49 protein-coding genes and 2 pseudogenes (2 of these 51 running past the window's edge) are annotated in these 57,671 nt (G+C 63.5%); 34 read left to right on the forward strand and 17 right to left on the reverse strand.

Annotated elements, in window-relative coordinates:
* Together L6D64_RS10865 and L6D64_RS10870 are read left to right on the forward strand one after the other, a co-directional pair.
* Nucleotides 1–242: the final stretch of a hypothetical protein gene (locus tag L6D64_RS10865; protein ID WP_176508192.1), read on the forward strand. 835 nt of this gene lie to the left of the window's left edge; 242 of the gene's 1,077 nt are visible here — the last part of the coding sequence; its start codon lies beyond the left edge, outside the window; it ends in the stop codon at nt 240–242.
* A gap of 379 nt (nt 243–621) precedes the next feature.
* On the forward strand, nt 622–2,520 hold the full coding sequence (locus L6D64_RS10870) for an RNA helicase RhlE2 (protein WP_176508191.1): 1,899 nt from the start codon (nt 622–624) through the stop codon (nt 2,518–2,520).
* 66 nt (nt 2,521–2,586) lie between these two features.
* Here L6D64_RS10870 and L6D64_RS10875 read toward each other — a convergent pair whose 3' ends face one another.
* The 3 genes from L6D64_RS10875 to L6D64_RS10885 form a co-directional block, all read right to left on the reverse strand.
* On the reverse strand, nt 2,587–3,186 hold the full coding sequence (locus tag L6D64_RS10875; protein ID WP_054884321.1) for a YceI family protein: 600 nt from the start codon (nt 3,184–3,186) through the stop codon (nt 2,587–2,589).
* A gap of 34 nt (nt 3,187–3,220) precedes the next feature.
* On the reverse strand, nt 3,221–3,772 hold the full coding sequence (locus L6D64_RS10880) for a cytochrome b (protein ID WP_176508190.1): 552 nt from the start codon (nt 3,770–3,772) through the stop codon (nt 3,221–3,223).
* A 230-nt stretch (nt 3,773–4,002) separates the two neighbouring features.
* Nucleotides 4,003–5,793 (reverse strand): flavin monoamine oxidase family protein, encoded by a 1,791-nt coding sequence (locus L6D64_RS10885; RefSeq protein ID WP_176508189.1) that lies wholly within the window; start codon nt 5,791–5,793, stop codon nt 4,003–4,005.
* Between the two features lie 212 nt (nt 5,794–6,005).
* Between L6D64_RS10885 and L6D64_RS10890 the strand changes: the two genes are divergently transcribed.
* From L6D64_RS10890 to L6D64_RS10900, 3 genes are all read left to right on the forward strand, one after another.
* Nucleotides 6,006–6,497, forward strand: a complete 492-nt coding sequence (locus tag L6D64_RS10890) for a hypothetical protein (protein WP_176508188.1) — start codon at nt 6,006–6,008, stop codon at nt 6,495–6,497.
* A gap of 78 nt (nt 6,498–6,575) precedes the next feature.
* The gene (locus tag L6D64_RS10895) at nt 6,576–7,982 is read left to right on the forward strand and encodes an adenosylmethionine--8-amino-7-oxononanoate transaminase (protein ID WP_176508187.1); all 1,407 of its coding nucleotides are present in this window, start codon (nt 6,576–6,578) and stop codon (nt 7,980–7,982) included.
* Between the two features lie 174 nt (nt 7,983–8,156).
* Nucleotides 8,157–8,879, forward strand: a complete 723-nt coding sequence (locus L6D64_RS10900) for a 16S rRNA (uracil(1498)-N(3))-methyltransferase (protein ID WP_176508186.1) — start codon at nt 8,157–8,159, stop codon at nt 8,877–8,879.
* Nucleotides 8,880–8,887: 8 nt separating this feature from the next.
* Here L6D64_RS10900 and trhA read toward each other — a convergent pair whose 3' ends face one another.
* The 7 genes from trhA to L6D64_RS10935 are packed head-to-tail and all read right to left on the reverse strand — an operon-like array spanning nt 8,888 to nt 18,365.
* Nucleotides 8,888–9,505 (reverse strand): PAQR family membrane homeostasis protein TrhA, encoded by a 618-nt coding sequence (gene trhA, locus L6D64_RS10905; protein WP_054884315.1) that lies wholly within the window; start codon nt 9,503–9,505, stop codon nt 8,888–8,890.
* 59 nt (nt 9,506–9,564) lie between these two features.
* Nucleotides 9,565–10,038: a chemotaxis protein CheW gene (locus tag L6D64_RS10910; protein ID WP_176508185.1), complete on the reverse strand. Its 474-nt coding sequence runs from the start codon at nt 10,036–10,038 to the stop codon at nt 9,565–9,567.
* On the reverse strand, nt 10,031–14,920 hold the full coding sequence (locus L6D64_RS10915) for a hybrid sensor histidine kinase/response regulator (protein WP_176508184.1): 4,890 nt from the start codon (nt 14,918–14,920) through the stop codon (nt 10,031–10,033). Before L6D64_RS10915 ends, L6D64_RS10910 begins: the two co-directional genes overlap by 8 nt.
* Before the next feature lie 9 nt (nt 14,921–14,929).
* Nucleotides 14,930–16,954 carry a methyl-accepting chemotaxis protein gene (locus tag L6D64_RS10920; protein WP_189660540.1) on the reverse strand — a complete coding sequence of 675 codons (2,025 nt, stop codon included), beginning with the start codon at nt 16,952–16,954 and terminating at the stop codon, nt 14,930–14,932.
* Nucleotides 16,955–17,001: 47 nt separating this feature from the next.
* On the reverse strand, nt 17,002–17,556 hold the full coding sequence (locus L6D64_RS10925; protein ID WP_176508183.1) for a chemotaxis protein CheW: 555 nt from the start codon (nt 17,554–17,556) through the stop codon (nt 17,002–17,004).
* A complete protein-coding gene (pilH, locus tag L6D64_RS10930) occupies nt 17,553–17,918 on the reverse strand; it encodes a twitching motility response regulator PilH (protein ID WP_176508182.1) in 366 nt (121 codons plus the stop codon). The genes L6D64_RS10925 and pilH overlap by 4 nt, the downstream gene beginning before the upstream one ends.
* A 45-nt stretch (nt 17,919–17,963) precedes the next feature.
* Nucleotides 17,964–18,365, reverse strand: coding sequence for a response regulator (locus L6D64_RS10935; RefSeq protein ID WP_176508181.1), 402 nt, complete (start codon nt 18,363–18,365; stop codon nt 17,964–17,966).
* 196 nt (nt 18,366–18,561) lie between these two features.
* Here L6D64_RS10935 and gshB point away from each other — a divergent pair, with 196 nt between their 5' ends.
* The 15 genes from gshB to L6D64_RS11010 all read left to right on the forward strand — a co-directional run bounded on the left by gshB (nt 18,562) and on the right by L6D64_RS11010 (nt 36,692).
* Nucleotides 18,562–19,515, forward strand: coding sequence for a glutathione synthase (gene gshB, locus L6D64_RS10940; RefSeq protein WP_176508180.1), 954 nt, complete (start codon nt 18,562–18,564; stop codon nt 19,513–19,515).
* 91 nt (nt 19,516–19,606) lie between these two features.
* Nucleotides 19,607–20,512, forward strand: coding sequence for an energy transducer TonB (locus L6D64_RS10945; RefSeq protein ID WP_176508179.1), 906 nt, complete (start codon nt 19,607–19,609; stop codon nt 20,510–20,512).
* Between the two features lie 173 nt (nt 20,513–20,685).
* Nucleotides 20,686–21,255 carry a YqgE/AlgH family protein gene (locus L6D64_RS10950; RefSeq protein WP_054884307.1) on the forward strand — a complete coding sequence of 190 codons (570 nt, stop codon included), beginning with the start codon at nt 20,686–20,688 and terminating at the stop codon, nt 21,253–21,255.
* Entirely contained in the window at nt 21,255–21,680 is a 426-nt protein-coding gene (ruvX, locus tag L6D64_RS10955; RefSeq protein ID WP_176508178.1) for a Holliday junction resolvase RuvX, read from the forward strand. Before L6D64_RS10950 ends, ruvX begins: the two co-directional genes overlap by 1 nt.
* Before the next feature lie 60 nt (nt 21,681–21,740).
* Nucleotides 21,741–22,259, forward strand: coding sequence for a bifunctional pyr operon transcriptional regulator/uracil phosphoribosyltransferase PyrR (pyrR, locus tag L6D64_RS10960; protein ID WP_176508177.1), 519 nt, complete (start codon nt 21,741–21,743; stop codon nt 22,257–22,259).
* A gap of 13 nt (nt 22,260–22,272) precedes the next feature.
* Nucleotides 22,273–23,277 carry an aspartate carbamoyltransferase catalytic subunit gene (locus tag L6D64_RS10965; RefSeq protein WP_054884304.1) on the forward strand — a complete coding sequence of 335 codons (1,005 nt, stop codon included), beginning with the start codon at nt 22,273–22,275 and terminating at the stop codon, nt 23,275–23,277.
* On the forward strand, nt 23,274–24,545 hold the full coding sequence (locus tag L6D64_RS10970; RefSeq protein ID WP_176508176.1) for a dihydroorotase: 1,272 nt from the start codon (nt 23,274–23,276) through the stop codon (nt 24,543–24,545). The genes L6D64_RS10965 and L6D64_RS10970 overlap by 4 nt, the downstream gene beginning before the upstream one ends.
* Nucleotides 24,546–24,804: 259 nt before the next feature.
* The gene (gene hslV / locus L6D64_RS10975) at nt 24,805–25,335 is read left to right on the forward strand and encodes an ATP-dependent protease subunit HslV (protein WP_054884302.1); all 531 of its coding nucleotides are present in this window, start codon (nt 24,805–24,807) and stop codon (nt 25,333–25,335) included.
* A 74-nt stretch (nt 25,336–25,409) separates the two neighbouring features.
* A complete protein-coding gene (gene hslU / locus L6D64_RS10980; RefSeq protein ID WP_176508175.1) occupies nt 25,410–26,753 on the forward strand; it encodes an ATP-dependent protease ATPase subunit HslU in 1,344 nt (447 codons plus the stop codon).
* A gap of 86 nt (nt 26,754–26,839) precedes the next feature.
* Nucleotides 26,840–27,217, forward strand: a complete 378-nt coding sequence (locus L6D64_RS10985) for a gamma-butyrobetaine hydroxylase family protein (protein WP_054884300.1) — start codon at nt 26,840–26,842, stop codon at nt 27,215–27,217.
* A 353-nt stretch (nt 27,218–27,570) separates the two neighbouring features.
* Complete coding sequence (gene phaC, locus L6D64_RS10990; RefSeq protein WP_176508174.1) at nt 27,571–29,250, forward strand: class II poly(R)-hydroxyalkanoic acid synthase; 1,680 nt, start codon at nt 27,571–27,573, stop codon at nt 29,248–29,250.
* A gap of 63 nt (nt 29,251–29,313) precedes the next feature.
* On the forward strand, nt 29,314–30,165 hold the full coding sequence (phaZ, locus tag L6D64_RS10995; RefSeq protein WP_060509739.1) for a poly(3-hydroxyalkanoate) depolymerase: 852 nt from the start codon (nt 29,314–29,316) through the stop codon (nt 30,163–30,165).
* Between the two features lie 68 nt (nt 30,166–30,233).
* Nucleotides 30,234–31,916, forward strand: a complete 1,683-nt coding sequence (phaC, locus tag L6D64_RS11000) for a class II poly(R)-hydroxyalkanoic acid synthase (RefSeq protein WP_176508173.1) — start codon at nt 30,234–30,236, stop codon at nt 31,914–31,916.
* Nucleotides 31,917–31,929: 13 nt separating this feature from the next.
* Nucleotides 31,930–32,544: a TetR/AcrR family transcriptional regulator gene (locus tag L6D64_RS11005; RefSeq protein WP_176508172.1), complete on the forward strand. Its 615-nt coding sequence runs from the start codon at nt 31,930–31,932 to the stop codon at nt 32,542–32,544.
* A 131-nt stretch (nt 32,545–32,675) separates the two neighbouring features.
* Nucleotides 32,676–36,692: a dermonecrotic toxin domain-containing protein gene (locus L6D64_RS11010; RefSeq protein ID WP_176508171.1), complete on the forward strand. Its 4,017-nt coding sequence runs from the start codon at nt 32,676–32,678 to the stop codon at nt 36,690–36,692.
* A gap of 118 nt (nt 36,693–36,810) precedes the next feature.
* Here the strand turns inward: L6D64_RS11010 and L6D64_RS11015 are convergent, their stop codons facing one another.
* Nucleotides 36,811–37,596, reverse strand: a complete 786-nt coding sequence (locus tag L6D64_RS11015; RefSeq protein WP_176508170.1) for a phasin family protein — start codon at nt 37,594–37,596, stop codon at nt 36,811–36,813.
* A 10-nt stretch (nt 37,597–37,606) separates the two neighbouring features.
* The gene (locus L6D64_RS11020; protein WP_176508169.1) at nt 37,607–38,026 is read right to left on the reverse strand and encodes a phasin family protein; all 420 of its coding nucleotides are present in this window, start codon (nt 38,024–38,026) and stop codon (nt 37,607–37,609) included.
* 181 nt (nt 38,027–38,207) lie between these two features.
* On the opposite strand from L6D64_RS11020, the gene L6D64_RS11025 reads away from it, so the two are divergent.
* Nucleotides 38,208–42,932 carry a DUF6543 domain-containing protein gene (locus tag L6D64_RS11025; protein WP_176508168.1) on the forward strand — a complete coding sequence of 1,575 codons (4,725 nt, stop codon included), beginning with the start codon at nt 38,208–38,210 and terminating at the stop codon, nt 42,930–42,932.
* Nucleotides 42,933–42,943: 11 nt separating this feature from the next.
* Here L6D64_RS11025 and L6D64_RS11030 read toward each other — a convergent pair whose 3' ends face one another.
* Complete coding sequence (locus tag L6D64_RS11030) at nt 42,944–43,219, reverse strand: polyhydroxyalkanoic acid system family protein (RefSeq protein WP_176508167.1); 276 nt, start codon at nt 43,217–43,219, stop codon at nt 42,944–42,946.
* Nucleotides 43,220–43,344: 125 nt separating this feature from the next.
* On the opposite strand from L6D64_RS11030, the gene ubiE reads away from it, so the two are divergent.
* The 13 genes and pseudogenes from ubiE to L6D64_RS28500 all read left to right on the forward strand — a co-directional run bounded on the left by ubiE (nt 43,345) and on the right by L6D64_RS28500 (nt 53,429).
* Nucleotides 43,345–44,115: a bifunctional demethylmenaquinone methyltransferase/2-methoxy-6-polyprenyl-1,4-benzoquinol methylase UbiE gene (gene ubiE, locus L6D64_RS11035; protein ID WP_176508166.1), complete on the forward strand. Its 771-nt coding sequence runs from the start codon at nt 43,345–43,347 to the stop codon at nt 44,113–44,115.
* On the forward strand, nt 44,115–44,738 hold the full coding sequence (locus tag L6D64_RS11040; protein ID WP_176508165.1) for a ubiquinone biosynthesis accessory factor UbiJ: 624 nt from the start codon (nt 44,115–44,117) through the stop codon (nt 44,736–44,738). Before ubiE ends, L6D64_RS11040 begins: the two co-directional genes overlap by 1 nt.
* Nucleotides 44,735–46,354, forward strand: a complete 1,620-nt coding sequence (ubiB, locus tag L6D64_RS11045) for a ubiquinone biosynthesis regulatory protein kinase UbiB (RefSeq protein ID WP_176508164.1) — start codon at nt 44,735–44,737, stop codon at nt 46,352–46,354. The genes L6D64_RS11040 and ubiB overlap by 4 nt, the downstream gene beginning before the upstream one ends.
* A 72-nt stretch (nt 46,355–46,426) precedes the next feature.
* A complete protein-coding gene (gene hisI / locus L6D64_RS11050; RefSeq protein ID WP_176508163.1) occupies nt 46,427–46,819 on the forward strand; it encodes a phosphoribosyl-AMP cyclohydrolase in 393 nt (130 codons plus the stop codon).
* Nucleotide 46,820: 1 nt separating this feature from the next.
* Nucleotides 46,821–47,156, forward strand: a complete 336-nt coding sequence (locus L6D64_RS11055; RefSeq protein WP_013974545.1) for a phosphoribosyl-ATP diphosphatase — start codon at nt 46,821–46,823, stop codon at nt 47,154–47,156.
* Nucleotides 47,157–47,181: 25 nt separating this feature from the next.
* Entirely contained in the window at nt 47,182–47,469 is a 288-nt protein-coding gene (locus tag L6D64_RS11060; RefSeq protein ID WP_176508162.1) for a twin-arginine translocase TatA/TatE family subunit, read from the forward strand.
* 3 nt (nt 47,470–47,472) lie between these two features.
* Nucleotides 47,473–47,850: a Sec-independent protein translocase protein TatB gene (gene tatB, locus L6D64_RS11065; RefSeq protein ID WP_176508161.1), complete on the forward strand. Its 378-nt coding sequence runs from the start codon at nt 47,473–47,475 to the stop codon at nt 47,848–47,850.
* A complete protein-coding gene (tatC, locus tag L6D64_RS11070; RefSeq protein WP_176508160.1) occupies nt 47,847–48,635 on the forward strand; it encodes a twin-arginine translocase subunit TatC in 789 nt (262 codons plus the stop codon). The genes tatB and tatC overlap by 4 nt, the downstream gene beginning before the upstream one ends.
* Nucleotides 48,632–49,339: a 16S rRNA (uracil(1498)-N(3))-methyltransferase gene (locus L6D64_RS11075; RefSeq protein WP_176508159.1), complete on the forward strand. Its 708-nt coding sequence runs from the start codon at nt 48,632–48,634 to the stop codon at nt 49,337–49,339. The genes tatC and L6D64_RS11075 overlap by 4 nt, the downstream gene beginning before the upstream one ends.
* 100 nt (nt 49,340–49,439) lie before the next feature.
* A pseudogene (locus L6D64_RS28625) lies at nt 49,440–50,501 on the forward strand (methyl-accepting chemotaxis protein); the annotation flags it as partial.
* Nucleotides 50,502–50,642: 141 nt separating this feature from the next.
* A complete protein-coding gene (locus tag L6D64_RS28630) occupies nt 50,643–51,356 on the forward strand; it encodes a methyl-accepting chemotaxis protein (RefSeq protein ID WP_409519843.1) in 714 nt (237 codons plus the stop codon).
* Between the two features lie 219 nt (nt 51,357–51,575).
* Nucleotides 51,576–52,526 (forward strand): annotated as a pseudogene (locus L6D64_RS28495) (methyl-accepting chemotaxis protein); the annotation flags it as partial.
* Nucleotides 52,527–52,724: 198 nt separating this feature from the next.
* A complete protein-coding gene (locus L6D64_RS28500) occupies nt 52,725–53,429 on the forward strand; it encodes a methyl-accepting chemotaxis protein (RefSeq protein WP_373874235.1) in 705 nt (234 codons plus the stop codon).
* Nucleotides 53,430–53,521: 92 nt separating this feature from the next.
* Here the strand turns inward: L6D64_RS28500 and L6D64_RS11090 are convergent, their stop codons facing one another.
* The 4 genes from L6D64_RS11090 to mdoH form a co-directional block, all read right to left on the reverse strand.
* On the reverse strand, nt 53,522–54,256 hold the full coding sequence (locus tag L6D64_RS11090; RefSeq protein WP_176508223.1) for an amino acid ABC transporter ATP-binding protein: 735 nt from the start codon (nt 54,254–54,256) through the stop codon (nt 53,522–53,524).
* Entirely contained in the window at nt 54,249–55,211 is a 963-nt protein-coding gene (locus L6D64_RS11095) for an amino acid ABC transporter permease (protein WP_176508156.1), read from the reverse strand. Before L6D64_RS11095 ends, L6D64_RS11090 begins: the two co-directional genes overlap by 8 nt.
* 79 nt (nt 55,212–55,290) lie before the next feature.
* Nucleotides 55,291–56,088 carry a transporter substrate-binding domain-containing protein gene (locus L6D64_RS11100; RefSeq protein WP_025752328.1) on the reverse strand — a complete coding sequence of 266 codons (798 nt, stop codon included), beginning with the start codon at nt 56,086–56,088 and terminating at the stop codon, nt 55,291–55,293.
* A 200-nt stretch (nt 56,089–56,288) separates the two neighbouring features.
* Nucleotides 56,289–57,671, reverse strand: the 3' portion of a protein-coding gene (mdoH, locus tag L6D64_RS11105) for a glucans biosynthesis glucosyltransferase MdoH (protein ID WP_176508155.1). The gene runs 1,191 nt beyond the window's last position; the window shows 1,383 of its 2,574 coding nt (coding positions 1,192–2,574); its start codon lies off the right edge, out of view — the gene reads right to left on this strand; the stop codon is at nt 56,289–56,291.

The following is a 57,671-nucleotide window of genomic DNA, read 5'->3' on the forward strand; positions in this document are numbered from 1 at the left end:
CCAGCCGCGAGCGCCAGTTCGTGCGCGAACTGCTGTATGGCTGCTACCCCTACCCCAACGAGTTCGATCGCGCTTGTGCAACGGCCTGGTGGGACAAGGCGCTGGAGAACCTCAACGAACGCCATGGGCGCATCGAGCCCGAGCAATTGCGCCAGTGCCTGCGCCACCCGAGCCTGCGCCTGTCACTGGGCGGCCGGCGCAAGGATATCGAGGCGCACCTGCTGCGCTCTTCCGATCGCTGACGCCTGAAGCGGGGCCATGATCTGCACTGGCATTACCCTTGGTGAGCACGTAATCCCGCGCCAGACACCCGTATCGCCCATTTGCGGTGCACCCTGCTGCTTACGAAGCTGGCAGTCTTGTCGGCACCGTTGAGCAGCAGGAAAGCAGCACGCGGCGTCAGCTCTGTTATACTCGGGCCTTCCCGCCCGGCTCACGCCCGGACGCTCGGCCTCGCAACAGGCATCCCGATCGGCATCGACGCCCCTTGGCGTCCACCCTCCGCTTCCCGGATGCGCAGTGAAAGCCCAGCTGGACCGGACGCGATCGCATCCCTTGGATGCCCGTCGCGCCAGGCAGAACATCCCAACGGGCCCAGCCCACACGAGAACAGGATTGCCCATGTCCTTTGCTTCCCTCGGTCTCTCCGAGGCTCTTGTCCGCGCTATCGAGGCAGCGGGCTACACCCAGCCGACCCCGGTGCAACAGCGGGCCATTCCCGCCGTGTTGCAAGGCCGCGACCTGATGGTTGCCGCACAGACTGGTACTGGTAAAACCGGCGGCTTCGCCTTGCCGATCCTTGAGCGCCTGTTCCCGGCCGGCCACCCCGACAAATCCCAGCGTCATGGCCCGCGCCAGCCGCGCGTCCTGGTCCTGACCCCAACCCGCGAGCTCGCCGCCCAGGTACACGACAGCTTCAAGGTGTACGCCCGCGACCTGCCACTGGTCAGCGCCTGCATCTTCGGCGGCGTCGGCATGAACCCGCAGATCCAGGCCATTGCCAAGGGTGTCGACGTGCTCGTCGCCTGCCCGGGGCGCCTGCTCGACCTGGCCGGCCAAGGCAAGGTCGACCTGGCCCACGTGGAAATCCTGGTCCTCGACGAAGCCGACCGCATGCTCGACATGGGCTTCATCCATGACGTGAAGAAGGTCCTTGCCCGCCTTCCGGCCAAGCGCCAGAATCTGCTGTTCTCGGCGACCTTCTCCAAGGACATCACCGACCTCGCCGACAAGCTCCTGCACAACCCGGAGCGTATCGAGGTCACCCCGCCAAACACCACCGTCGAGCGTATCGAGCAGCGCGTCTACCGCCTGCCCGCCAGTCACAAACGCGCCCTGCTGGCGCATTTGATCACGCTGGGCGCCTGGGAGCAGGTACTGGTATTCACCCGCACCAAGCACGGCGCCAACCGCCTGGCCGAGTACCTGGAAAAGCACGGACTGACCGCTGCCGCTATCCACGGCAACAAGAGCCAGAACGCCCGGACCAAGGCCCTGGCCGACTTCAAGGCCAACAGCGTACGCGTGCTGGTGGCCACCGACATCGCCGCCCGAGGCCTGGACATCGACCAGCTGCCCCACGTGGTCAACTTCGAGCTGCCGAACGTCGAGGAAGACTACGTGCACCGCATCGGCCGTACCGGCCGTGCCGGGCGCTCGGGCGAGGCCATCTCGATGGTTGCGCCGGATGAAGAAAAGCTGCTCAAGAGCATCGAACGGGTCACCAAGCAGAAGATCCCGGATGGCGACCTGATGGGCTTCGACGCCAGCCAGGTAGAAGCTGAAAAACCTGAAGTGCGCGAACGCCAGCAGAACGGCGGCCGCGGCGGCCGCAACCAGCAGGCCCGCAGCGAAGGCGGCAAAGACGCCAACGGCGGCCGCAAGGACAAGGGCAAGGACAAAGGCAAGGCCAGGCAGCAGGCTGCGGACAAGCCGGCCGACAAGGAAAAGTCAGGCGACAAGCAACAGCAGCAACGCAAGCCGCGTGACAAGAAGCCGCGCCAGCAACAGCAGACCAGCAACAGCCCCATCCCGAAACCTGCTGCCGACCGTGATCCAGAGGAGTTCCTGGACGACGATATCGATAACTTCGGCAACCGCGCCGACTACGTCAGCCCTTACCAGAACGCCAAAGGCCAAGGCCGCAACCGCCGGCCGGGTGGCGCAGGTCAAGGCCAGGGCCAAAGCCAGGGCGCAAGCCAGCGCAGCAACAACGGTGGTGGCCAAGGCCGCAATACTGGCGCCCAGCAGCGCAGCGGCAGCGGCGACAAGCGCCCACGCAACAGCAACGGTGGTGGTGGTGCACGTCGTGACAACAATGGCGGTGGCCGCAACCGTCCGGCCGGGCACAACGATGCATCGCGCCAGGAGCCGGCAGTACGCAGCCCCCGCGAACAGCACCAGCCCGTGATCATCCGCAAGGAATCCAAGCTCGACCGTTACCCGACGCCAGAGCAGTTGGATGACCTGCCGAGCCGCCCGCGTGGTGAGCGACCTGCGCTGCTCACCCGCAAAGGCTGAGTTCATGCATCAGGCATAAAAAAACGCCGCCCAATGGGCGGCGTTTTTATTGCCTGTTCAGCAATATCACTTCTGCTGAACACCTTCGAACACGAAGTACAGCTCAACTTTCTCGGACAGCGGGCCGAGGTCCATGGACTTCGGCGCGAAATCCTTGCGGTTGATATCGAGCTTGCCCTCGAAGCCGGCACGGTAGCCGCCCCATGGGTCCTTGCCTTCACCAATGAAGGTGGCCTTGATCACCACCGGCTTGGTCACGCCGGTCAGGGTCAGATCACCGGCGACATCGGCAGTCAGTTGGCCTTCGGCGTTCTTGCCGGTCGGGGTCACCTTGGTCGACTTGAAGGTGGCGGTGGGGTACTTGGCTACGTCAAGGAAGTCCTTGCTCTTGATGTGCTTGTCCCGCTCGGCGTGGTTGGTATCCACGCTCACAGTCTTGAGGGTGACGTCGATCTTGCTGGCTTCAGGCTTGGCCGGGTCCCAGCTGAAGTTACCATCCCAGTCCTTGAAGGTACCGGTGATGAAGCTGTAGCCCAGGTGGCTGATCTTGAAATCAACGAACGCGTGCTGGCCTTCCTTGTCGATCTTGTACTCGGCAGCCATGGCCTGGCCGGCGGAGAACAGAGCAGTACCGAGCGCCAGAGCGGCAAAAGTCTTTTTCAACATCCTTACTTCCTTCCTATGCAATTGAGGTTGAGAGTCAAGCTTTGCGGCCCAGCATGCGGGTCAGGGTCGCGTCACGGTCGATGTAATGGTGTTTCAGGGCCGCCAAGGCATGCAGCACGGCAAAGATCACCAAGCCCCATGCCAACCACAGGTGAATCACGCCGGCGACGTCCGCTTGGTCGGGCAGGTTGCTGATCAGCGCTGGTACGTCAAACAGGCCGAACACCGGAATGCCGACGCCGTCGGCAGTGGAAATCAGGTAACCGGCGATCATCACCGCAAACAGCCCGAGGTACAGCGCCAGGTGCCCCAGCTTGGCCGCCACGCGGGTGAATGCCCCGTGGTTGGCCGGTGCCGGCGGTGGCGGGCTGATGAAACGCCAGACCACACGCAACAGCATCACCGCCAGCAATACCAGGCCGATGCTCTTGTGCAGGTCAGGGCCGGCCTTGCGCCAAGGGTCGTAGTAGCCGAGATCGACCATCCACAGGCCCAGGCCGAACAGGCCGAAGACTGCCAGTGCAACGCCCCAGTGCAGGACGATGCTGACCACGCCATAGCGAGAAGGTGAATTGCGCAGTTGCATGATGACGTCGTTCCCCGTGAAAGCTGTGCACAGACTAGCGCGTAACGTATCGAATAAAAGCTTAAAAAATTGCTTTGGATTATCGAGAAATACGATGAATAGTGTGTAAGTTACCTATTAAGGAAACATTAACAATAGTTGGAGAGTTTAAGGTTGCCAGCACCGGCCCCTTCGCGGGCATGCCCGCTCCCTGTGAGAGCGGGTTTACCCGCGAGGGGCCGATACAGGATTCAGTTGGCCTTGGCCTGAGTATTGCCCACCGCCTTCTTCACCGGATCGGATTTGACCGTGGCTTTTTTCGGCTCGACCGCCTTTTTCGCCTGTTTGGCCGCAGGCTTGTGTGCCGGTGCATGCTTGGCCGGTACCGGCTTGGCTGGCGCAGCCTTCGTCGCGGCGGGCTTGGCTGGCTCTTCCTTGGCGATTTCAGCAGGGGCAGGCGCTACGGGGGCTGCTGCAGGCGCCGGTGCTGGCGCGCCTGCCTCAGCCTTGGGCTCAACCTTGGCAACCGGCGCAGCCTTCACCTCAGGCTTGTCGGAACCACCGAACAGGCGCGAGAAGAAACCGCCGCCAGTGTCCTTCTTCGCTACAGCGGCACCGGCTGTCGCCGCTGCCGCGACGGTCGCAGCCTTGGCCGGGTCGAACGACTTGCCGGCGAGCAAGTCCTGTACCTGGCTGGCAGCGCGCTGGCCGCTGCGCAGGGCGCCTTCCAGGGTGCCTGGGTAGAGCGCATCGGTGTGCTCACCGGCAAAGGTGATGCGCTGCACCGGGCGCTCCCACAGGCGCCAGTACTTGCTGATCTGCCCTGGGCCGTATGCCAGGTAGGCGCCACCGGTGCCGGCATCGATGCTGTAACGCTTGACCTCATAACCGGTGAACGCACCGCGAGCCTGTGGATAGAACGCATGCAGGCGGATCAGCACCTGGTCGACCATCTGTTTGTCGCCGAAGGCCTGCAGCAGCCGCGCATTGTCACCCGACAGGTTGATCACCACATTGGCACCGCCCTTGAGCGCTGGCTCGATCCACAGCATGCCGAGGCCGGCGTTACTGAAGATCTCGCCCGACATGCGCGCGCGGCTTTCCCATACAGGTTGCTTGAACTTGAGCATCAGCTGGTCACGCCAGCCGTAGTTGGTGCCCTTGAGCGCCGCCATGTGCTGGGTGTCCAGCCCTGGGGTGATCTGAATCTTGGCCAGCGCCCGCAGAGGGACCGCCATCACCAGGTAATCGGCCTTGTAGTCGGTGCTGCCGACCTTGACGCTGACGCCGTCCTTGTCCTGCACGATCGCCGTGACCGGCGAGCTGGTCTTGATGGTCTTCAATTGCTTGACGAATGCCTGGGCCAGCACCGGGCTGCCACCAGGCAGGCGCGCGGCACGCAGATCGCGATCACTGACGCCACGGTAGACACGGTTCTGCTGAGCGAAGTAGAGCAGCGACAGGCGCGATGGCTCGTCGTAGCGGGTACGGATCTGCTGGTTGATCAACTGGCGTGCGGTGGCCGGCAATTGCAGCTTGTCGAGCCAGGTGGCGACGTTGATCTGGTCAAGGGCGAACAGGGTGCTATTCGCCTGCGGGTTGAGCGGGTCATCGATCGAACGGGCCAGGTCGTCGAGGGTCTTTTCGTAGCGCTTGAGTGCCTCGGCGGTAGCCGGCTGCTTGGTGGTCAGGTCGGCGGCGCTGAAGTACTCGCCGTCGATCAGGTAGCCGGGGGTACGTACGAACTCCGGAGCGGGCAGTGTTTCAAGCTTGAAACGGTCAAGGTACTGGTTCAGCACCGGCTGGGCCTTGGCGTTACCGATCCATTCGCTGGTGGCCAGGCCCGAACGGCCACCCATGCCTGACTTGGCCTCCAGCAGGGTGACCTGCCAACCCTTGTTCTGCAGTTCATAGGCCGCAGTCAGGCCAGCCAGGCCGCCACCCACGACGATTGCCGAAGGTGTCTTGTCCTTTGCCAGCGCGGCGCCGCTGGACACACCGATCAATACCAACGCGCACAGGCGCACCCAAGCAGCAGCCATGTCGGCGAACTCCGAGTTGAAATAGCAAGGATGGGAAGAGGCGGGAATGCCCCGAGAGTCGATGCGCTAAGAATACGTCAGGTATCCGGACCCTGCCAGCACGGCGACATCAAGTGCCTCTGGCAACTGGCAATTTTGTCAGTAGCCAGGCATCTGGCCATTAGGCGAAGCTGGCGAAGGTGGCTAAAAAAACCGACAAAAGGAGCTGCGCCATGACCTATGAGGAGCATTTCGCACAGGTAGAAAGGCAATTCTTGTGGCACAACCAGACGGTACACACTCCCTCCGGCCTGAAAATCCGCTCCAACGGTACGTCATGGACCGGCCTGCATGAAGCCTTCAAAGGCGATGAAGGCACCGAGCTGGTGATTGGCGAGCACAGTGACGTGGAAATCACCTTCAACCAGGAAGTCGAATGCCTGCGGCTGGAGTATTACGTCGTCAGCGACCAGCACTTCGACGGTGTGCAGATGCTGCTGGATACCGATGGCTACGACATGGACCTGATCGCCCCGATCCCGCGCAATTTCTATTGGCTCACCCTCGCCGGCAGCGGTTATACCGATTCCAGGCCGGGACCGATTGCCACGCAGCCCTATCATCAGGTCATCGAGGGCCCCTTCCGTCGCCTGACCATATCCACTTCACAGGCTGGCACCGTGCATATTCGCAAGCTGGAATGGACCCGCACCTGCCGTCATTGACCACAAGCGGTTGTCCTGCCCCCTGGCTTTGCTTAGGCTTACGCGGTCAAAGCAGGCAGTAAGCCAGGAGAAGTGCCCATGGGCCTCAACGATCAGTGGATGCAACGCGACCTCAAGGTCCTGTGGCACCCCTGCACCCAGATGAAAGACCACGAGCAGCTGCCGCTGATCCCGATCCGGCGTGGTGAAGGCGTATGGCTCGAGGACTTCGACGGCAAACGCTACCTGGATGCCGTGAGCAGCTGGTGGGTCAACGTGTTCGGCCATGCCAACCCGCGCATCAACCAGCGCATCAAGGATCAGGTCGACCAGCTGGAACACGTCATCCTCGCCGGCTTCAGCCACCAGCCGGTGATCGAGCTGTCCGAACGCCTGGTCGCCATGACCCCCGCCGGGCTCGACCGGGTGTTCTACGCCGACAACGGCTCATCGTGCATCGAAGTGGCGTTGAAGATGAGCTTCCATTACTGGCAGAACATCGGCAAACCGGCGAAAAAGCGCTTCGTGACCCTGACCAACAGCTACCACGGCGAGACCATTGCCGCAATGTCGGTCGGCGACGTGCCCCTGTTCACCGAAACCTACAAGGCACTGCTGCTCGACACCCTCAAGGTGCCAAGCCCCGACTGCTACCTGCGCCCCGAGGGCATGGGCTGGGAAGAACACTCGCGCACCATGTTCGCCGCCATGGAACAGACCCTGGCCGAACACCACGAAACCCTCTCGGCAGTGATCATCGAACCGCTGATCCAGGGTGCCGGCGGCATGCGCATGTATCACCCGGTATACCTCAAGCTGCTGCGCGAAGCCTGCGACCGCTATGACGTGCACCTGATCCACGACGAGATCGCGGTCGGCTTCGGCCGCACCGGCACGATGTTCGCCTGCGAACAGGCCGGCATCCGCCCGGACTTCCTGTGCCTGTCCAAGGCCCTGACCGGTGGCTACCTGCCGCTGGCCGCCTGCCTGACCACCGACAAGGTGTACCAGGCCTTCTACGACGATTACCCGACCCTGCGCGCGTTCCTCCACTCGCACAGCTACACCGGCAACCCGCTGGCCTGCGCCGCCGCCCTGGCGACGCTGGACATCTTCGAGCAGGACAATGTGATCGAGGCCAACAAGCCCCTGGCCGCGCGCATGGCCAGCGCCACCGCGCACCTGGCCGAGCATGCCCATGTCGCCGAGGTTCGCCAGACCGGCATGGCCCTGGCCATCGAGATGGTCCAGGACAAGGCCACCAAGGCTGCCTACCCATGGCAGGAGCGTCGTGGCCTGAAGGTGTTCGAGCACGCCCTGACCCGCGGCGCGCTGCTGCGCCCGTTGGGCAGCGTGGTGTACTTCCTGCCGCCGTATGTGATTACTCCGGAGCAGATCGACTTCCTCGCCGAAGTGGCCAGCGAAGGCATCGACATCGCCACCCGCGATAGCGTCAGCGTCGCCGTACCAGCCAACTTCCACCCCGACTTCCGCGACCCGGGCTAGTAGCAGCCCTTGCACTATCCCTTGTGGGAGCGGCCTTGTGTCGCGAAAGGGCCGCAACGCGGCCCCGGCAATTTCCGCTGCGAAGCTGAAAATCTGGGGCTGCTTCGCAGCCCTTTCGCGACACAAGGCCGCTCCCACAAGGGGTGATGTCCCTCAAACATTCCGAGCTGAACCATGAGACTGTCCCGCTTCTTCATCGATGCCCCCCTGAGCCTTGGCGAACACGACCTGCCCGAAGCCCAGGCCCACTACATTGGCCGCGTCCTGCGCATGGCCCCTGGCGATGCCGTGCAGCTGTTCGATGGCAGCGGCCAGGAATACCTCGGCCAGTTGCTCGAAGTCGGCAAGAAGACGGTACGCGTCAGCCTCGACCAGGCCATCGCCGGCCAGCCCGACTCGCCGCTGCAGGTTCACCTCGGCCAGGGCCTGTCCCGCGGCGAGCGCATGGACTGGGCGATCCAGAAGGCCACCGAGCTGGGTGCCAACGTTATTACCCCGATCGTCAGCGAGCGCTGCGAAGTGCGCCTGAAGGACGAGCGCGCCGACAAGCGCCTGGCCCACTGGCGCCAGGTGGCGATCAGTGCCTGCGAACAATGCGGCCGTTCGACGCTGCCGGTCATCCATCCGCCCGTGACCCTGGCCGAATGGCTCAAGGGCACCGAGGCCGAGCTCAAGCTGGTCCTGCACCCGGTCGCCGAGCCGCTGACCAGCCATGACAAGCCGGCAACGCTGGCCTTCCTGATCGGCCCGGAAGGTGGCCTGAGTGATACGGAAGTCGAACAGGCCAAGGCTGCTGGCTTCCATGCCGCACGCCTCGGGCCGCGGGTACTGCGGACCGAGACCGCACCGGTGGTGGCGCTGTCGGTCGCGCAGCAGCTGTGGGGTGACTTTTCGTAAACAAAAAGCTAACGCACGTACAGCGACACCGCCACGAAGTGCATGAGGCTGCCGACAATCACGAACAGGTGCCAGATGCCATGCGCATGGCGCAAGCGACTGTCGAGGGCGAAGAAAATGATGCCGACGGTATAGAACACGCCGCCGGCCGCCAGCCAGGTGAAGCCGGCAGTGCCGAGGCTGTTCAGCAGCGGCTTGACTGCCACCAGCACGATCCAGCCCATCAGCGCATAGATGATGATCGACAGGATGCGCGCTTCCGAGCGCGGCTTGATCTCTTGCAACATGCCGATCACCGCCAGCCCCCAGACCACGCCGAACAGGCTCCAGCCCCAGGGCCCGCGCAGGCTGACCAGGCAGAACGGGGTGTAGCTGCCGGCGATCAGCAGGTAGATCGACAGGTGATCGAGCTTGCGCATGATCACCTTCGCCCGCCCGCGCGTGCTGTGGTACAGGGTGGAAATGCTGTAGAGCAACAGCAACGTGCTGCCATAGATGGAGAAACTGACGATCTTCCACGGGTCGCCCTGCAGGCCAGCAGCGACGATCAGCCAGATGGCACCGATACAGGCCAGGACGGCACCGACCAGGTGGGTCCAGGCATTGAAGCGTTCACCGTAGTACATGCAAACACAGACCTCCTGAATCGGGCTGGGTTCATGGCAGGGTCCATTCCTGCCTCATCCTAGCCAAAAGCAGGCTGCAGTTCAGCGTCACGCACCAGCCTTTCCAGCCCGACCAGGTCCGGCACACGCGCCACTTGCTCGCCTACCTGCACCGCGGCCAGCTCCAGGCTGCCCAGCGGCACATCCACATAGTTGAGCTGGCTATCGAGCTTGCACGAGCGCGGAATGTCCTGCAGCAGCACTGCCAGGTAGCGCAAGCCGGTGTCCCCGAGCGCATTCAGCACCACGATCCGCGCCCGCTCGCCACAGGGCGTCTCACCGCCGCAGGCGGCCTCGAAACCGATCAACGGCAGATGCTGCTGTCGCCAGTCGATCCACCCCAGGTGCCAAGCCGGGTCACCCGGTTCGCACACCAGGTTGCGTTGGCCGATCAGTTCGACCACAGCGACGTTGGGCAATACCAGCGTACGGTCGCCCAGCGGCAGCAGCAGCCCTGTGAGGCTGCTGCGTTGCCCTGCAATCAGTTCAAGCATGGGTCTGGCTCCAGTGGGCGATGCTCTGCAGCAGCACCGACTCCTGATAGGGTTTGCCCAGGTAATCGTTGACGCCGATGGCCATGGCCCGGTCGCGGTGCTTCTGCCCGGTGCGCGAGGTGATCATGATGATCGGCAGGTCTTTCAGACGCTCGTCGCGGCGAATGCGGGTGGCCACTTCGAAACCATCCATGCGCGGCATCTCGATGTCCAGCAACAGCACGTCGGGGCGGTGCTCTTCCAGCAGGGCCATGGCATCGACACCATCCTTGGCCGTCATCACGCTCATGCCATGGCGCTCCAGCAGGCGACTGGTGACCTTGCGCACGGTGACCGAGTCGTCCACCACCATCACCAGCGTGGCCCGCCGGGGTGCCGGGCCGAACAAGGTGCGCTGCACCCCGCTACCCCCCGGCAGACGTGCCAGCCGCCGCTGCTGGCCACGCAGCTGGCCCAGCAGGTCGAGGATCAGTACCACGCGGCCATCACCGAGCAAGGTCGCCCCCGACAAACCCGCCACGGCGGCGAACTGCGGGCCAAGGCTCTTGACCACGATCTCACGGCTCGGCGACAGGCTGTCTACCTGAATGGCGAACGACTGCTCCTGGGAATGCAGCAGCAACACCGGCAGCGGCACGCTCTGCCCCAGCAGCACCGGGCGCGGCAACCCCTGCAGCAGCTCGCCGAGGTAACGCAACTCGTACTCGTGGCCGCCATACACATAACGCGGGGCGTCCAGCTGATAACAGGCGGCCAGTTCGGCCGGTGGTACACGCACGATGCCTTCGATGGTGTTGAGCGGTATGGCGTACTGCTCCTCGCCCAGGTGCACCATCAAGGCCCGGTTGATCGACACGGTGAACGGCAAGCGGATCAGGAACCGTGCGCCCTTGCCCTGGGCCGACTCGATGGTCATCGAGCCGCCCAGTTGCTTGACCTCTTCGTGGACCACGTCCATGCCCAGGCCGCGCCCGGATATCTGGGTGATCTTCTCCGCCGTGGAAAAGCCCGGGCGCAGGATGAACTGCAGGATCTCGTGATCGCTCAGGTGCGCCTGCGGGTCCAGCAGGCCACGCTTGATTGCCTTGCGCCGGACCGCCTCCAGCGGCACACCGGCGCCGTCGTCGGTCATCTCGATGACGATGTCAGCGCCCTCATGCAGCAAGTTCAGGTGAATGGTGCCCTGCTCTGGCTTGCCCGCGGCCAGGCGTATCTCGCGCGACTCAAGGCCGTGGTCGACTGCATTGCGCAGCATGTGCTCCAGTGGCGCGACCATCCGTTCCAGCACACTGCGGTCCAGTTCACCCTCGGCATTGCCGACCACCAGCTCGACCTGCTTGCCCAGCTCGCTGGCCACCTGGCGCACGACCCGCTGCAAGCGCGGCACCAGGCGTTCGAACGGGACCATCAGGGTCGCGGTCAGGCCTTCCTGCAACTGGCTGTTCACCCGGGCCTGTTGTTGCAGCAAGCTGTAGGCCTCCTGGGCACGCTGGGCAAGGGTTTCCTTGAGGTCGAGCAGGTCGGAGGCCGACTCGAACAGGGCCCGCGACAGCTGCTGCAGTTGCGAATGGCGGTCCATCTCCAGCGGGTCGAAATCTTCGTAGGCGTCTCCCTCGAACGCCTGGCGGCTGCTGATCCGCCGCTGGGTCTCGATGTCCAGGCGCAGCAGCTGGTCGCGCATGCGCTCCAGGGTGGTTTCCATCTCGTTGAGGGCGAACTGGGCATCGTTGACTTGCTGTTCGATACGGCCGCGAATGACCGAATGCTCGCCGGCCAGGTTGCCCAGGTCGTCGAGCAGCTCGGCGTCGACCTTGACCATGTCGCCCGGCGCCCGCTCCGGTGTCGCCACCGGTGTTTCGGCGGGTGCGGTGTCCGCCGGGGCCTGGCTGGCCGCGCTGTCGGTCAGTGCGGCACTGCTGAAGTTACGGATGTAGTCGATCAGCGCGGTAGCGGTGTGCAGCGGCTGGCCCAGGCGCACGGCGTCGAGCATATGCGCCAGGCGGTCATGGCAGTTCTGCAGCAGTGCGAACAGCGCCGAGCTCGGCGGCAGGCGCCCGGCGGCGAGCAGCTCGTAAAGGAATTCCAGCTCATGGGCCAGGTCGCCGATGGCGCTGATCTCGACCATGCGCGCGCCCCCTTTGAGGGTGTGCAGGTCACGCAGCAGGTTCTCCACTTCGACGCTGTTGCGCGGGTCGGCCTGCCAGCGCGCCAGGGCGGCGGCGGCGCTTTCGACGATGTCCGAGCTTTCTTCGAGGAAGACCTCGAGCAGCTCCTTGTCGCCTGGGCTGTCAGCATCCTCTTCGTGCTCCAGCGCGCCAGCAAGCGGCGTAACCGCATCAGCGCTTACCAAGCCGGTGGCATCGGCCGCCAGCGCCCCCTCCAACACGTCGCGCAGGGCGTCGATACAGTCAGGCCGCGGGCTGAGCGCCTGCCCGGCGGCTACTTCGTCGAGCATGTCCAGCAGGGCTTCATGGGCTTGCCGGGCAACGGCGAAAAAGCGCGGGCTGGCGCCCAGGCTGCCCTCCTCCACCGCGCCGTAGAGATCGAGCAGAGCCTCGCAGATGGCATCCATCTGCCACAGGTCGGCAAGGTGCGCGGCGTGGCCAAGGCTGGTCAGCTCATCGAGCAAGGTCTCCAGCGGTTCGCGCTGCCCGGGCTGCTGTTGCCAACGCGACAGCTGCGACTCGGCGTCCAGCAGGATGTCCATGGCCTGGGCCAGGAAACTGGCGATCAGCTGTGGGTCGCGCTTGCCACTGCGTGTGTGTTGAGGCTCGGCATGCAGGCTGGCCAGGCGCAGGTCCACCGCCTCGCCGACCTGCTCGATCAGCTGCGCCGCCCCCGGGATGGTCGCCAAAGGTGTACTGCCGAGCTGCGCCAGGCCCTGCAGGAACAGGCCATGGGCGGTGTGCAGCCACTGCATCTCCGCTGCCTGCAACGGCAACTGGTGCCCCCGGTACTCACGTACCAGGCGGTCGAAGGCAGTGGCCAGCTCGGCGATCGGCATGACCCCGGCCATGGCAGCGCTGCCCTTGAGCGTGTGCAAGGCGCGCTGCAGGCTGTCGCTGACTTCGCTGCCCTGGCCGTCGGCGCCCTGAAGAAAGCCTTCCAGGCTGGCCAGGTGGCCTTGCGCCTCGTTGCGGAAGATATCCAGTAGTTGCGGGTCGAGGCCATCGATGTCGGCGCTGGCCGGGGTATCGTTCTCGGCCAGGGCGTGCAGGTGGCTCGCCAACTGTTCGATTTCGCTCAATTGCGGCAACTGGCCAGCCGCAAAGTCGGCCAGCAGGTCTGGCAGATGGACGAACACCTGCTGCAGCGCCACTGCGCCTTCCGGGGTCAGGGCGATGCGCCCCTCCAGCACCCGGTTGAGCAGGTGTTCACCGCCCCAGGCCAGCTCCGCTACCGCCTCGGCATGCACCATGCGCCCGCTGCCCTTGAGCGTATGCAGGTCACGGCGCACCTCGATCAACGCGTCGCGCAGGCTGTTGTCGGCGCGCCAGCGCAACCAGTGTCGCTCGATCTCCGGTAGCAGTTCGCCAGCCTCTTCGAGGAACACTTCGCGCAATTCGTCGTCGATGCCATCGCTGCCATCCTGCGCCTCGGACGGGCCCGCATGGGTGCACTGCACGCCCAGCGCCGTCAGGCTGGCGCGGGCCATGTCGAGAAACGGCTGAGCGTCGGCCAGCGGGTCGGCGACCCGCCATTGCAGGTAGCACTCGGCGGCGCTGAGGGCCTCGGCCAGGTGGGTCAGCTCGTCCGCAGGCGGCTCCTCCTCCAGGTGCTGCAGCCAGCCCTGCACATAGCCCGCACAGCCGGCAAACACTTCGGCGGCGGCCGGCAGCATGAGCATCGCCAACGCGCCACGCACTTGCTGCAACAGCCCCGGCAGAGGCTGCAGGCGCTGACGGGGCCAGCCAGATTCCAGGCAATCGCCGATCAGGTCCTTGGCCTGCTGCAACACCGACAGTGACTCGTTCAGCACCAGCTGGCGAATCTCGGCCAGGTCCGAGCCGGGCAGGCCGCCCTGCCCGCCCTCCTCCAGCGGCAGGACCATGCCGTTGAGCGTGGCCTCCACATACAGCAGCGCACCGGCCACATCCATCAATACCGCGTCGTCCACCACCCGCTCACCCTGGGCCAGGGCCTGCAGCGCCAGCACCTGGTCGATGATGACCCGGCGTGGCTGCTGGAAGCCCAGCACCGCCAGGGTGTCGGCCACATGGCGCAACGGTGCGAGCAGTGCGTCCAGGTCCTCGCTGTGCTGGCGGTCGCCGCGCACGAACTGGTCCAGGCGCTCCTTGATCCGCATCAGGTCGTCGCACAGGGCGCTGATCACCGAGCGCAGGGCGTCACGCCCCGGCCCGGCCTGCATCTGCTCCCGCCAGTTGCCCAAGGACAAGTCGAGGTTGGCCAGGTCATCGGAGCCGGCAAAGCGCTGCGCGACACCGCTGATCAGGCTGGCCTGGGCCAACGGCTCGACGCCGCGGCAGGCACGCAGCTGATTGAGCAGCGGCAGCATCACCAGTGGCAGGTCATGGCGCGCTCCGCGCAACCGCTCCAGGTAGGACGGCAACTGCTCCAGGCCGCGAAACAGTGGCCCCAGGCAGTCGCCGCGAGGGCTTAACTGCCCCTCGGCCAAAGCCTTGGCCAGCAATTCCAGCTCTTCGGCCAGGCGGGCGGCACCGCGCAGCTCGAGCATGCGCAGGCAGCCGTGCACCTGATGCAGGTTATCCACAACGAAGGCCAGCATCGACAGGTCGTCGGTCTCGCCGGCAAAGCGTTCCAGGGCCTGACGGGCCTGGCTCAGGCAATCGAGGATGGCGGCCCGGGTCCAGGCCAGGGCCACGGTATCGTGGCGTTCAGGGCTTACGACGGCAGAAGCCATGGGTGGTCCTCAGCTTCGCTCGGCGGGCGCCGGCAGGGTGAAACCGGAGACCGAGCGGCGCATTTCGCTGGCCATCCGCGCCAAGTGGCGGATGCTGTCGGCGGTGGCGCTGGAGCCGGCGGACGTCTGCGCGGTGATCTGCTGGATCACCGCCATGGTGTGGGAAATCTGCCCTGCGGAAGAGGTCTGCAGCTGTGCTGCATCAGAGATGCTGTGGATAAGCTCGGCGAGGTTCTGCGATACGCCCTCGATTTCGGCCAGTGCCACGCCGGCATCCTGGGCCAGCCGCGCACCGCGCACCACCTCGGCGGTGGTCTGTTCCATGGAGATGACGGCCTCGTTGGTATCCGCCTGGATGGTCCGCACCAGCGCTTCGATCTGCCGGGTTGCCGAGGACGAGCGCTCGGCCAGGCGCTGCACCTCGTCGGCCACCACGGCAAAGCCGCGACCGGCCTCGCCTGCCAGCGAGGCCTGAATCGCGGCATTGAGGGCAAGGATGTTGGTCTGGTCGGCGATGTCGTCGATCAGGCTGACGATGTCGCCGATTTCCTGGGAGGATTCGCCCAGGCGCTTGATCCGTTTGGCGGTGTCCTGGATCTGCTCGCGGATGTTGTCCATGCCATTGATGGTGTTATGCACCACCTCGTTGCCCTTGTTGGCGATCGCCACCGAGCGCTCGGCGACCTTGGCCGATTCATAGGCGTGGGCGGAAACCCGGTCGATCGACTCGACCATGTCGCCGACCGCCTCTGACGCCTCGCTGATCTGCTCGGCCTGGTGCTCCGAGGCCTTGGCCAGTTGGCGCGCGGTATTCTGCGTGTCCTGCACGGCAGCCGCGACTTGCTCGGCGCTGTGGTTGATGGTGGCTACCAGGTCGCGCAGCTGGTCGACCGAGTAGTTGATCGAGTCGGCGATGGCGCCGGTGAAGTCTTCGGTCACCGACACGGTGACGGTCAGGTCGCCATCGGCCAGCTCTTCGATTTCATCGAGCAGGCGCATGATCGCCTGCTGGTTGCGTTCGTTCTTTTCCGCGGTTTCCTGCAACTGGCGGTGGGTAGTGCGGACCATCACCAAGCCGATCAGGATGATCGAAGCCAGCGCCAGCAGGCCCAGTGCATAACCGCCGACGGTATCAAGGGTGCGCCCGCTGGCCAGGTTCTCGAAGCCGTTGGCCAGGTGCGAGGCCTCATCGAGCAAGGTTTGCGACAGGCTGAAGATGTTGCCCGCCGCTTCGCGCACGCGGAACAGCTCGGGGGAGGTTTCGAGGATTTCATCGACAGACCCTGCCACGAACTGGAACAGCTCGGCGATTTCCGCCAGGCGGGCGCGGGCATCGGCGTCCTCGACGCGGGTCACCTGGATCGCCGGGTTGCCGCCGAGCATGCCCTCGAGCACCTGGCCGAAGCGGCTGGCATCGCGGCCGAAGGTATCGGCGGCCTGCGCAGCGGTGTCGTCGCCAGCCAACACGGTATTGACCGACCCGAGGATACGCTCTGCCAGCAGCAGCTGGCGCTGGGCTACCACTACCTGATTGGCCGGGGCACCACTTTGCAGCAGGATCTCGACCACCTTTTCATACTCGACCTGCAATTGCGGTACGGTTTCGGCGAGGGTCGCCGCCACCTGATGCAACGACAGCACGGTCTGTTCGCTGGCCAGAATGGTGTCGGTGTTCTTGCGCAGGTTTTCCCAGTCCTGGCGCACCGCTTCCATTTCATCGCGCACTGCAGGCGGCGCCGCTGGCAGGCCGGTGGACTTGTCACCTTCGCGCAGGTAGCTCCAGCGCCGCTCGAAGTCGTTGCGCGCATCCGACAGCAGCTTGAATGCCAGGGCCTTGCCCGCCGCAGCCTCGGTGGCGTTCTTGGCGATACGCTGGGACAACACCCGCAGTTCGCCGGCGTGGCCGATGTATTGCTTGTCGTGATTGGCCTGGGTGTTGAGGTAGGCGAAGTTGGCGAACAACAGAATGATCGACAGAATCAGGATCACGAACAGCACGGTGATCTGCACGATGCTGCGCGTGCGAGGGGTCATGCTGGCGGGGGCGACGGGTGTGGCCGGCTTGTTCACGTTCGAAGGTCCTATAGCGCCACGTCAAGAAAGCCCGGCGCCTGGGCCAGGGCGAAGGGGCTGAAGATCGCCCAGTTGCGTTCACGCGCAAAGTGCCCCTGCACGAAGCGGGCAGCAGCCCTCAGCAATGGCTGCGGGGGCGACAGGTCCAGGCTGCTCAGGGCGAAATGCTGCAGTCCCAGCACCTCATCGACCAGCAAGCCGACGAACAGGTCGTCATGGTCCAGCACCAGCACACGTCGCTGCTTGCCTGGCGCTGCGGGGCCCAGGCCGAAGAAACTGCTCAGGTCCATGACCGGCAACAACCGGCCGCGCAGGTTGGCCACCCCGCACACCCACGGCTGCACGCCTGGCACGCGGCTGCTGCGTGGCTCGCGCAGCACCTCGGCGACCTCGCCCATGGGGGCGACGAACCACTGCCCGGCGACGCGAAAACCGATGCCGCTCCATTGCTGCAGGCGCGTGTCCTGCGGCGGCTGGTCGGCCACCAGCAGGCGGCAGCGCCGGTCGATGTCCAGCAACAGCTCGAAGGCGGTCAGCGACGCGCCCTGTGGGCGGGTGGTCAAGCGCCCAGTACTTCTTTGAGCTTGGCGATCAGCGCGTCCTCTTCCACCGGCTTGGTCAGGAAGTCGCGGGCGCCCTGGCGCGTGGCCCAGATACGGTCGGTTTCCTGGTCCTTGGTGGTCACCACCACCACGGGAATGGCGCGGGTTTCAGGGTCCTTGCTCAACTGGCGGGTGGCCTGGAAACCGTTCATGCCGGGCATGACGATGTCCATCAGCACCGCATCGGGCTTTTCCTGGCGGGCCAGGGCCACGCCGTCGGCACCGTTGCTGGCCTTGAGCACCTGGTGACCATGCTTTTCCAGCCATCCGGTCAATTTGTACATCTCTGTCGGCGAGTCGTCGACAATCAGAACTCGAGCCATGCTGTTCCCCATCAGGACATTGAAAGCCGCACCAGCGCGGCGTGATCAGGGTGCGGGTTGTTCGGGCGCGGCGAAACCGGGCACATGGGCCCTGATTGCGTCGAGCAGTTCTTCCTTGCTGAATGGTTTGGTCAGGAACTGGTCGGAACCGACCACCCGGCCGCGGGCCTTGTCGAACAGGCCATCGCGAGACGACAGAAGAATCACCGGGATGTCCCTGAAGGCACTGTTGTGCTTGATCACCGCACAGGTCTGATAACCGTCCAGACGGGGCATCAGCACATCGACGAAGATGATCTGTGGCTGGTGGTCAATGATCTTGGCCAGGGCATCGAAGCCGTCACTGGCGGTGACCACCTCGCAGCCCGCTTCGCCGAGCAACATCTGCGCGGTGCGGCGGATCGTGCGGGAGTCGTCGATCACCATCACCTTCAGGGGCTGTTCCATAAATTGCGCTACCATCGCTGCACAGTGTGGGCTGCGAGCCACTGATGGCTTGCAGCTTGAAGCTGAGGGCATTTTTAGCACACTCCGGGGGGCCATTCCATCTACCGCCCCCTTGACCCGCGGCGTCCGCGGCGCCACCCTGAGCCACTTTTCTTTCGATTGACCGCGGCCACCCGCCGCCAAGAGGAACCACCCCATGAGCGTTCGCCTCGGCATTGTCATGGACCCGATCGCGTCCATCTCCTACAAGAAGGACAGCTCGATGGCCATGTTGCTGGCCGCCCAGGCCCGCGGCTGGGAGCTGTTCTACATGGAGCAGCGCGACCTTTATCTGGGTGCCGGCCAGGCCCGTGCGCAGATGCGCCCGCTGAAGGTCTTCGCCGACCCCGCGCGCTGGTTCGAGCTGGGCGAGGAGCAGGACAGCGCCCTGGCCGAGCTGGACGTGATCCTGATGCGCAAGGATCCGCCCTTCGACATGGAATTCGTCTACAGCACCTACCTGCTGGAGCAAGCAGAGCGCGAAGGTGTGCTGGTGGTCAACCGCCCGCAGAGCCTGCGCGACTGCAACGAAAAACTGTTCGCCACCCAATTCCCGCAGTGCATGGCGCCAACCCTGGTCAGCCGCCGCGTCGACATCCTGCGTGAGTTCGCCAACAGCCGCGGTGACGTGATCCTCAAGCCGCTGGACGGCATGGGCGGTGCGTCGGTGTTCCGCCACCGCAAGGACGACCCCAACCTGTCGGTCATCCTGGAAACACTGACCCAGCATGGCACCCAGCAGATCATGGCCCAGGAATACCTGCCGCAGATCGTCGACGGCGACAAGCGCATCCTGATGATCGACGGCGAACCGGTCGACTACTGCCTGGCGCGTATCCCGGCCAGCGGCGAAACCCGTGGCAACCTGGCCGCCGGTGGTCGCGGTGAAGCCCGCCCACTGACGGAGCGCGACCGCTGGATCGCCGCCCAGGTCGGGCCGACCCTGCGTGAAAAGGGCCTGCTGTTCGTTGGCCTGGACGTGATCGGCGATTCCCTCACCGAAATCAACGTCACCAGCCCCACCTGCATCCGCGAGATCGACGCCGCCTACAACACCGATATCGGTGGCAAGCTGATGGATGCCATTGATCGCCAGCTCAAGGCGCGCTGACCGCCGACGCGGAGCAAATGCGCGGAGTGGGGTATGATGCCGGTCCTTTTCGACTGAGCTGCTGCCCCGCCTAGCGGTTGCTGGATACCTGATGACGCTGCCTGCCGACATCCCTTCCGACCTGCTGCCACCGCGCGTTCGCCCGGTGGACCGGCTTGGCTTTACCCTGTTCCTGGCTGCCCTGGTGCACCTGGCGCTGATCCTTGGTGTGGGCTTCACCGTGGTCAAACCGGCCGAAATCCGCCAGACCATGGACATCACCCTGGCCACCTTCAAGAGCGAGAAGGCGCCGAACAAGGCTGACTACCAGGCCCAGGCCAACCAGCAGGGCAGCGGCACGCTGGAAAAGAAAGCGGTGCCGACCACCACCGAAGTGGCGCCGTTTCAGGACAGCAAGATCAACAAGGTCACCCCGCCGCCTGCGGCCAAGCCGGAGGTAGCGCCACCGCCCGTGCCGGAGAAATCCGCGGTGGCGACCAAGGCGCCGAAAGCGCAGAAGGTCGAGCCCAAGCCCAAGGAAAGCAAGCCACAGCCCAAGCCGCCAGCGGCCACCCCGGACTTCGACAGTTCGCAATTGTCGAGCCAGATCGCCAGCCTTGAGGCGGAGCTTTCCAACGAACAGCAGATGTACGCCAAACGGCCGAAGATTCACCGCCTCAATGCGGCGTCGACCATGCGCGACAAGGGCGCCTGGTACAAGGAAGAGTGGCGCAAGAAGGTCGAGCGGGTGGGCAACCTGAATTACCCCGACGAGGCACGTCGGCAACAGATCTACGGCAACTTGCGGATGATGGTGTCGATCAACCGCGATGGCTCGCTGTACGAGGTGCTGGTGCTCGAGTCATCCGGGCAGCCGGTGCTGGACCAGGCGGCCCAGCGCATCGTGCGCCTGGCCGCGCCCTTTGCGCCGTTCACCGGCGACCTGGCCGAGTTCGACCGGCTGGAAATCATCCGCACCTGGCGCTTTGCCCGCGGCGACCGCCTGTCGAGCAACTGATCCGAAATTGCCGGGGCCGCTTTGCGGCCCTTTCGCGACACAAGGCCGCTCCCACAGGAACCGCGCGCTCCCTGTGGGAGCGGCCTTGTGTCGCGAAAGGGCTGCGCAGCAGCCCCAAAACAGCCAAGCCGAGCACCTTGTCAGCCTCGCCACCTGGCGCCACACTATCCCCCATGAAAACCCTCACCCCGAGCTACCTCAAGCATCAGTTCCTGATCGCCATGCCGCACATGGCCGATCCGAACTTCGCCCAGACCCTCACGTACATCGTCGAGCACAACGCCAATGGCGCCATGGGCCTGGTGGTCAACCGACCACAGGAGCTGAACCTGGCCGACATTCTCGAGCAGTTGCGCCCCAACGAGGTACCTCCGGCCAGCACCTTGCACGTGCCCATCTACCAAGGTGGCCCGGTGCAGACGGACCGCGGCTTCGTCCTGCACAGCAGCGAATGCAGCTACCAGGCCACCGTCGAACTGCAGGGCCTGTCGCTGTCCACTTCGCAGGACGTGCTGTTCGCCATCGCCGAAGGCGTAGGGCCACAGCAAAGCCTGATCACCCTGGGTTATGCCGGCTGGGAAGCGGGCCAGCTGGAAGCGGAACTGGCCGACAACGCCTGGCTCAACTGCCCGTTCGACCCGGACATCCTCTTCGCCATGGCCAGCGAACAACGCCTCGGCGCCGCCGCCCGCAGCCTGGGGATCAACCTCAGCTTGCTGACCAGCCAGGCGGGGCACGCCTGATGGCCGAATTACGCCTGCTGCTGGGCTTCGACTACGGCAGCAAACAGATCGGCGTCGCCGTCGGCCAGGTGATCACCGGCCAGGCCCGCGAGCTGTGCACCTTGAAGGCGCAGAACGGCGTGCCGGACTGGGCCCAGGTGGAAAAGCTCATCAGCGAGTGGAAGCCCGATGCCATCGTCGTCGGCCTGCCGCTGAACATGGACGGCACACCCAGCGAAATGAGCGAGCGCGCGGAAAAGTTCGCCCGCCGCCTCAATGGCCGCTTCAACGTGCCGGTGCACACCCACGACGAACGCCTGACCACCTTCGAGGCCAAAGGCGAGCGCCTGGCCCGTGGCGGCCAGCGCGGCAGCTACCGTGACAACCCGGTCGACGCCATCGCCGCAGCCTTGCTGCTGCAAGGCTGGCTGGAGGCCAACACCTGATTTTTCCCGCGTTTACGTCGAGGCAATGACAACGCCCCCGGCGCCCCCAGGAGATACGCAATGAGCCTACCCAATCCCGCCGACCTGATCCGGCAGATGGCTGTCGACCTTCGCGCCCATCTGGCCCGCCGCAACATCACCGAACCGCGCTTTATCGGCATCCGCACAGGCGGCGTCTGGGTTGCCCAGGCCCTGCAGGAAGCGATGGCCGACCACAGCCCGCTCGGCACTCTGGACGTGTCGTTCTATCGCGATGACTTCAGCCAGAACGGCCTGCACCCGCAGGTGCGCCCCTCGGAGCTGCCATTCGAAGTCGAAGGCCAGCACCTGGTGCTGATCGATGACGTGCTGATGAGTGGCCGCACCGTCCGCGCCGCGCTCAACGAATTGTTCGATTACGGCCGCCCGGCCAGTGTCACCCTGGTCTGCCTGCTCGACCTGGATGCCGGCGAACTGCCCATTCGCCCCAACGTGCTCGGCGCCACCCTGTCGCTGGCCGCCCATGAACGGGTAAAATTGACCGGACCCGCACCGCTCGCCCTCGAGCGCCAGGACCTCGCCACCGCTTCTGCCCTTTAAGAGTCCCCTCGCGATGACGCCAATCGACGCCAAGCGCCCGCTGCAGCTCAATGATCAGGGCCAGCTGCGCCATTTCCTCTCGCTCGACGGTTTGCCCCGCGAACTGCTGACCGAGATCCTCGACACCGCCGACTCGTTCCTCGAAGTCGGCGCCCGGGCCGTGAAGAAGGTCCCGTTGCTGCGCGGCAAGACCGTGTGCAACGTGTTCTTCGAAAACTCGACCCGTACCCGCACCACCTTCGAACTGGCCGCCCAGCGCCTGTCGGCCGACGTGATCAGCCTGAACGTGTCGACCTCCTCGACCAGCAAAGGCGAGACCCTGTTCGACACCCTGCGCAACCTCGAAGCCATGGCCGCCGACATGTTCGTCGTGCGTCACTCCGACTCCGGCGCTGCGCATTTCATCGCCGAGCACGTGTGCCCGGACGTCGCCGTGATCAACGGCGGTGACGGCCGCCACGCGCACCCGACCCAGGGCATGCTCGACATGCTGACCATCCGCCGTCACAAGGGCAGCTTCGAGAACCTCTCGGTGGCGATCGTCGGTGACATCCTGCACTCGCGCGTGGCACGTTCCGACATGCTCGCGCTGAAGGCGCTGGGCTGCCCGGACATCCGCGTGATCGGCCCAAAAACCCTGATCCCGGTCGGTATCGAGCAGTATGGCGTGAAGGTCTACACCGACCTTGCCGAAGGCCTCAAGGACGTCGACGTGGTGATCATGCTGCGCCTGCAGCGCGAGCGCATGGCCGGTGGCCTGTTGCCCAGTGAAGGCGAGTTCTACCGCCTGTTCGGCCTCACCACCGCACGCCTGGCCGGCGCCAAGCCCGACGCCATCGTCATGCACCCGGGCCCGATCAACCGCGGCGTGGAGATCGAATCGGCGGTGGCCGACGGCAAACACTCGGTGATTCTCAACCAGGTCACCTACGGCATCGCCGTGCGCATGGCCGTGCTGTCCATGGCCATGAGCGGGCAGAACGCGCAACGTCAATTCGACCAGGAGAACGCTCAGTGACCATCAGCATTCTTGGCGCCCGGGTCATCGACCCTGTCAGCGGCCTGGACCAGGTCACCGACCTGCACCTGGATGGCGGCCGCATCGCCGCAATCGGCGCCGCCCCGGCCGGCTTCAGCGCCAGCCGAACCATCGAAGCTGGCGGCCTGATCGCCGCGCCCGGCCTGGTCGACCTCGGCGTCTCGCTGCGCGAGCCGGGCTACAGCCGCAAGGGCTCGATCGCCAGTGAAACCCGCGCCGCCGTGGCCGGTGGCGTCACCAGCCTGTGCTGCCCACCGCAGACCAAGCCGGTGCTGGACACTTCGGCTGTGGCCGAACTGATCCTCGACCGCGCCCGCGAAGCGGCCAACAGCAAGGTCTACCCGATCGGCGCCCTGACCAAGGGCCTGGAGGGCGAGCAACTGGCCGAGCTGGTTGCCCTGCGCGACACCGGTTGCGTGGCCTTCGGCAACGGCCTGAAGGAAATCCCCAACAACCGTACCCTGGCCCGTGCCCTGGAGTACGCCGCCACTTTCGACCTGACCGTGGTGTTCCACTCCCAGGACCGCGACCTGGCCCAGGGTGGCCTGGCCCACGAAGGCGCCATGGCCAGCTTCCTCGGCCTGCCCGGCATCCCGGAGACCGCCGAGACCGTCGCCTTGGCGCGCAACCTGCTGCTGGTGGAACAGACCGGCGTGCGTGCGCACTTCACCCAGATCACCAGCGCCCGTGGCGCACGGCTGATCGAACAGGCCCAGCAGTTGGGCCTGCCGGTGACCGCCGACGTGGCGCTGTACCAGCTGATCCTTACCGACGAGTCGCTGCGTGAGTTCTCCAGCCTGTACCACGTGCAGCCACCCCTGCGCACCGCCGCCGACCGCGACGGCCTGCGCGCGGCGGTGAAATCGGGGGTGATCCAGGCGATCTCCAGCCACCACCAGCCCCACGAGCGCGATGCCAAGCTGGCGCCGTTCGGCGCCACCGAGCCGGGTATCAGCAGCGTCGAACTGCTGCTGCCGCTGGCCATGACCCTGGTCGAGGACGGCCTGCTCGACCTGCCGACCCTGCTCGCCCGCTTGAGCAGCGGCCCGGCCAAGGCCATGCGCCTGCCGGCCGGTGAGCTGAAAGTCGGCGGCGCCGCCGATCTGGTGCTGTTCGACGCCAAGGCGTCGACGATTGCCGGTGAGCAATGGCTGTCGCGTGGCGAGAACTGCCCGTTCATCGGCCACTGCCTGCCGGCGGCCGTGCGTTATACCTTGGTCGATGGGCACGTCTGCCACGAGGCCTGAGTAGCCCCTGTGGGAGCGGCCTTGCCGGGGCGCCGGACCGGTCGGAAAGGGCTGCGTAGCGGCCCCAGGATCTCTGCATCATGCATAGATTGCCGGGGCCGCTTTGCGGCCCTTTCGCGACACCAGGCCGCTCCCACATTGATCGCGCTCAAGCTTCAGCCTGCGGCGACCATTCATCCCCCGCGGTTGAAATCCTTCCCCCCACCCCCATATGAGTCTGCATCAGGCAATTTTGCCCCGCTGCGTGGAGACTCTCCCCTTGACCACCATCGTTTCTGTCCGCCGTAACGGCAAAGTCGTCATGGGCGGCGACGGCCAGGTATCCCTCGGCAACACCGTGATGAAAGGCAACGCCAAGAAAGTCCGTCGCCTGTACAACGGTCAAGTGATCGCCGGTTTCGCCGGTGCCACCGCCGACGCCTTCACCTTGTTCGAGCGCTTCGAAGCCCAGTTGCAGAAACACTCCGGCCATCTGGTGCGTGCCGCCGTCGAGCTGGCCAAGGAATGGCGTACCGACCGTTCCCTCAGCCGCCTGGAAGCCATGCTGGCGGTGGCCAACAAGGATGCATCGCTGATCATCACCGGCAACGGTGACGTGGTCGAGCCGGAAGACGGCCTGATCGCCATGGGCTCCGGTGGCGGTTACGCCCAGGCTGCAGCCCGCGCCCTGCTGAACAAGACCGACCTGTCGGCCCGGGAGATCACCGAGACTGCCCTGAACATCGCCGGTGACATCTGCGTGTTCACCAACCACAACCTGACCATCGAGGAGCAGGACCTGGCCGAGTAATCAGCTGTTCTGGCGTCCCGCTCATGGCGGGGCTTTTCCACGCTGACCTACTCCGCTCGAGGACCATTTTCATCATGTCCATGACCCCCCGCGAGATCGTCCACGAACTCAACCGTCACATCATCGGCCAGGACGACGCCAAACGCGCTGTCGCCATTGCCCTGCGCAACCGCTGGCGGCGGATGCAGCTGCCGGTCGAGCTGCGCGCCGAAGTGACCCCGAAGAACATCCTGATGATCGGCCCTACCGGCGTCGGCAAGACCGAAATCGCCCGCCGCCTGGCCAAGCTGGCCAACGCACCGTTCCTCAAGGTCGAGGCCACCAAGTTCACTGAAGTGGGCTATGTCGGCCGCGATGTCGAGTCGATCATCCGTGACCTGGCCGATGCCGCGCTGAAGATGCTGCGCGAGCAAGAGATCGTCCGCGTGCGCCACCGTGCCGAGGACGCCGCCGAAGACCGCATCCTCGACGCCCTGCTGCCGCAGGCGCGGGTCAGCAGCTTCAGCGAGGAAGCCGCGCAGACCAGCACCGATTCCAACACTCGCCAGCTGTTCCGCAAGCGCCTGCGCGAAGGCCAGCTGGACGACAAGGAAATCGAGATCGAAGTGGCCGAGAACATGGGCGTGGAAATCGCCGCGCCACCCGGCATGGAAGAGATGACCAACCAGCTGCAGAGCCTGTTCGCCAACATGGGCAAAGGCAAGCGCAAGACCCGCAAGCTGAAGGTCAAGGACGCCCTGAAGATGGTGCGCGACGAAGAAGCCAGCCGCCTGGTCAACGAGGAAGAGCTCAAGGGCAAGGCCCTGGAAGCGGTCGAGCAGCACGGCATCGTGTTCATCGACGAAATCGACAAGGTGGCCAAGCGTGGCAACGTCGGCGGTGCCGATGTCTCCCGTGAGGGCGTGCAGCGCGACCTGCTGCCCCTGATCGAAGGCTGCACCGTCAACACCAAGCTGGGCATGGTCAAGACCGACCACATCCTGTTCATCGCTTCCGGTGCGTTCCACCTGAGCAAGCCGAGCGACCTGGTACCGGAGCTGCAGGGGCGTCTGCCGATCCGTGTCGAGCTCAAGGCACTGACCCCGGAAGACTTCGAGCGCATCCTGAAAGAGCCCCACGCGTCGCTGACCGAGCAATACAGTGCGTTGCTCAAGACCGAAGGCCTGAACATCGAGTTCGCCGCCGACGGCATCAAGCGCCTGGCCGAGATTGCCTACCAGGTGAACGAGAAGACCGAGAACATCGGTGCCCGCCGCCTGCACACCCTGCTCGAGCGTCTGCTCGAAGAGGTGTCGTTCAGTGCCGGCGACCTGGCCAGCAGCCACGACGAAGCGCCGATTGTCATCGATGCTGCATACGTGAACGGCCACCTCGGTGAGCTGGCGCAGAACGAAGACCTGTCGCGCTACATCCTGTAAGCCCGCACGGGGTCGCGAAGCGGCCCCTTGCACAATGGCCTGAATCACTCGAAGCTTGCACCATCAGCTCCCGAGAGATTCAGACCATGGCCCGCCTGCCCACCGCCATCAACCTGCACAAAGCCTCCAAGACCCTTAGCCTCACCTACGCCCCTGGCGAGGTCTACCAGCTGCCAGCCGAATTCCTGCGGGTGCACTCCCCCTCCGCCGAGGTCCAGGGCCACGGCAACCCCATCCTGCAGTTCGGCAAGATCAACGTCGGCCTCATCGGCCTGGAACCTGCCGGCCAATATGCACTGAAATTGACCTTCGACGACGGCCACGACAGCGGCCTGTTCACCTGGGAATACCTCGAACAGCTGTGCCTGCGCCAGGAACAGCTGTGGGCCGACTACCTCGAAGAGCTGCACAAGGCCGGCAAGTCCCGCGACCCGGCGGAATCGGTGGTCAAACTCATGCTCTAGCGCAAGCCTTCCAGGCTTTAGAGCGCATTTTCTAATCTCATCTGTTTGAATGCCTTACAGACAACTCTTGAACGGGTTGTCTTGCGCATTACATGAAAGTCGGGTAACCAATGGAGCTGGCAAGTTCCCTGCATCGCCTTGAAGGCAATCAGGTACTGGCCGGTATGTAGAGGTCGCGAGCGAAAGCAGGCTGTCTTCACACGCAGAACCCCCCGCAGCTCATCGCCGAAAGCATCCGGCCCGCAGCACCGCTGTTCCTTATCACTGGTCACCCGAGTAGCAGTACCGGGCTGTCCGCTGTGCAGTGCGCCACAGCAATCCGGTACTCGTCTCAGGACAACGGAGCGTCGTAGATGAGTAACAAGAACAACGATGAGTTGCAGCGGCAGGCCTCGGAAAACACCCTGGGGCTGAACCCGGTCATCGGCATCCGCCGCAAAGACCTGCTGAGCTCTGCACGTACCGTGCTGCGTCAGGCCGTGCGCCAGCCGCTGCACAGTGCCAAGCATGTGGCGCATTTCGGCCTGGAGCTGAAGAACGTGCTGCTGGGCAAGTCCAGCCTCGCCCCGGCAGGTGACGACCGTCGCTTCCAGGACCCGGCCTGGAGCAAGAACCCGCTTTATCGCCGCTACCTGCAAACCTACCTGGCCTGGCGCAAGGAGCTGCAGGAGTGGGTCGGCAACAGTGACCTGTCGCCCCAGGACATCGCCCGCGGCCAGTTCGTCATCAACCTGCTGACCGAGGCCATGGCGCCGACCAATACCCTGTCCAACCCGGCGGCCATCAAACGCTTCTTCGAAACCGGCGGCAAGAGCCTGCTGGACGGCCTGTCCAACCTGGCCAAGGATGTGGTCAACAACGGTGGCATGCCCAGCCAGGTCAACATGGACGCGTTCGAGGTCGGCAAGAACCTCGGCACCAGCGAAGGCGCCGTGGTCTACCGCAACGATGTGCTGGAGCTGATCCAGTACAGCCCCATCACCGAACAGGTGCATGCCCGCCCGCTGCTGGTGGTCCCACCGCAGATCAACAAGTTCTACGTCTTCGACCTGAGCCCGGAAAAGAGCCTGGCGCGCTTCTGCCTGCGCTCGCAGCAGCAGACCTTCATCATCAGCTGGCGCAACCCGACCAAGGCCCAGCGCGAGTGGGGCCTGTCGACTTACATCGATGCGCTGAAGGAAGCCGTCGATGCCGTACTGGCAATTACCGGCAGCAAGGACCTGAACATGCTCGGGGCCTGCTCCGGCGGCATCACCTGCACGGCGCTGGTCGGCCACTATGCCGCGCTGGGTGAACAGAAGGTCAATGCCCTGACCCTGCTGGTCAGCGTGCTGGACACCACCTTGGACACCGAGGTCGCACTGTTCGTCGACGAACAGACGCTCGAAGCCGCCAAGCGCCACTCCTATCAGTCCGGCGTACTCGAAGGCAGCGACATGGCCAAGGTGTTCGCCTGGATGCGCCCCAACGACCTGATCTGGAACTACTGGGTCAACAACTACCTGCTCGGCAACGAGCCCCCAGTGTTCGACATCCTGTTCTGGAACAACGACACCACGCGCTTGCCGGCCGCCTTCCATGGCGACCTGATCGAGATGTTCAAGAACAACCCGCTGACCCGGCCCAATGCCCTTGAAGTGTGCGGCACCCCCATCGACCTGAAGAACGAGCAGTGCGACATCTTCAGCGTCGCCGGCACCTCCGACCACATCACGCCGTGGCAATCGTGCTACCGCTCGGCGCACCTGTTCGGCGGCAAGATCGAGTTCGTGCTGTCCAACAGCGGGCATATCCAGAGCATCCTCAACCCGCCTGGCAATCCCAAGGCCCGCTTCATGACCGGCGCCGACCGCCCGGGTGACCCGGTGGCCTGGCAGGAAAACGCCGAAAAGCACGCCGATTCCTGGTGGCTGTACTGGCAGGCCTGGCTGGGCGAGCGCGCTGGCGACCTGAAAAAGGCCCCGACGCGCCTGGGCAACCGTGCCTATGCCGCCGGCGAGGCGGCACCAGGCACCTACGTACACGAGCGTTGAGTCGCAATGCCGTGGCCGCCTGGAGCGTGCCACGGTGCATTTTCAAGCCATAGAGCCACGCGCATGCCGCTACCCTACATCTTCCGCACCGTCGAGCTGGACGACCAATCCATCCGTACTGCGGTGCGCCCGGGCAAGCCGCACCTGACGCCGCTGCTGATCTTCAACGGCATCGGCGCCAACCTGGAGCTGGTGTTCCCGTTCATCGAGGCACTCGACCCAGACCTGGAAGTCATAGCCTTCGACGTGCCCGGCGTGGGGGGCTCATCCACTCCTCGCCACCCGTACCGCTTTCCCGGCCTGGCCAAGCTGACCGCACGCATGCTTGATTACCTGGACTACGGCCAGGTGAATGTCATCGGCGTGTCCTGGGGAGGCGCGCTGGCCCAGCAATTCGCCCACGACTACCCCGAGCGCTGCAAGAAGCTGGTACTGGCAGCCACCGCCGCCGGTGCGGTAATGGTGCCGGGCAAGCCCAAGGTGCTGTGGATGATGGCCAGCCCCAGGCGCTACGTGCAGCCATCGCATGTCATCCGCATCGCGCCGCTGATCTACGGTGGCGGTTTTCGCCGTGATCCCGACCTGGCCATGCACCATGCGGCCAAGGTGCGCTCGGGCGGCAAGCTGGGGTACTACTGGCAACTGTTCGCCGGCCTTGGCTGGACCAGCATTCACTGGCTGCACAAGATCCAGCAACCGACCCTGGTGCTGGCGGGCGATGACGATCCATTGATCCCGCTGATCAACATGCGCCTGCTGGCCTGGCGAATTCCCAATGCCCAGCTACACATTATCGACGACGGTCATCTGTTCCTGATCACCCGGGCCGAGGCTGTCGCACCCATCATCATGAAGTTTCTCCAGCAAGAGCGTCAGCGCGCGGTCATGCACCCCAGTCCGGCCTCTGGTGGCTGAATTGTTGCTTGCTGTTGCACGAGCACGACTGATGAGTACGACCGTGGCCTGACAAGGGAGTTGTTGCCATGAAAGAAAAACCGGCCAAAGGAACGTCAACGCTTCCCGCCACCAGCATGAACGTACAGAACGCCATCCTCGGCTTGCGGGGTCGCGACCTGGTTTCCACCTTGCGCAGTGTTGGCCGTCATGGCCTGCGCAACCCGTTGCATACCGCCCGCCACCTGCTGGCCCTGGGCGGGCAGCTGGGCCGGGTGATGCTCGGCGACACGCCCTATCAGCCGAGCGCGCGTGATGCACGCTTCAACGATCCGACCTGGAGCCAGAACCCGTTCTACCGACGCGGTCTGCAGGCCTATCTGGCGTGGCAGAAACAGACCCGCCTGTGGATCGAGGAAAGCCACCTGGACGACGATGACCGGGCCCGTGCGCACTTTCTGTTCAACCTGATCAACGATGCGCTGGCACCGAGCAACTCGCTGCTCAACCCGTTGGCGGTCAAGGAACTGTTCAACACCGGTGGGCAGAGCCTGGTGCGCGGTGTCGCCCACTTGCTCGACGACCTTCGCCACAACGACGGGCTGCCCCGTCAGGTCGATGAGCGCGCCTTCGAAGTGGGCGGCAACCTGGCGACCACGCCCGGCGCCGTGGTGTTTCGCAACGACCAGCTGGAGCTGATCCAGTACAGGCCGATGAGTGAAAAGCAGCATGCCCGGCCCGTGCTGGTGGTGCCGCCACAAATCAACAAGTACTACATCTTCGACCTGCAGCCGACCAACAGCTTCGTCCAGTACATGCTCAAGAACGGCCTGCAGGTGTTCATGGTCAGCTGGCGCAACCCTGACCCTCGTCACCGCGAGTGGGGCCTGTCGAGTTATGTACAGGCGCTGGAAGAGGCGCTGAACGCCTGCCGCAGCATCAGCGGCAGCCGCGACCTGAACTTGGTGGGCGCCTGCGCCGGCGGTTTGACCATGGCGGCGCTGCAGGGCCACCTGCAGGCCAAGCACCAGCTGCGCCGGGTACGCAGTGCCACCTACCTGGTCAGCCTGCTCGACAGCAAGTTCGACAGCCCGGCCAGCCTGTTCGCCGACGAACAGACCATCGAGGCGGCCAAGCGTCGCTCGTACCAGCGCGGTGTGCTGGATGGCGGCGAGGTGGCGCGGATCTTCGCCTGGATGCGGCCCAACGACCTGATCTGGAACTACTGGGTCAACAACTACCTGCTCGGCAAGACGCCGCCGGCCTTCGACATCCTCTACTGGAACGCCGACAGCACGCGCCTGCCGGCCGCGCTGCACGGTGACCTGCTGGACTTCTTCAAGGTCAACCCGCTGACCCACGCCGCTGGCCTGGAGGTGTGCGGCACCCCCATCGACCTGAAGCAGGTCGACCTTGACAGCTTCACCGTGGCGGGTAGCAACGATCACATCACGCCATGGGACGCAGTGTACCGCTCGGCCTTGCTGCTCGGTGGCGACCGGCAGTTCGTGCTGGCCAACAGCGGGCACATCCAGAGCATCATCAACCCACCCGGCAACCCCAAGGCGTACTACCTGGAAAACCCCAGGCTATCGAGCGACCCACGCGCCTGGTTCCACGACGCGCAGCGCCGCGACGGCAGCTGGTGGCCGTTGTGGCTGGAGTGGATCACGCCGCGCTCCGGCCCGCTCAAGGCGCCACGCACTGAACTGGGCAACGCCACGTATCCACCGCTGGGCCCTGCGCCAGGCACCTATGTCCTGACCCGATGAGCACGCTGACTGGATGAAGACCCGAGACCGTATCCTCGAATGCGCCCTGCAGCTGTTCAACGCGCAGGGCGAACCCAATGTCTCGACCCTGGAGATCGCCAACGAGCTGGGCATCAGCCCGGGCAACCTGTATTACCACTTCCACGGTAAGGAGCCATTGATTCACGGGCTGTTCGACCGCTTCGAGGAAGCCTTGATGCCGCTGCTCGACCCACCGCTGGAGGTGCGTCTGGAGGCCGAGGATTATTGGTTGTTCCTGCACCTGATCGTCGAGCGCATGGCCCAGTACCGGTTCCTGTTCCAGGACCTGTCCAACCTGACCGGGCGCCTGCCGAAGCTGGCAAGGGGCATGCGCAGCCTGATCAACGCACTCAAACGCACCTTGGCGGCACTGCTGGCCAGCCTGAAGGGTCAGGGGCAAGTGGTCAGTGAGACGCAGGCATTGGGCCAACTGGTGGAGCAGATCACCCTGACCTTGATGTTCTCGCTGGATTACCAGCGGGTGCTGGGGCGCGAGGGCGATGCGGGGATCGTGGTGTATCAGGTGATGATGCTGGTAGCACCGCATCTTCAAAAGCAGGCACGGGAATCCGCAGAACAACTAGCGGTACGCTATCTGGAGGGGTAGAGCTGCCCGAAGCTCGCTGTATGGCGTTGCAATAGCACGAACATTCGCATCGCAGGTGCCGTAAACATGTACGGCGACGGCCATGAGGCTAGTGCGCAGACTGAGGCGCCATAGCAACAGAGAGCCAAGCCATGTCTGCCACCCTTACACTCAAGATACTCGTTGCCAGACAGTTCGCTGATCGCCCTACTCTGCATCAGGTACTCGACACCAATGCATTGAAGATCCTGCTCACGCATTGCCCGCAAATTGGAGACCTGGATTCGCTGGCCAGGCTCTTCCTCATCCGGGAATACCCTCCAACCACGCCTGTGAACCTGGCTGACCTGCTGCTCGAAAGCTTCATGAAGGGCGAACCACTGGCGCTTTCCGGTACTGATCAGCTGGCCCTGAGCACATCGGCTGATGCGCCCGGGAAATACCCCCTCGGCGCTGGCGTTGCCGAGTCGCTGAACGCGGATCTGAGCATATTGCTCAACGGCCTCATCCAGACGTTCGAAGACGCTCAGGTTTCATTCTGGAATGCCATGGCGAGCGGACTTGATGTCTCTCGGCTGCGGTGGATGGAGCAAGTACTGAAAATCGCCTTGATGGTCTGCATCGAGGAACAAGGGCTGGAGGCCCACGAGAAAAAAAGCCTGTATGCCGCAGTGGATAACGGCTTGGTGCGGAGCCAGGCGTACGCGTTACGGGTCAACTTGCTGCATGAGGGGCTGGGTACCGAGCTGAAGCTGGCAGATTGGCTGCTGATCGATAACTCCAGCACCGTGGCGACCTACCTTTGGTGTAAGCCCTGCGGAATTGTTCATGGCTTCAAGAGTGAAGAAGAGCTGGGACGCGCATTGCAGGCAGCGATGGCTGACCATCATGACTTCGATGAACTGACCTGGTCGCACCATCCGCTGTCGGTCGACCCGTTCGAATTCCAGGCGCTGCAATTGCTCACTGGCAACATCGAAGATGTCGAAAGACTGGAACTCGGTTCATTTGAACGGGCAGAGCAACTGCAAGAGCAGTTGCATCACTTCAGCGACCCTGCCAGACATTTTTCCGATTTGGTCCCGATTGACGAACAGAGGGGAGAGAGCCTCATGCCGGGTTGGGTGAGGCAAGCCTCGCACCAGCATCAATATGATTACGGTCGACTACTGACGGAATGGGTCGTCGCTCAGACAAACAGCCACTATCTGCTTGGCAGCCCCCACGTCGAAAGCCTCGAGCAATATGCCATACGCCGCCTGCGTGAACAGATGCACGTCGATCTACCGCAACAAGCCGCCATCGACCCCAATCTGCTGATGATCACGGTTGAGAGCAATGAGACCACCGTGCCCCTTGAAGATGCGTTTTCCGATGCTCCGATCCTACCGGCAACGCCTGCCATCTCGACGCGTGATACCAGCCTTGCGCAACTGGCGATCTTCAGGCTTGACGTCGACAAAGGCGAGCTCACGACGCAAGTGCACGACCGTGGAAGCGACCAGCCGTTGCCTGACGGGCTCACGCTTGCGTACCTGGACAGCCTGATCGAGAAAGTGGATATCGGCGGGAATTATCCACGCTATCTGAAGCAACAACTTGATCTCGCAGCCACTCATCCGGGCTGGCTTCAGGGCTGCGCCCGAGCCTGGCGCAAGAGCCTGTTACTCAATGCATTCAAGGGCGTTACAACGAGCCAGTTGAGCGCAGCTGCATTCAACACTATCGCTAGCTTCTGTAACGCCCCCGAGGCGCAGGGCCATCAGATCAGCATTGCACCGCTTGCCTTTCAAACTGGGCCGGAACCGAACAACCAGGATGTCGTTGCCGGCATGTTTGTGCTGCAACTTCCTTCACTGGGTCGCTGGCTCCTTTACCGCCCCTGGCAGCAAGACGACGCCTTGCTCGAATTCGACGCTTTCAGGGGCATTCTGGAAAAGCTCATCCAGGATGAGAAACTGCAGACGAACATTCTGAGCTGGATGGATGAAGATGCCAGCACGCTTCATACGATCAAGGGTCTGGCCCATCCCCACTTGAAATCGTTCCTCGAATCGGCCCTGGACTTCCTGAACCCCGAACGCATCCTGCTGATTGACCTCCAACCCCAGCCACAGATGATATTCGCACCGTTCCAAGGTGAGTTGGATCATCATCTGTATCAGTCATGGATCCTGTACCTCTCCAGGCTGTCCATGGCCCAGTCGCCTTCCAATGCCAAGCTCCGCCTGGAAGAGTGGCGGCTGATCGCATGGGCGGTATTTGATGTGACATCAATGTTCGCCTATGGATGGGTAGGCGATATGGTCGTATTGATCAATGCCCTGCGCACCCTCGATGGAGATCTTCCAGCCCTCACAGAAGGTAACGATACGCAGAAAGCGGGCGCTTTCGTTGACCTCTTGTACAACACCATCATGGTGTCGATGCACAGTGCAGGCAAATTGCATGAGACCCCTGCTGCCAAGGGAATTACCTTCACGGACAACGTCAGCCTTGTGCGAAACAAGAGGGCTATATTCAACGAGCTCACGCCCGGTGCAGAGCTTGGCAGCACAACCTCGGAAACCAGCTTGCCAGCCGATGAGCCGCATGGGCAAGCCGAGGCCTTGCAGGTCAGGATCAACCAGCATGAACAAAAACTGAAAAGCATTGAGGACGCCATCGAACGACGCGAGAAGGCATTGCCGCCGGACCATGGTGATGCCACACCACTGCACCCGGAACCTGACGCTCTTGCCCCCCACGTCTTTCTGCAGGTGAAAAAACTGGCTCAGTTGGTAGCTGCCCTCAAGCAGGGTACCCAGGGCAGGATGCGGGCGAGCAGATATTTCGCCGTAAACCTGAAAAAGCTCGGGTACTACCGGGCTCAGTTGAATGGCGCCAATGAGAGCTACTTAAACCTCACGCGAGGTCGGTTGACAGAAATCCATGCCCCAGACGGGCCTGGCGCATCCGTTGAGGACTACGCGCATTATCAGTCAGCACTCAAGAACAACATCAAACTCCGGCTCAAGTTACTGGAGTCGCTAGCGTTGTTTGAAGACGACCCGCTTGCCCACCCAGCCAAGTCCACACCCAAACAGCGATTGTTCGAGCAAGGCATGACCGAACTCACGGTACTCGGCGATGTAAATGAAGAGCTTGAGCAGTTGTCGATACTGCCTCCTATCACGATCCGTGATGTACCCGAACGGCCGCTTTCGTCCCGATTCGACGAGGTGCTGGCCACGCAGAAGGCCATCGAGTCATCACCTGAGTCATTCAGCGAAGTGGAGAGGGCCGAGAAGCTCGGCGAAGCGCTGGATACGTTCACCGCCTCCATCGCCAGGGTCGAATATGCCATGAAGGACCCCGACCCTTGGCTGGACAGCAAAGGGCTCGGTGAACTCCTGAATTACCTGAAAAAGCTCAAGCGCCTTACCCTGACGCAGCTCGACCAAGCGACACGTGTGCAACCGTCCAACGACACCGGTACAACGAAACCGCCGAGTGCCAACACGGCACCTGCAGAACAGGGAAAAGCCACGCCTGCCCCAGCGTTTCTTGGCAAAGCAAGAATAAAGCACATAAACCAGATGCTGATGAATGCCGATCAGGCGTTCAGTAAATACGCCAAAGACTACGGCAGCCAACCCAGTACATTGGCCAATTTGATGGATGACTATATCGAAGGGCTCAAGCGCGCGGCCGGCGATGTTGCGGCCGCTGCCTCGCCACCCGAAGGGCTCGAGCGGAAACTGAAGATGGCGATCATTCAACTGCAGGAACGATCACTCGCGCTACAGATCGAGGCTCGAATGAAAAGTGCTCACCCCGATGTCGAGTCACTGCGTTACTTGTTGGCACACGACAAGGTGTATCTACGGGCGGGCACCACCAACAAGCGCCTGCAGCGCGCAGACGACTTTCTTGACGTCTATACGATTCATCAACGGTCAAACGGCAACAAACTGCCGTGGGAAGCGCATTTTCATTATGGGCGGGACGTCAAGGACCCACTGGACTTCAGCGCCGGTCACCTGAAGTCAGGAAATTCCCCCAGCTACCGAATGATGAATGCACGAGCCATTGGCGCAAGCCAGCGGGTTGATGTGAGCCGCGCCGTCCTGAAGAGAGCCACGGCCAAGCAACTGATACCCTTCCCCACACAGCGCACGCTGGCTTGAGTGCCACCGAACACCGCCATGAAAGGCCCGCAGGGCCGGCGTGTAGCGGCTAAGCCCCTCCAACAAAGCTATCAGCCTTGTTGGAGCGGGCTTATCCGTGAAGGGTGCTATACCGCTGTCAGAGCAGAGAGCCAGTGCTGGCCGGAGCCGAAGCCGGGTTGCTGGCCGGGGCCGCAGCTGGCGCCGGCGCTGCGGTAGCAGCCGGAGCGGCGCTGGCCGCTGGTGCTGCTGGCTTGGCGGCTGCCGGTTTGGCCGATGCCTTCTTCACCGCCGGCTTCTTCGCTGCGGCAGGCTTGGCTGCAACGGGCTTGGCAGTCGGTTTTGCCGCTGGCTTGGCCGCTGCGGTCTTGGCTGCGGGTTTGGCCGCTGCCGGTTTAGCCGCAGTCTTGGTAGCCGGCTTGGCAGCCGCCGTTTTTGCTGCGGACTTGGCCAATGGTTTGGCCGCTGCCTTGCTCGCTGCCGGTTTGGCGGCTGCAGAGCGGGAGGAGACCGGGGTGACCGAGGCACCGGTCAGTTTCTCGATCTGCTTGGTCAGGCTGTCGACCTGCTGATGCAGAGCCTTGATCTCGTTGCGGCTCGGTACGCCGAGACGGGAGATGGCACTGTTCAGGCGCTTGTCGAAGGCCTCTTCGAGTTCGCTCCACTTGCCCAGTGCGCGGTCTTTCACGCCAGACACACGCGAAGTGGTCGAGGACTTGGCGGTTTCAGCGACGTCTTCAGCGGTCTTCTTCGCTTGCTTTTCAGCCTTCTCGCCATCCTTCACCAGCGAGTCGAACAGCTTCGGGCCGTCCTGGTCGATCTTCGAATAGATCCCCAGCCCTGCCAGCCAGATCTTGCGGGAGTACTTCTCGACCCCGCCGATCCAGGAGCTGCCTTCTTTGTCGGAATTCTTCTTGCCAGCCATCCTGCTCTCCTTATGGTTTGTGCGCGACGCGCTCGAGCAGCTCATGCAGCTGTTCAAGCTTGATGGACAACGCCTCAACGTCATGTTTAGACGGAATGCCAAGGCGATTCAAGGCGCGGCCTACCCGTGCGTCGAAAGCTTTTTCGATCTTGTCGAGTTGAACTTCGACTTTGCCCCGTACGCGGCTGACTTCCTCGGTGGCCTCGTCGAGCTGGTGGTTGGCGGCATCGAGCTGTTTGTCGATGCGTTTCTTGCCACGTTTTTCGACGCCTTCACCGGCCTTGACCAGTTCCTTGAAGTAGTCGGAGCCTTCCTGGCCGACGCGGGCGTAGGCGCCGATACCGGCTAGCCAGATCTTGCGTGCGTAACCCCGCACTTCACCCAACGTGCCCAGGGCTTCGTCTTTTTTCTTCACAATCACTTTGGCCATGCTGTGTACCTCATGTTCATGAGTGGAGGAAAAACCGCCCATGGAGGTTGGGCTTGAGCACAAGGTAGGGAGAAAAATTAGAAACCTCACCCTAAGCTGCACGGCGTACCCATACATCTACCGCAGCAGCGAACGCCGTATCGCCTAGCCTGCCGGGCCCACCTCACTGGAGCCCGATGCCATGACCGATTCCACCCCCATAGCCACTTTCAGACAACAGGTAGCAAGCTGCTTCGGCAAGCGCCCGGGCCTGCGCGAGGTATTGTCCCTGCAGGGCTTCAATGCCCTTGTCGACCGCTACCCGTATATCCGCAGCAATCACCCGCAGCTGGCATCGCTTGATGATTTCCACATACTCCCAGCCCCAGCCGGCCAAGACGAACCCGCCCGGCAACCCTTGCTGCTGGATGCATTGCTGGAACACTTCCGTACCGGCAAACACCTGCAGTTGAATGACTCGGACGCGTTGAGCATCAGTCCGCCGCAGGTCTTCCTCGCCCAGGCACAGGGTGCCGACAGCATTGCCCAGCCCGGGATCACCTTGGACATGTACAAGGTGTCCAGCGATCTCGATGCTCTTCTGGATACCCTGACAGAGGCGTTTCAACAGGCTCAGATCAGTTACTGGAGCGGCTCGGACCCGCTTTCGGGGGTATCCCGCCTGCATTGGCTTGAGCTGCTGATCAAGGCTGCAATGCTCGGCAATGTGCAGCGCCAAGGCCTCGATGCAGATGCGAAAGCCACGCTGTACGCCATGCTCGATGGCACTCGAACCGGCATCACGATCAGCGCCATGCGGCTCGCGTTCGGCGTTGGGCGGCAGACCTTCGAACGGCCAGTGCCAGACCTGCTGCTGAGCACGGCACACGGTGCTCGCCAACTGCTGTGGTGCAAACCCTGCGGCACCATTCGGAGCTACCCGGACGAGGCAGCATTCTCGGCCGCCTTACAGGACGAAATGGCTGAACGTTATCACTTCGACCGCCTGACCTGGTCGCGTACCGCGCTGGAAGGCGACCCGTTTGCCTACCAGGCCAGGCAAATGCTCAATGTGGTCCTCGACGATATTCGTCGCCTGAACCTTGCCCACCTGCAGACACTCGGTGAAATGGAAGATGCCTATGCGCGTGTCAGCGACCCATCACTGCACTTTCTGCAGCAGGCCAATCTGGTCGAACGCCTGCCAGCCCTCCAGCTGCCGGACTGGCTCGCCGACGCTAGCGCCGCAGACCGCTTCGAATACCACGCCGCACTGCTTGATCTCGCCGCCCGTCAAGGCCACAGCGAGGGGGCGACCTCGCTTGACGATATCGAGACCATCGAGCGCTATGCCAACCGCCGGCTACGCGAACAGATTCAGGCTACCTATCCTGACAACACCGCCTACGATCCCGACACGGTGCTGATCAGCGTAGCCCAACAGATCCCGAACTCACCTGGCCAAAACCCGCAATACCTGTTCCTACGCCACGAGAGCCTGACCAGCCTGGCCGTCGCCCGCTTGCCAGTGAACCAAGTCATGACCCGGGTCAGCGCCCCGGCTGACAGCTGGTTGAGCATCGATCAGGTACACAAGTTGATTCACCAGGTGGATATCGGTGGCTCATACCCAGGCTTTCTGCGGGAGCAGGTCCAGGTACAGCCGCGCAGGGCGCAACGGATCAGGCAGTACGCCTGGGAATGGCGTTCCGGGCTGCGCTTCAGCGTGCTCAGGGCCAGTATCAGCGGGCAGCTCAGCGAAAATGCACGGCGGGCACTATTGAATTTCTGCACAGGGGTTGGCGATAACCTCGAACAGCCGCGTATCGCCCCATTGGCCTTTCGCTGCGCGCCCGGCGCCTCGGCAAGCGATCGGGCGCATGGCATGTTCGTCATCGAACTGCCGGGCCTGCACAGCTGGATCCTGTACCGACCGTTCTACGCCGACCAGACGCTGCAGGAATTCACCAGCCTGGCGTCGCTGATGGTTGCTATCCGCAAAGAAGGCGAGCTGCAGAGCAGTGTCCTGCACTGGCTGAAGGACGAAGCACGCGAGGTGTATGAAAACGATGGCTTCAACTTCCCCCACCTGCACCCCAAGCTGTCTAGCCTGGCGCACCTGTTCGGCGTCGACTCGGCGCTGACAGCCACCGCCCTGGACAACCTCAGGCGGCCGGTGGATGCCTCATTCGAGGCCTGGACAGAAAACCTCGACAGCCACCTGCTTGACGCCAGGGTCGAAGCCATCCTGCATGTCGCATCCACCCGCAGCGTGTCCAACGCGCAGGAGCGATGGGCACTGGCGAAAGAGGCTGCATGGGCGGTGTTCAATAGCGCAACGGTATTCTGGTCCGGGCTGTTGGCCAACGTGGCGTGGCTGTTTGCAGCGCTGTCGGCAGCCAAGGACGACCTGGAAATACTGGCTGACGGCGGTCGCGATGAGCGGATCGCGGCAGCCACCGACCTGCTGAGCAACCTGGCGATGTTGCTGGCCCACCGCGTGGCGCATGCCACATCCGCATCTGAAACACCTGTGACAGTGCGCTTCAGCGAACCTGCCGAGCGCAACACAGCAGCGGCGCAAACGGCCGAACCGATAAAGGAGCAACCGTGGGCCGAGCCCGTGGCAGAGGCAAAACCAAAGCCCATCAGAATAGACAGCTGGAGTGCCAATCAACGCCTGGCCAACCTGACACCGGACGGGCTCCAGGCGCTGCGCAAGCTGCAGGCCACGCAGTCACTGCAGGGCCATACGCCACTGACCGCGGGGCAACTGCGCGGCCTGTACCAGGTGGACCACCGGTACTACGTGAAACTTGCCGACATCGCCTTCGAAGTGCAACAGACCTGGGGCGGGGTACATATCATCGGCCCGGACGAAAGCCGCAGCGAATGGGTTGCGCAATGGGGTGGTGCCGATGATGGCTACCACATCGTCGGACGTGAACGCAGCCGAGGCCCGTGGTTGACCCGCTGGAATGAAGAATGGGTTATCGAGGTGAGCGGCGCAGGCGGCATGCCCAATAGCCAGCAGCTTCGATCGCAAAACCGCCAGGCCTACGAGCAACTGCGTGAGACCACCCTGAGCAACCAGACGAAACTGGCCAAACTGGAACCGCTCATGGAGAAAAGCAGAGAAAAACTACAGGCCTATGATGACAAGGCAGCCGCGTTCAACAAGGCTTACCAAGCCCTGCCCGAAGCCCAGCGCAGCGCGTTGCCGGAACCCTTGCAAGTGCAACGCCAGCAGTTACTGATGATGCGCAAGCAGCATCAGCTCGATCTGAAAGCCGTGAGCCTGTTCCTCGAGAAACAGGCCGAACTGCTCACGGGAAATGTCAGTGCATTTCGGCAGATGCTTGAACCCCGCTTCCTCAGGTATGACCGCGCCAACCTCATCGAACGCCGGCTTGGCGACTGGACCGAGACCGCAATCGACAATGACATGCTGCTGCTTCGTCGCTTGCTGGAGCTGCCGGATCATGAGGATCTGCGGCAACTGTCCAAGGGCCTGCGAAAGTACCCGACAGGTGAGGAGCAAATGACCCGATACGTTGAAATGCGCGATGCGACACGGGACGCGCTCGACGTCGCGCGCCGCATCCTGGTGGTCAGCGAGCGGCTCGATGAGGCGCTACCCATAGCACTCGACGACCATCGGGTCCGTTATCAGAACAAGAGCGCCAAAATCGAGCAGGCCATCAAGCTACGCCCTTATTCGACATTGATCGTGCGGGCGCAGACCCTGAGCGACATGGCCTACCTGACACTCGACAAACAACTGCTGACGCCTCAGAGCGCCGCCGAACTGCTGCCATTGCAGGATGCGCTCAGTGCCCCCCGTTTGTCCTCGATGCTCTGGAGCCATGACGGCCTGGCCGCAGCCAACCTCCCCGTCCAGCAGCAAGTCGAAATACTCAGCGACGCGTTGCGCGAATATCAGGCAACACTGGGCAAGGCGCACTACCTGCAGTCGTTTGACGACCCGGCCATCGACGCGACCATGCTGCAACGCTACGTCGAACAGCTCAACACCCTGGTGAGCCTGACCGAAGCCGAACTGAACACGACCCTGACCGCCATCGAGTCCAGCGTTACGCCTGCGGCCCGGCGCATCACCCATCGGGTCAGACCGGGCAGGCGAACAGTGATTCGCACGTCTCGCGGCCGTTCAGTACTGGTAGAGCCAGCCAGTGAAGGCAACCAGGCATTCCAGCACAACCCGCTCACCGAGCAACCGGCAGGTAAGTACGAGCAACGTGACGGTAAATGGTTCGAAGTCGCCAGCCAGGAGCGATCTGCCCCGCAGGACACGGCGCAACTGCGGCATCGCGCAGCCAGCCTGCTGGCGCAGAAGGACAACCGGATGGCGATTGCCGCTCGCTACACCGACGAGCCGAACAGCCTGACCGACCTCATGGACTGGCAGATCGACGACATGCTGGAGGTGGCCAAGCAACTGGAGGCCGCCAACGACCCGAAAGCCAAGGAACTCCCCGCCAGCCTTCGAGCCGCTGCCGAAGCGGTCAAAGCGCAAAAGAAACAGCAGCTCACGGACATCTATCTCAATTCGCGGCACCCCGACGCCAGGGCGCTGCGCTACCTGTTCCGCGAAAACCGCTTGAGCATCACCCATACCACGCTGCGCAAGGCGCTGAGCAAAGCCAATGATTACCTGGATGTGTATCAGATCCGCGATGTCCAGGCACCGGACAAGGTCCTCTGGGAAGCGCACTTCCATTACCGCAGCGCCGAAGTGCCAGCCCGCGAGTTCAGCAAGGGTCACCTGAAATTCTACGAACCGCGCGGCAAAGCGCGTGAGGCCAGGCTGGAAGAAGCCGCAAGCGCCGCCGAACGGCTGCAGATCTACCGCAGTGACCTGCGCCTGGAGCAAGTGGAGGGCATCATTCCGTTCCCCGATGCGTGAAAGCGCTGGCGTCAGGCCAGGGCCTTGTCCAGGGCGCGCTCGATCTCGCCCTTGATGGTACCGCTCATCATCGACAGCATCATGCCCAGCTTCAGGTCGACGCGGATGCTGTCTTCACCGATGTGCACGCTACCGCTGGCGCCACTGCGCGCCACGTCGACCCGGTCACCGTTCCAGGTGGCCTTGAGGTCGTATTCGCGGCTGAGCCTGTCAACCAGCGCTTCGGCCTTGGCGCGGGCGGCATCGCGGCCGAGGGAGTGTTTGCGTTCGACGCTGATCTGGGTCATGCGGATGTTCCTGGGAATGTAGACATAATCTGCATTATGCCCGCCCCTGCCACCCGGCACACCCCGCCAAGACAAATCCGCCCGTTCGCCCTAGAATGGGCGGTAATTTTTTCCGGTGAAGCGATATGAACGACCAGCGCAAAGGCGAACACGCCGAACCCACCACCCATTTCGGCTACCAGGACGTCCCCGAAAGCCTGAAGGCGAAGAAAGTCGCCGAAGTGTTCCACTCGGTGGCCGCCAAGTACGACCTGATGAACGACGTGCTCTCCGGCGGCATGCACCGCCTGTGGAAGCGCTTTACCATCGAGTTGTCCGGCGTGCGCGCCGGCAACCGCGTGCTGGACATCGCTGGCGGTACCGGCGACCTGGCCGCCAAGTTCTCGCGCCTGGTCGGCCCGACCGGCCAGGTGGTGCTCGCCGATATCAACGAATCGATGCTCAAGGTCGGCCGTGACCGCCTGCTCGACCGTGGTGTGGCCGGCAACATCGAGTTCGTCCAGGCCGATGCCGAGAAGCTGCCGTTCCCCGACAACCACTTCGACTGCGTGACCATCGCCTTCGGCCTGCGCAACGTCACCCACAAGGACCAGGCCATCCGTTCGATGCTGCGCGTGCTCAAGCCGGGCGGGCGCCTGCTGGTGCTGGAGTTCTCCAAGCCGACCAACAAGCTGATGTCCAAGGCTTACGACGCCTATTCGTTCGCCTTCATGCCGTTGGCCGGCAAGCTGATCACCAATGACTCGGAAAGCTACCGTTACCTCGCCGAGTCGATCCGCATGCACCCCGACCAGGAAACCCTCAAGAGCATGATGGTGGAGGCCGGTTTCGACCGCGTCACCTACCACAACATGACCAGCGGCATCGTTGCCGTGCACCGGGGAATCAAGCCCTGATGCTGCTGGCCGGGCTGCTTGCCAGTGTCGAACATGGCCTGAACCGTGTCCTGCGCATGGACAGCACGGCCTTGCCGCGGCTGGCCGCGCTCGGAGGCAAGGTCATCGAGATCGACTGCCGCCAGCCGGCCCTGCAGGTGTTCATCCTGCCCGATGAAGAAGGCCTGATGCTCGCTGCCCATTGGGAGGGCGAGGTCGACTGCAGCCTGCGCGCCCCGGCCGGCAGCCTGGTGCAACTGGCCGTTGCCCGGGACAAGACCGCCGTGCTGCACAGCCCGCAGGTCGAACTGCATGGCGACAGTGCCGTGCTGCTCGACCTGTTCGGCGTGCTGCAGGACCTGGAACTGGACTGGGAACACGAGCTGCAGCGCTGGCTCGGCCCGGTGGCCACGGCGATGCTGGCCGGGCATATCCGCCTGCGCGCACGCTGGACCCGCCAAGGCCTGGCACGATTCAGCCAGAACCTCTCCGAGTACCTGGCCGAAGAGTCCCGCACCCTGGTCGGCAAGCGCGAAGCTGAAGCCGCCTTCAGCGAACTCGATGCCCTTAAGCTCGACACAGAACGCCTGGAGGCACGCCTCAAGCGCCTCTCCCGATCCCTTGATACCAGCGAAAACGCATGAAGCTGCTCGCCGTCCGCCGTCTCTTTCGCATCCAGCGCGTGGTGATCCGCTACCGTCTCGATGACCTGCTGTTCGAACAACCCCTGCTGCCCTGGTGGCTGGCCAGCCTGCGCCTGCTGATGCCTTGGCGCTGGCTGCCGCGCAAGCCCTCTGCGCTCAGCCGCGGTGCGCGCTTGCGTCTGGCGCTGCAGGACCTGGGGCCGATCTTCATCAAGTTCGGCCAGTTGCTGTCCACCCGCCGCGACTTGCTGCCCACCGACATCGCCGACGAGTTGATGCTGTTGCAGGACCGCGTGCCGCCGTTCGACCCGAAAAAAGCCGTGGCGCTGATCGAAGAGCAGCTCGGCGCCAAGGTCGGCGAAGTGTTCAGCCGTTTCGACGTAGAGCCACTGGCCTCGGCCTCGGTCGCCCAGGTGCATGCCGCCCGCCTCAAGAGTGGCGAAGAGGTGGTGGTCAAGGTGGTGCGCCCTGGCCTGAAGCCGGTCATCGCCCAGGACATGGCCTGGCTGTTCCAGATCGCCAGGGCCGCCGAGCGCGCCTCGGCCGACGCCCGCCGCCTGCACCCGGTGGAAATCGTCGGCGACTACGAAAAGACCATCTACGACGAACTCGACCTGCTGCGCGAAGCGGCCAATGCCAGCCAGCTGCGGCGCAACTTCGAAGGTTCCGAGCTGATGTACGTGCCCCAGGTGTACTGGGACCTGTGCCGCCCCAAGGTGCTGGTGATGGAGCGCATCTACGGCGTGCCGGTGACCGACATGGCCACCCTGGCCGACCAGCGCACCGACATGAAGATGCTGGCCGAACGTGGCGTGGAAGTGTTCTTCACCCAGGTGTTCCGCGACAGCTTCTTCCATGCCGACATGCACCCCGGCAACATCTTCGTCAGCACAGTCAAACCATGGAGCCCGCAGTACATTGCCATTGACTGTGGCATCGTCGGCAGCCTGACCGCCGAAGACCAGGACTACCTCGCGCGCAACCTGATCGCTTTCTTCAAGCGCGACTATCGCCGCGTTGCCGAACTGCACATCGACTCGGGCTGGGTACCAGCGCATACCAAGGTCAATGAGTTCGAAGCGGCGATTCGCACCGTGTGCGAGCCGATCTTCGAAAAACCGTTAAAGGATATTTCCTTTGGCCAGGTGCTGATGCGGCTGTTCCAGACCGCCCGGCGCTTCAACATGGAAGTCCAGCCGCAGCTGGTGCTGCTGCAGAAGACCCTGCTCAATATCGAAGGCCTGGGCCGGCAGCTGTACCCCGACCTGGACCTGTGGAGCACCGCCAAGCCATTCCTGGAACGCTGGATGCGCGAACGCATGAGCCCCAAGGCGGTACTCGGCAACATTCATGGCCAGGTCGAGCAGCTACCGCACCTGGCTGGCATGGCCCGCGACCTGCTCGAACGCCTGTCGCAGCCGCACCTGGAAGACCCGCAGCTGCCGGAGCGTCGCCGCCAGGACCGCTGGGCGCTGCGCCTGCTCGGTGCCGGCCTGCTTGGCGGCGGTGCGGTGCTGGCCACCGGCGCCGCCGAGGCCGCCAGCCTGGCCGCACCTGGCGCCTGGCCGGCCTGGCTGATGCTGGCTGCCGGGCTTTACCTGATTGTGCGCCAATAGCCAGCCGCGCTGCTGGCTGGCACACTAGCGCAAAGGGCCCGGCACAGGAGCGGGCCCGCTTTGGAGTCGACGATGAAAGACTGGCTGGACGAGATCAAGTGGAACAGCGATGGCCTGGTACCGGCGATCGCCCAGGACCACAAGACCGGACGCGTGCTGATGATGGCCTGGATGAACCGCGAATCGCTGGCGCTGACCGCCGCCGAACAACGCGCCATCTACTGGTCGCGTTCCCGTGGCAAGCTGTGGCGCAAGGGCGAGGAGTCCGGCCATGTGCAGAAGTTGCATGAGATGCGCCTGGACTGCGATGCCGACGTGATCATCCTGATGGTCGAGCAACTGGGCCATATTGCCTGCCATACCGGCCGTGAAAGCTGCTTCTACCGCGTCTACCAGGACGGCCAGTGGAAAACCGTCGACCCGGTTCTGAAAGACCCGGATGCCATCTACAGCGCAGGACACTGACATGAGCGACACCCTCAATCGCCTGGCCGAAGTGCTCGAAGAGCGCAAACAAGCGGCTCCTGACAGCTCCTACGTGGCCAGCCTGTACCACAAGGGCCTGAACAAGATCCTCGAAAAGCTCGGCGAAGAGTCCGTCGAGACCATCATCGCAGCCAAAGACGCTGCCGTGAGCAAGGATTACAGTGATGTCATCTATGAAACCGCAGACTTGTGGTTCCATAGCCTGGTCATGCTCAGTGCGCTGGGCCAGCATCCGCAAGCCGTGCTAGATGAACTGGAGCGCCGTTTCGGGCTTTCCGGGCATGATGAAAAGGCCGCGCGTCAGCCTTCGGCCTGAGCCAATAGAATTCTAGGAGAGCACCATGGGTATTTTTGACTGGAAACACTGGATCGTCCTGCTGGTGGTCGTCGTCCTGGTCTTCGGCACCAAGAAGCTGAAGAACTTCGGCAGCGACCTTGGCGAGTCGATCAAGGGCTTCCGCAAGGCCATGAGCGATGAAGAGAACAAGCCGGCCGAGCAGACCCCACCGCCCGCCCAGCCCGTGCCGCCAGTGCAGGCGCCTCACCAGCAGAACAGCGCGCAGCCGCAGCCAGGCCACACCATCGAGGGCCAGGCCCAGCCGGTCCAAGAGCCGCAGCGGAAAGACTGACCCATGTTCGGCATCAGCTTCAGCGAGCTGCTGCTCGTCGGCCTGGTCGCCCTGCTGGTGCTCGGCCCCGAGCGCCTGCCTGGCGCCGCGCGTACTGCGGGGCTATGGATCGGGCGGCTGAAACGCAGCTTCAATGCGATCAAGATGGAGGTCGAGCGCGAAATCGGCGCCGACGACATCCGCCGCCAGCTGCATAACGAGCACATCCTGCAGATGGAAGAGGAAGCCAAGCGCATCCTCAACCCACTGACGCCACCCGCGCAACCGCCGGTAACCACGGCCAGCGTGCAGCCACCTGCCGGGCTCGAAGCCAGGCCGGTCGAGCCACCTGCAGCCCCGGCCACACCTTCTGAACCGCCTCAACCGCCGCGAGCCCCATGAGCGAAAATCCGGAACATGACCAGCCAATGCCGCTGGTTTCGCACCTGACCGAACTGCGCACCCGCCTGCTGCGCTGTGTGGCAGTCATCTTCCTGATCTTTGCCGGGCTGTTCTCCTTCGCCCAGCAGATCTACACCCTGGTCTCGGCGCCGCTGCGCGACCATTTGCCGGCCAATGCGACGATGATCGCCACCGACGTGGCCTCACCGTTCCTCACGCCGTTCAAGCTGACCATGATCGTCTCGCTGTTCCTGGCGATCCCGTTCATTCTGCAGCAGATCTGGGGCTTCATCGCCCCAGGCCTGTACCGCCATGAGAAGCGCATTGCCATTCCGTTGCTGGTGTCGAGCATCCTGCTGTTCTACGCCGGCATGGCTTTCGCCTATTTCCTGGTGTTTCCGCTGATGTTCAGCTTCTTCGCCAAAGCCACGCCGGAAGGCGTGGCGATGATGACCGACATCGCCGCCTACCTCGATTTCGTCATGACCTTGTTCTTCGCCTTCGGTGTCGCCTTCGAGATCCCGGTGGCCGTGGTGCTGCTGGTGTGGATCGGCGTGGTCGACGTGAAGTACCTGAAGAAGGTCCGCCCGTACGTGATCATCGGCTGCTTCGTGGTCGGCATGATCCTCACGCCGCCAGACATCTTCTCGCAGACACTGCTCGCGGTGCCGATGTGGCTGCTGTTCGAGATTGGCGTGCTCTGTGGCAGCCTGATCCGCAAACGCAGCCCCGACGACGACGCCAACAACGCCCCTGACGACCAGCCGCCAGCGACCCAGCCGTGAACCTGTTACTTCTTGAAGAGGCCGATTTCGTCTCGGCCGAGCGTGTCGTTCTCGCTGATCGGCGCTTTACCCACATGCAGGAAATCCACGGTGTCGCGGTGGGCGACACGCTGCGCGTGGGCCGCATCAACGGGCTGATGGGCAAGGCCACCGTGCTGCGCCTGGAGAAGCATGAAGCCGAGCTGGAGGTCGCCTTCGACCAACAGCCGCCGGCCAAACTGCCGCTGACCCTGGTGCTGGCCGTGCCGCGTCCGAAGATGCTGCGCCGGCTGTTCCAGACCGTGGCCACCCTGGGTGTGCCGCGGCTGATCCTGGTCAACAGTTACAAGGTTGAGAAAAGCTTCTGGCAAACGCCCTTCCTCAACCCTGAAACCATCCGCGAGAACCTGATTCTCGGCCTTGAGCAGGCCCGCGACACGGTGCTGCCCGAAGTGATCATCGAAAAGCGCTTCAAACCGTTCGTCGAAGACCGCCTGCCTGCCATCGCCGAAGGCACCCTCGGCTTGGTTGGCCACCCTGGCCCCTACCCGGCCTGCCCACGCGCGGTTGAAGGCCCGGTAACCCTGGCCATCGGCCCCGAAGGCGGCTGGATTCCTTACGAAATTGACCTGTTCGGCAAGGCTGGCCTGGCACCTGTGCAGCTGGGTGAGCGCATTCTTCGTGTGGAAACCGCGGTAACCGCCTTGCTCTCACGGATTTTCTGACAGACGGGTCAGCTTTTACCTATCAAGTTTCCCCGGCGCAAGCCGATGGCGTTGGCAACACTACAATAATCTGTGCTGCCACGTTGCCGGGGAGTCGAACATGTACCAATGGTTTTCCCAATCGCTCGGGAATGTAAGCGTCAATCGCAAATTGGGGCTGGGCTTTGGCCTGGTGCTGGTGTTGACCCTGGCCATCACCTTTACGGGTTGGCAGGGTTTGAACAGTGTCACCGAGCGTGGTGACAAACTGGGCAACATCTCGGTGATCCACCAGTACACCCAGGAGCTGCGCATCGCCCGCCAGCACTACCAGCGTGACCGCAGCGATGCGGCCATCGGCGAGCTGGAAAAGGCCCTGGGCAATCTCGAACGGCAGATCACCTTCATGCTCGGGCAGATCGAACAGCCCACCGACCGCCAGCGCCTGCAACAGCAGCAGGCCGCCGTAAACCAGTACCAGCAAGCCTTCAACGACCTCAAACAGGCCGGCCAGCGCCGCGAGGCCGCCCGCGGCGTGCTGGGTGACAGCGCCGACAAGGCCGTCGAACTGATCAACCGGGTGCAACAGCGCCTGCTGCAGAACGGCGACATCAGCCAGTACCAACAGGTCGTGGAAGTCAGTGCACTGGTGCAACAGGCGCGCTTCCAGGTACGTGGCTACACCTACAGCGGCAACGCTGACTTCCAGCAGACCGCGCTCAAGGCCATCGACGAGGCGCTGAGCGTGCTCAAGGCACTGCCGGCCAAGCTGCCGGCCGAACATGCCGCCAGCCTCGACGACTCGGCCAGCGCGCTGGCCGCTTACCGCGATGCGGTCACCCAGTTCGGCAATGCCCAGGACGCCAGTGAACAGGCGTTGCAGCGCATGGCTGAACAGGGCTCGCTGCTGCTGCAGACCAGCGAGGCCATGACCGTTTCGCAAACCGAAGTGCGTGATGCCGGCACTGCCCAGGCCAAAGTCATGCTCGGCGGTGCCACGGCCTTGGCCCTGGTACTGGGCCTGCTCGCGGCATGGGCCATTACCCGGCAGATCATCGTCCCCTTGCGCCAGACCCTGGCTGCCGCAGAGCGCGTGGCCAACGGCGACCTGCGCCAGGACCTGCATTCGACTCGCCGCGACGAACTCGGCCAGTTGCAAGCCAGCATGCAACGCATGACCCAGGGCCTGCGCGAGCTGATCGGCGGCATCGGCGATGGCGTGACGCAGATCGCCAGCGCCGCCGAAGAGCTGTCGGCGGTCACCGAGCAGACCAGCGCCGGGGTCAACAATCAGAAGGTCGAGACCGACCAGGTAGCGACTGCGATGAACGAGATGGCTGCCACCGTCCACGAAGTGGCGCGCAACGCCGAGCAAGCTTCGGAAGCGGCGGCCATGGCCGACCAGCAGGCACGCGAAGGCGATCGCGTGGTCAGCGAGGCGGTCGCGCAGATCGAGCGCCTGGCCAGCGAAGTGGTCAATTCCAGCGAAGCGATGAACCAGCTCAAGGCCGAAAGCGACAAGATCGGCAGCGTGCTTGATGTGATCAAGTCGGTGGCCCAACAGACCAACCTGCTGGCGCTCAATGCCGCCATCGAAGCGGCGCGTGCGGGTGAGGCCGGGCGCGGCTTTGCAGTGGTGGCCGACGAGGTGCGCAGCCTTGCCCAACGTACCCAGCAATCCACCGAGGAAATCGAAGAGCTGATCGCCGGCTTGCAAAACGGCACGCAGCGCGTGGCCAGTGTAATGGACGCCAGCCGTCAATTGACCGACAGCAGCGTCGAACTGACCCGCCGCGCCGGCAGTTCGCTGGAAACCATCACCCACACGGTGTCGTCGATCCAGGCCATGAACCAGCAGATCGCCACCGCCGCCGAGCAGCAGAGCGCCACCGCCGAAGAGATCAACCGCAGCGTGATGAATGTTCGCGATATCTCCGACCAGACCTCCGCAGCGAGTGAGGAGACCGCCAGCTCAAGCGTCGAACTGGCGCGCCTGGGCACCCATCTGCAAGGGTTGGTCGGGCGATTCAGGCTCTGAAGCTCTGCACTTGCGCTGAATTTTCCTACAGAACTTTCAGGTCAAGTCCTACAAGCCCTCCGCCGATTGGCAGGGGTGAGATGCCAGCACTACGCCAGCATCCCATCCCCACCAACTGGACGGAGACTTGCCATGTTCGGCTACCTCAATCACAGGCTCGGCAACATCAGTGTCGGCGCCAAGCTCGCCCTGGGCTTCGCCGTGGTCCTCGCGCTGACCATGGTCACCACGGTCAGCGGCTGGCGCGCACTGGACGGCGCCATCACCCGCTCGGAACAGCTCAGCGAAATCGGCAAGATCAATGATCTGGTCAAGGACCTGCGCGCCGAGCGCATCACCTACCGGGTGCTGGCGGACGACGCCAGCAAGGCGCAGATCGCCGGCATCCTGCAGCAGCTCGACGCCATGCTGACCACCCTGCAGCAGCGCAGCAGCGTCGATGAAACACGCCAGATGCTGACCCAGAAGCTGCAGCTGCTACAGCGCCTGCGCGATACCTTCTCCACGTTGCAACGCAGTGTCGACGAGCGCCGTGCAGTCCGCACGGCGATGCAGGCCCAGGAGCAGAAGCTCAATGAGGTGATCGACGAGCTGCAGACCCAGGCCCTGCTGAAGATGCCTGCCGATAGTCAGGGCGGCGTGCTGGGGCTGATGGATAACCTGAGCCGTCAGGTCGACACGGCCAATCAACAAAGCCTGGTGCCGGCCTACACCTTCTCGCCCCTCGAGGACTTCGCCAAGGTTGGCGATGTCGCCCTGAACGCCGCCGATACCAGCCTCGGCCAACTGCTCAAAGGCCTCGCGCCACTGGGGCTGCCACGCACGCTGACGGAACAGCCTGGCATCGAACTGGGCAAGTACCGCAGCAGCCTCGAGCAGTACCGCCAAACGGCGTTGCAGGTCGAGCAGTTGCAGAATGAAATGGAACAGATGGGCACCGAGCTCAGGGCCGTCAGCCTGGAGCTGAGCGACAGGAAGGTGGAGCAACGCGACAGCGAGGCCGTGGCTGCCCGCTCCTTGCTCACCAGTGTGGCGCTGCTGGCCCTGATCGTCGGCGTCATCGCCGGGTGGTTGATTACCCAGCAGATCACCCAACCGCTGCGCCAGACGCTGGCGTTGGCCGCGCGCATCGCCAAGGGCGACCTGAGCCAGCTCGAACCGGTGCAGCGCCGTGACGAAATGGGACAACTACAGACCCGCATGAGCGAGATGATCGCCAGCCTGCGCGAACTCATCGGTGGCATCGACCAGGGTATCGGACAGCTCTCCCAGGCGGCATCACAGCTGGCAGCGAGCAGTGAGGACACCAAGCTGCGCATCAACCAGCAGCGCGAGGAAACCGACCAGGTCGCCACCGCCATGAACCAGATGAGCGCCACGGTGCAGGAGGTGGCGCAGAACGCCGAACAGGCTTCACTGGCGGCCACCAATGCCGACCAGCAAGCGCAACTGGGTGACCAGGTGGTTGGCGAAGCCATTGGCCGTATCGAACAACTGGCGGGGCAGATGGACCATTGCCTGGCCGCCATGCAGCACCTGGCCGGCGAGAGCCAGCGCATCGGCAGCATTCTCGATGTGATCAAGTCGGTGTCCGAACAGACCAACCTGCTGGCCTTGAACGCAGCCATCGAAGCGGCACGGGCCGGTGAAGCCGGACGCGGCTTTGCCGTGGTGGCCGACGAAGTGCGCGGCCTGGCCCAGCGAACCTCGACCGCGACCGAAGAGATTGGCCAGTTGATCGACAGCCTGCACAACGGCACCGACGAAGTGAACCGGCTGCTGGACAGCAGCAAGAGTCTTACCGAGCAAAGCGTCGAGCTGAGCCGCAGGGCCGGGCAAGCCTTGGGGCAGATCACCGACACGGTATCGAGCATCCAGGGGATGAACCAGCAGATCGCCACGGCCAGCGAGGAACAGAGCGTGGTGGCCGAGCAGATCAACCGAAGCGTGATCAGCGTGAGGGATGTGTCGGACCAGACCAGTACGGCCAGTGAACAGACCGCGGCTTCGAGTGGGGAGCTGGAGCACTTGGGGCGGCAATTGCGAGGGATGGTCGGGCGGTTCAACCTGTAGGAACGGGCGCTCCGGCGCCCCGATGAACCGCTCCCACAGGATCTGTGCTGCTTCCTGTAGGAGCGGATTCATCCGCGATGAATCCACTGCGGTTACAGCACCTGGCGCAGGAAGGCCTGAGCCCGCGGGTCTTTCGGCGCAGCAAAGAACTCAGCCGGCGCCGAATCTTCCAGCAGTTTGCCATGATCGAAGAACAGCACGCGGTCCGCCACTTCACGGGCAAAGCCCATTTCGTGGGTGACGCAGACCATGGTCATGCCTTCCTGGGCCAGGGTCTTCATCACGTCCAGCACCTCGCCGACCATTTCCGGGTCGAGCGCCGAGGTCGGTTCGTCGAACAGCATCACCTTCGGGTCCATCGCCAGGGCACGGGCGATCGCCACCCGCTGCTGCTGGCCGCCGGAAAGGCGCGACGGATACTCGTTGGCCTTCTGCGCAATGCCGACTTTCTCCAGCAACGCCCGGGCCTTGGCCTCACGCTCGGCCTTGTTGCGCTTGCGCACCACCTTCTGCGCCAGGCACAGGTTTTCCAGCACGGTCATGTGCGGGAACAGGTTGAAATGCTGGAACACCATGCCGACTTCGCGGCGGTAGGCGTTGATGTCGGTCTTCGGGTCGGCCAGTTGCAGACCGTCGATGGCCACGCGGCCTTCGTCGAAATGCTCCAGGCCATTGAGGCAGCGCAGGAAGGTCGACTTGCCCGAACCCGACGGGCCGAGCACCACCACCACTTCGCCCTTGGCGACCTGGGTGGTGACGTTATCCACAGCCCGCACCACATGGCCACGGGTGTCGAAGACTTTCAGCAGGTCACGGACTTCAATCACTTTGCGCAAGCCTCCGCTCGAGCCGGCTGGCGATGTGCGACAGCGGCAGGTTGATCAGCAGGTACAGGCCGGCCACGCAGAACCAGATCTCGAAGGTCGAGAACGACGTGGTAATGGCCTCGCGGCCGCTCTTGGTCAGCTCGGTGATGGCGATCACCGACACCAGCGAGGTGTCCTTGACCAGGCTGATGAACTGCCCGGCCAGCGGTGGCAGCACACGCTTGAATGCCTGTGGCAGGATCACGTGGCGCATCGACTGGCCGGCGTTCAGGCCCAGCGAGCGAGCGGCTTCGTTCTGGCCCTTGGCAATGGACTGCACGCCGGCGCGGACGATCTCCGCGACATAGGCGCCGGTGAACAGCGCCAGCGCGGCCACCCCGGCAAACTCCCGGGACAGGTTGAGCACGGTGCCGATGAAGAAGTAGAAGATGAAAATCTGCACCAGCAACGGCGTGCCGCGCACCAGTTCGACGTACACCGTCGACAGGTCGCGCAGGGTCGGGTTGTTCGACAACCGGCACAGGCCGGCGAACAGGCCGATCACCAGGCCCAGCGCACCGGACACCACCGAAATCCACAGCGTGGTCCACAAGCCCCAGGCCAGCGGGCCCGCGGCCCAGTGACGGGTCACGCCGATCGGGTCGCCTTCGGCGACGTCATCGCCGCGGCTCAGTTGCAGGCTGTCCTTGGCCACTTCGAGCACCTGCTCGGCGCCACTCTCGTCCTTCAGCGTGACGCGGGCATTATCGCCGGAGATGACGATTTCCTGCACGGTACCGTAACCGGCTGCGCGCTGGGTTTCCTCGGCCTTGTAGGCGAAATACTGCGGTACGCGGTTCCAGCGCCACTCGTAGGAAATCATCGAAGTGGCCATGTACAGGCTGAACGCCAGGCCCACCAGAACCAGGGCGGTCAAGCCATGCCAGGGCCACTGGGCTTTCTTGTGTTTGATCACGTGGGGTACTTCCGTAAATGCGAACGCGCAGGGTTTGCCTGCGCGTCGGGGTCATAAAGCCGGGCTTGTGGCCTGGGCCTTATTCCATTTCCTTCAGCCAATCCTTGTTCTTGAACCACTTGTCGTGAATACGATCGTAGGTCCCGTCATGCTTGATCTGGTGCAGGAAGTTGTTGATGAAGTTGATGCTGTCGTAGTCGCCTTTCTTCAGGCCGAAGGCCAGCGGCTCATAGGTGAAGGGCTCTTCGAGGAACAGCAGCTTGCCGGCACCGGCCTTCTCCACCGCTACCACGTTGTACGGCGCATCGTAGACGAAGGCGTCAGCCTTGCCGTTGACCACGTCCATCACCGCTTCCTGCTCGTTGTCGTAGCCGTGGTACTTGGCTTTGCCGATCAGCTTCTTGGACACCATCTCGCCGGTGGTGCCGAGCTTGGAGGTCAGGCGGTACTTCTCGTTGTTCAGGTCCTTGTACGACTTGATCTCGCCCGCCAGCTCCTTGCGGATCAGCAGGGTCTGGCCAACCACGATGAAGGGTTCGCTGAAGTTCAGGCGCAGGTTGCGTTCCTGGGTCAGGGTCATGCCGCTGCCGATCATGTCGAACTTGTCGGTCAGCAGGGCCGGGATGATGCCGTCATATGCGGTGGAAACAGCCTCGAACTTCACGCCCATGGATTTGGCCATGGCCTTGAGGATATCGACTTCGAAGCCGATGATCTCGCCGCGCTTGTTGGTCATCTGGAACGGCATGTAGGTGGGGTCCATGCCCACCCGCAGGGTGCCGCGCTTGACCGCGTCGTCAATGGCGCCGGCCTGTGCCGCCGTTACGGCGACCAGGGCGGTGACACCGACCAGCAGTCGCGAAAGATATTTCTTGATCATCACCAAGTCCCCTAGCAAGTAAAGAAGCGAATCTTATTGTCTTGGCATGGCCGTGCTGGCCGATGCGGATTATCGGAAAGGGATGCTAACGCATGGCGGCGCTTGGACCTAGAGCCGGGGGGGACTTTGTTGGCCAAAAAAAGCATCGCGGATAAATCCGCTCCTGTGGGAGCGGATTTATCCGCGATTGCGATCTATCAGGCGCCGACGAGTGCCGGCTGGCCTTCATTCTCCGGATGCAGCGGCAGCAACGGCGAATGCGGGTCGTTCTTGATCGAGGCACGCCACACATCGATCCACGCCGCGTTGTGCTCTGCCCAGACCTGCGCGTGCAGGCGGCTCAAGGCCACCGGGTCGCTGAGCAAGGCCAGGCGGGTGTTGAGGTCCAGCCCTTTCGGCCCGACCTCGATCGCCTTGGCCACGCGCTCGGCACGCAGCGCCTCGATCGGCGCGGCCTGACCGTGGCGGGCGGTGGCCATGGCGCAGGCCAGGGCGTTCTGCCGAGGGTCGACCACCGCACGCACGAAGCCGTCATGCAGGGCATGCCAGCGGTTCTCGTGGGTGTACTGGTCGGTAGCCAGCAGTTCTTGCGGCGTCGCGTACTCCTCGGGGATCAGGAACAGCTTCTCGTCCTTGGCCGCCAGGCCCAGGCGCGTCCGGCTGGAGATGACCGATACCGGGATCGACAGCACCAGCGAGCCAACGATCGGCGCCAGCCACCACAGGAAGCTCGGGTTCAGCCAGGCCACCAGCCCGGCCCAGGCGAAGCCCAGCAGGGTCTGCGGACCATGGCGGCGCAGCGCTTCGCTCCACGGAGTGGAGTCGTCGTCACGCTGCGGCGAGTTCCAGGTTGCCGCCCAGCCGAGGAACGCCGCCAGCACGAAGCGGGTATGGAAGATCATCCGTACCGGCGCCAGCAGCATGGAGAACAGCATCTCCATCAGCATCGACAGGGTGACCTTGATGCGCCCACCGTACTCGACGGCACCCTTGGCCCAGATCAGGATGACGCTGAGCAGCTTGGGCAGGAACAGCAGCACGATTGTGGTGGAGAACAGCGCCACGGCCTTCTCCGGGTGCCACTGCGGCCACAGCGGGTAGAGCTGGTACGGTTCGATGAAGTACTGCGGCTCCATCAGGGTGTTGGTCGCCAGCAATGCCGTCGACAACACCAGGAACAGGAACCACAGCGGCGCCGACAGGTAAGACATCACCCCGGTGAGGAACACCGCACGGTGCACCGGGTGCATGCCCTTGACCAGGAACAGGCGGAAGTTCATCAGGTTACCGTGGCACCAGCGGCGGTCGCGCTTGAGCTCGTCGAGCAGGTTCGGCGGCAGTTCTTCGTAGCTGCCCGGCAGGTCATAGGCAATCCACACGCCCCAGCCGGCGCGACGCATCAGCGCGGCTTCGACGAAGTCGTGGGAAAGGATGGCGCCGGCGAACGCACCTTTGCCCGGCAACGGGGCCAGGGCACAGTGCTCGATGAACGGCTTCATGCGGATGATCGCGTTATGGCCCCAGTAGTGCGATTCGCCCAGCTGCCAGAAGTGCAGGCCGGCGGTGAACAGCGGGCCGTA

It is taken from the genome of Pseudomonas urethralis (assembly GCF_021602465.1).
GTDB classification, from domain to species: domain Bacteria; phylum Pseudomonadota; class Gammaproteobacteria; order Pseudomonadales; family Pseudomonadaceae; genus Aquipseudomonas; species Aquipseudomonas vlassakiae.

What these genes read in the sequence shown, in the direction of transcription:
- L6D64_RS10875 (WP_054884321.1), bottom strand. Translation starts at nt 3,186, where the DNA reads ATGTTGAAAAAGACTTTTGCCGCTCTGGCGCTCGGTACTGCTCTGTTC.
- L6D64_RS28630 (WP_409519843.1), top strand. Translation starts at nt 50,643, where the DNA reads ATGAACGAGATGGCTGCCACCGTCCACGAAGTGGCGCGCAACGCCGAG.
- L6D64_RS10920 (WP_189660540.1), bottom strand. Translation starts at nt 16,954, where the DNA reads ATGACCCCTCGCACGCGCAGCATCGTGCAGATCACCGTGCTGTTCGTG.
- L6D64_RS10985 (WP_054884300.1), top strand. Translation starts at nt 26,840, where the DNA reads ATGGCCCGCCTGCCCACCGCCATCAACCTGCACAAAGCCTCCAAGACC.
- L6D64_RS10965 (WP_054884304.1), top strand. Translation starts at nt 22,273, where the DNA reads ATGACGCCAATCGACGCCAAGCGCCCGCTGCAGCTCAATGATCAGGGC.
- L6D64_RS10915 (WP_176508184.1), bottom strand. Translation starts at nt 14,920, where the DNA reads ATGGCTTCTGCCGTCGTAAGCCCTGAACGCCACGATACCGTGGCCCTG.
- hslU (WP_176508175.1), top strand. Translation starts at nt 25,410, where the DNA reads ATGTCCATGACCCCCCGCGAGATCGTCCACGAACTCAACCGTCACATC.
- L6D64_RS10950 (WP_054884307.1), top strand. Translation starts at nt 20,686, where the DNA reads ATGAAAACCCTCACCCCGAGCTACCTCAAGCATCAGTTCCTGATCGCC.
- tatB (WP_176508161.1), top strand. Translation starts at nt 47,473, where the DNA reads ATGTTCGGCATCAGCTTCAGCGAGCTGCTGCTCGTCGGCCTGGTCGCC.
- L6D64_RS10870 (WP_176508191.1), top strand. Translation starts at nt 622, where the DNA reads ATGTCCTTTGCTTCCCTCGGTCTCTCCGAGGCTCTTGTCCGCGCTATC.
- hisI (WP_176508163.1), top strand. Translation starts at nt 46,427, where the DNA reads ATGAAAGACTGGCTGGACGAGATCAAGTGGAACAGCGATGGCCTGGTA.
- ruvX (WP_176508178.1), top strand. Translation starts at nt 21,255, where the DNA reads ATGGCCGAATTACGCCTGCTGCTGGGCTTCGACTACGGCAGCAAACAG.
- L6D64_RS28500 (WP_373874235.1), top strand. Translation starts at nt 52,725, where the DNA reads ATGAGCGCCACGGTGCAGGAGGTGGCGCAGAACGCCGAACAGGCTTCA.
- L6D64_RS10885 (WP_176508189.1), bottom strand. Translation starts at nt 5,793, where the DNA reads ATGGCTGCTGCTTGGGTGCGCCTGTGCGCGTTGGTATTGATCGGTGTG.
- phaC (WP_176508173.1), top strand. Translation starts at nt 30,234, where the DNA reads ATGAAAGAAAAACCGGCCAAAGGAACGTCAACGCTTCCCGCCACCAGC.
- L6D64_RS11025 (WP_176508168.1), top strand. Translation starts at nt 38,208, where the DNA reads ATGACCGATTCCACCCCCATAGCCACTTTCAGACAACAGGTAGCAAGC.
- L6D64_RS11005 (WP_176508172.1), top strand. Translation starts at nt 31,930, where the DNA reads ATGAAGACCCGAGACCGTATCCTCGAATGCGCCCTGCAGCTGTTCAAC.
- ubiE (WP_176508166.1), top strand. Translation starts at nt 43,345, where the DNA reads ATGAACGACCAGCGCAAAGGCGAACACGCCGAACCCACCACCCATTTC.
- ubiB (WP_176508164.1), top strand. Translation starts at nt 44,735, where the DNA reads ATGAAGCTGCTCGCCGTCCGCCGTCTCTTTCGCATCCAGCGCGTGGTG.
- L6D64_RS11055 (WP_013974545.1), top strand. Translation starts at nt 46,821, where the DNA reads ATGAGCGACACCCTCAATCGCCTGGCCGAAGTGCTCGAAGAGCGCAAA.
- tatC (WP_176508160.1), top strand. Translation starts at nt 47,847, where the DNA reads ATGAGCGAAAATCCGGAACATGACCAGCCAATGCCGCTGGTTTCGCAC.
- L6D64_RS10880 (WP_176508190.1), bottom strand. Translation starts at nt 3,772, where the DNA reads ATGCAACTGCGCAATTCACCTTCTCGCTATGGCGTGGTCAGCATCGTC.
- L6D64_RS11015 (WP_176508170.1), bottom strand. Translation starts at nt 37,596, where the DNA reads ATGGCTGGCAAGAAGAATTCCGACAAAGAAGGCAGCTCCTGGATCGGC.
- L6D64_RS10890 (WP_176508188.1), top strand. Translation starts at nt 6,006, where the DNA reads ATGACCTATGAGGAGCATTTCGCACAGGTAGAAAGGCAATTCTTGTGG.
- phaZ (WP_060509739.1), top strand. Translation starts at nt 29,314, where the DNA reads ATGCCGCTACCCTACATCTTCCGCACCGTCGAGCTGGACGACCAATCC.
- L6D64_RS11020 (WP_176508169.1), bottom strand. Translation starts at nt 38,026, where the DNA reads ATGGCCAAAGTGATTGTGAAGAAAAAAGACGAAGCCCTGGGCACGTTG.
- L6D64_RS11040 (WP_176508165.1), top strand. Translation starts at nt 44,115, where the DNA reads ATGCTGCTGGCCGGGCTGCTTGCCAGTGTCGAACATGGCCTGAACCGT.
- L6D64_RS10945 (WP_176508179.1), top strand. Translation starts at nt 19,607, where the DNA reads ATGACGCTGCCTGCCGACATCCCTTCCGACCTGCTGCCACCGCGCGTT.
- L6D64_RS10910 (WP_176508185.1), bottom strand. Translation starts at nt 10,038, where the DNA reads ATGCTTGAACTGATTGCAGGGCAACGCAGCAGCCTCACAGGGCTGCTG.
- L6D64_RS10895 (WP_176508187.1), top strand. Translation starts at nt 6,576, where the DNA reads ATGGGCCTCAACGATCAGTGGATGCAACGCGACCTCAAGGTCCTGTGG.
- gshB (WP_176508180.1), top strand. Translation starts at nt 18,562, where the DNA reads ATGAGCGTTCGCCTCGGCATTGTCATGGACCCGATCGCGTCCATCTCC.
- trhA (WP_054884315.1), bottom strand. Translation starts at nt 9,505, where the DNA reads ATGTACTACGGTGAACGCTTCAATGCCTGGACCCACCTGGTCGGTGCC.
- L6D64_RS11030 (WP_176508167.1), bottom strand. Translation starts at nt 43,219, where the DNA reads ATGACCCAGATCAGCGTCGAACGCAAACACTCCCTCGGCCGCGATGCC.
- L6D64_RS11060 (WP_176508162.1), top strand. Translation starts at nt 47,182, where the DNA reads ATGGGTATTTTTGACTGGAAACACTGGATCGTCCTGCTGGTGGTCGTC.
- L6D64_RS10900 (WP_176508186.1), top strand. Translation starts at nt 8,157, where the DNA reads ATGAGACTGTCCCGCTTCTTCATCGATGCCCCCCTGAGCCTTGGCGAA.
- pyrR (WP_176508177.1), top strand. Translation starts at nt 21,741, where the DNA reads ATGAGCCTACCCAATCCCGCCGACCTGATCCGGCAGATGGCTGTCGAC.
- L6D64_RS11010 (WP_176508171.1), top strand. Translation starts at nt 32,676, where the DNA reads ATGTCTGCCACCCTTACACTCAAGATACTCGTTGCCAGACAGTTCGCT.
- phaC (WP_176508174.1), top strand. Translation starts at nt 27,571, where the DNA reads ATGAGTAACAAGAACAACGATGAGTTGCAGCGGCAGGCCTCGGAAAAC.
- pilH (WP_176508182.1), bottom strand. Translation starts at nt 17,918, where the DNA reads ATGGCTCGAGTTCTGATTGTCGACGACTCGCCGACAGAGATGTACAAA.
- L6D64_RS10935 (WP_176508181.1), bottom strand. Translation starts at nt 18,365, where the DNA reads ATGGAACAGCCCCTGAAGGTGATGGTGATCGACGACTCCCGCACGATC.